Source organism: Bradyrhizobium sp. (assembly GCF_035652035.1).
Classification (GTDB): Bacteria; Pseudomonadota; Alphaproteobacteria; order Rhizobiales; family Xanthobacteraceae; genus Bradyrhizobium.
The window spans coordinates 1-56,880 of the sequence record NZ_DASREO010000053.1 but is presented as its reverse complement, the minus strand read 5'-3'; the positions used below and the strand labels follow the sequence as shown (position 1 = coordinate 56,880).

Here is a 56,880-nt window from a genome sequence, read left to right as displayed (position 1 = left end):
TTCTGCCATCTTGGCGGCAATAGAAGAAAATCTCCGGGAGACTTTTGCCATGGCCACGACAGTCGAAGTGCTCGCAGCCGCATTCAGGGATGCCGGCACACCTTTCATCGTCGGACATCCGGGTGGCGAGTCCGTGGAATTGATGGAAGCGGCGCGGCAACGCCAGATGCGTTTTCTCCTCATGAAACAGGAAGTCGCCGGCGCGATGCTCGCCTCCACCTGGGGGGATCTCACCGGCAGTCCCGGAATCTGTCTTTCGACCCGCGGTCCGGGTGCGGCAAACATGGTCAATGGCGTGGCGCACGCCTTCCTCGATCGCTCGCCGCTGATCGCGATCACCGACACCTATTCGCGTGCTGTGTTCGAGACGGGATTGCGCCAGCGCATCAACCAGCAGGCCATTTACGAGCCGATCGTCAAATGGAGCACGGTCGTCGACGCCAAGACCGTGCGCCAGCAGGTGCGCCGCGCCATGCGCACGGCCACCGCGACGCCGCCGGGCCCGGTGCATTTCGAGTTTCCGCAAAGCGAGACCACGCGTGAGGCCGGCGAGCTCGTCGCCGAGCCGCCGCTGACGCCAAACTGGATCACGCCGGGCCCCGACCGCGCCGATCTCAAGCCGGCGCTCGATATGCTAAGCCGTGCCAGGCGGCCGATCCTGATTGCCGGCATGGGCGTCTACTGGTGCAACGCATCGGTGCAATTCGTGAAATTCGCCGAGCATCTCGGCGCGCCGGTCCTCACCACCACCAAATGCAAGGGGATGATTCCGGAAGACCATCCGTTGCGGGCCGGCTGCATCATCGGCGGGCTGATCGAACGCAAACTGGTGCTCGAATCCGATCTCATCATCACGGTCGGCCTCGACGCGGTGGAGCTGCAGCCCAAGCCTTGGCCCTACACGCTGCCGGTGTTGTCGCTGTCGTCCGTGCCGAGCACCGACGCGCTGGTGCCGGCGGACCCCGAAATCATCGGAGACCTCAAGGCGTTGTTGGCAGGTCTTTCGCAATGGGCGCCGGAAGGGACGAACTGGGGCGAGAAGTCCGCGAAGACCTTCCGCAGCGAAGTGCGCGATGCACTCAATACGCCCGCGACCGGCCTCTCGCCGCAACGGACCATGGAGGTCGCCCGCGCGATCCTGCCGCGCGACACCATTGCGACCTGCGACGCCGGCGCGAGCCGGCTTCTGGTGGTGCAGAAATGGGAATCCTACGGCCCGCGCGAGTTTCTCACTTCGAACGGCCTTGCCTCGATGGGTTATGCGGTGCCCGGCGCGCTCGCCGCCCGCATGGCCTATCCGGACCGGCCGGTGGTCGCCTTCACCGGCGACGGCGGCTTCCTGATGACGGTTGCTGAATTGCAGACCGCGCAGATCGAGAAACTCCCGATCATCGTGATCGTGTTCGACGACCAGGAAATTGGCCTTATCCGCGTCAAGCAGGAGATCAAGGGCATCCCGCGCAACGGCGTCGCGCTCGGCGGCATCGACTGGGAGAAGCTCGCGCAATCCTTCGGCGCCGATGGTGTGACGGTCGAGACCGAGCAGGCTTTCAGCAACGCGCTCACCACCGCGCTGAAGACGAAGAAAACCACGGTGATCGGCGTGCGGATCGACGCGTCGGGTTATGTCGCGCAGTTCAATGCATTGAGAGAGCTGTAAGATGCATCAAAGCCCGGCGCGGATCTGCGCGGTCCAGGCGGATGCGGCGGCCGACAGGAAGCCGATATCCGATTGCGTGGTGATGAACCGGCAGCCCTTCCTGATCAGCTCGAGCTGACGCGCCGGATCGCGATTTCCGCCGCAGCCAGAGAAGATGCCGTTGGCGCGGCAGGCGGCGATGACACGTTCTTGCGCCGCGACCAGTTCAGGATCGTCGAATTTTCCGGTCTTTCCCATGTTGGCCAAGAGGTCGTTACTGCCGACATGCAGCACATCCACGCCTTTCACGGCAGCGATGGCCTCGACATTGTTTGAAGTGCGGATAGCCGCCGCTCACCGAGCGCTTTCCGATGGGCGCAAACTTGCAAGCATCGACCGCACGCTTGGCTTCCTCCGCCGTGTTGATGTCGGGATAGACGATGCCCATCGCGCCGTTGTCGAGCAAGAGCGATACGTCGGGATCGTTGATGCCGCGGACGCGCACCAATGGCGCGACGCCGCACGACATTGCAGTACTGACAATGTGGCCGATGGTCTCGAGGTTGAACAGCGAGTGCTGGCAATCGATGAAGAGAAAGTCGTGGCCCGTCGATTTGGCGATGCGGGCGACATCGCCGGAACGCCCAAGCCGTACCGGCATGCCAAGTGCGACGTCGCCAGCCTGCATACGCGTCTTGACCGGGTTGGTGAGCTGATGAGCTGCGGCGACCGCGCCGCTCATGCGACCAGGCCCAATGGCTGACCGCCCGACAGGGCCTCGATCAGCTGCGAGGCTGCCAGCATGGAGCTGCGCGCCTGGGTTTCGATCGTGCCGGCCGCCGCATGGGGCGTGCCTACAAAGGTCGGCAACGACATCAAGGGATGATCCGACGTCGGCGGCTCGATCTCGAAGACGTCAAAGCCGGCGCCGAACAGTTTCCCGGATGAGATTGCCTGATACAACGCCGCCTCATTGACGATGCCGCCGCGCGACGTATTCACCACGATCGCGGTCGGCTTCATCAAAGCCAGCCTGGCGGCGTCGATCATGTTGCGGCTTTCCGGAGTGAGCGGCAGGTGCAGCGAGAGGATGTCAACCTGCGGCAGCATTTCCTCGAGTGACGCGGCGCGTTGGTGCGGCATCTCGGACCAGCGGCTCGCCGGCACATAAGGATCATAGCCGATGAGATTGGCATCGAACGCGCCGCGCCATTTCCGCGCCACCAGCGTGCCGATGTTGCCCATGCCGACAATGCCGACGGTCTTTTGCCAGGATTCGTAGCCGAGGAAGTCCGCGCGCTGAACCCTGGTGCCAGCCCTCGTCATCCGGTCGAATTCTGAGACGCGGCGAACGACGCTTAAGCCCAATGACAACGCCATTTCGGCAACCGCCTCACTGTTGACGCCCGGCGTTCTGCATACGGCAATTCCTCGGGCCTTTGCGGCTTCCAGGTCGATGTTGTCGATGCCGACGCCCTGCTTGGAAATAACACGCAGCTTCTTGGCGCGGGTCATGTCGTCAGCGGTAATCTTCTTGCCGCGAACCATCAGTCCGTCGGCATCTTCGTGCCAATTCTTGGCTCTCGAATCGTCCCAGCGAATGACCTCGGCATGCTGGGCAGCGTGGTCGACGCCGGCAGGGTGAAATGCATCGAGAATATAGATCTTCATTTGCCGCCTTTCTGAGCGTTTCTTTCTATGAAAATGGGTTGGCTGAAATCAGCTGCCAGAGAGGTCATGGCATTCGGGCATGTAGAGATCTTTCCACGACGCGGGCATGCGTTTCATGGTGCCAACCCTGTGCATGAAGCCGGCAAACGTCATGCTCTGTTGCGGTGTCGTGGTCCAGATGTTGTCACTGTCGGAAATGTACCGGGTCAAATCCGCCGGGCTGCTGCGCTTCTCGTTGGTGGTCTTGATATAGATCTGCGCCGCGTCGCCCGGATTCTTGTTGATGAACTCTTCGGCCTCGCTAAGCGCGGCAAAAACCGCCTGCGTGACCTTCGGATTGGCATCGTGAAATCGCTTGCTCATCAACATCACGCCGTTGGTGCCGGGACCGCCGAGCGTGTCATAGGATTTCAGCACGTTATGCACGCCCTCTGTTGCAAGCTCGAGGTAGTAATAGGGCGCGACCGAGTAGTGGCTATCGACTTCCGCGCTCTTCGACATCACCGCGACGGCGGCATCCGGATGCGAGCGTGTGATCGTGTAGGCGTCGAGCCTGGCATATTGCTCGTCGCCCCATTCCTTGGCGGCCGCCATCTGCAGGCAGATTGCCTGACTCGACACCTTGATCGCTGGGACCGCGATCTTGTCTCCTCCGGAAAAATCCTTGATCGTCTTGATCGAGGGCTTGTTGGTCACCAGCATGAACGGCATCGACTGCACCGCGGACAGCGCGCGCACTTCATTGGCCGTGCCAGCGGTTTTGTCCCACAGCGTGCAAAGGCTCGGCACGCCGGTCACGCCAAAATCCATCTGCCGGCTGAGCAACGCGTCGATCAGCGACTGCGTGCCGCCGAGGCTCTTGTATTCGGGCTTTAGCGAGGCGACGCCGAACTTTTCAGCATGCTTCTGCACGAGCTGAAGCGCGTCCATCACCATCAGTGGCAGATAAGGCAGGCCGTGCTGGCTGACGATGACGATGCTGGAGACTTCGTCAGCGAAAGACGAGCGCAGCAGCATCGGCGAAGCGAGCGCCACAGGTGCGGCTGCAACCGCCTTGCAGAAACCCCGCCGGCTGAGCGCGATCGACGCCATTTACGTCTGCATGCCCCAGCGCTGGACGGTACGGGCCTCGATCAGGCGAAACACGCCGTTCTCGACCGCGAGCCCGATCAGGATGATGGTGAGAAGGCCTGCAAACACTTCGGGAATCTCGAGCTGGTTCTTGCTCTCGAAGATGTACCACCCGAGGCCGCCCTGACCTGAGGAGACGCCGAACACCAGTTCAGCCGCAATCAGCGTGCGCCAGGCGAAGGCCCAGCCAATCTTGAGGCCGGCGAGAATGCTCGGAAACGCCGCAGGAATCAGGATCTGACCGACAAAACGCAATCCCTTGAGGTTGTAGTTGCGGCCGACCATGCGCGCGGTCGCAGACACGCCGCGGAAACCGGCGAGCATGTTGAGAGAGACCGCCCACATCACCGAATGCACGAGCACGAAAATGAGACTGCCGTCGCCCAGGCCGAACCAGATCAGCGCCAGCGGCAACAGTGCAATCGCCGGCAGCGGATTGAACATCGCGGTCATGGTGTCGAGGAAATCGGTGCCGATCTTGCTGGAGATGGCAAAGACCGTCAGCAGCCCGGCAAGCACGGTGCCGACGGCAAAGCCGACCAGCAGCACCTCGATCGAGCTCAACGCCCGCTTCGGGATGGTGCCGTTGGCGACGTCTGATATCAACGCTTGCACGGCGGCGCTGAACGGCGGCACCAGCAGCGGATTGTCCAGCCAGCGGCCGTAGATTTCCCAGGCGAGCGCCAGCACGACGAGGATCGCGAGCTTGCGAAGCCAGACCTTGTTGTAGATCTGCTCGGCCAGCGTCAGCGGCTTCTCGATGATACCGAACTGATCGGGTCCGAGCGTCTCGCAGTAGATGTTCGGTCGTTCACTCGCCTGCAGCATCGGGTGCCTTCGTGATCTGGTCGGCGAACAGCATGTCGTGAATTTCGCGCCCCAGGGCTGCGGCTTCGTTGGAATTCTCCTGACCCCGCGGCACGCTGTTGATCTCCGCCTTGACCTGGCCCGGATGCGGCGACAGCAGGAGGATGCGATTTCCCAGTTTGATCGCCTCCGGGATCGAGTGGGTGACGAACAAGACGGTAAAGCGTGTCTCGTCCCACAGCGCGAGCAGTTCGTCCTGCATGCGCGAGCGCGTCAGCGCGTCGAGCGCCGCGAACGGTTCATCCATCAGCAGAATGTCCGGCTCCATCGCCATGCCGCGCGCGATCGCCACGCGCTGTTTCATGCCGCCCGAGAGCATGTGCGGATAGCTATGGGCAAAATCGGATAGCTTGACCTTTTCCAGATACTGCATCGCGCGATCGGTGGCGGCCTTGCCGTTCAATGCGCCGGTGGTCCTGAGCGGGAAGGTGACGTTTTCCAGGACCGTCTTCCACGGCAGCAGCTGATCGAATTCCTGGAACACCATCATCCGGTCGGGGCCGGGCCTCGTGATCCGCTCGCCTTTCAGGATGATCTCGCCTTCGGTCGGAGAGAGATAGCCACCGACCGCCTTGAGCAAGGTCGACTTGCCGCAACCGGACGGGCCGACGACGACAAATCGGTCGCCCTGCAGCACGCTGAAAGAGACACGATAGGTCGCAGTGATCAGGTGCGCCTGCGTCTTGTAGCGCATGGTGACGCCGCGCACGTCCAGCAGCGGCCGCCCGGCCTCTTGATTGGGCGCGGTGCGGCCACGCGGCGCCTGTTGCGCCGATTGTAATCTTGTGTCCGGGGTCGTTTTTGACGCGAGTGCTGGACCTCCCGTCATCCGCTCTTCCTCCCGAGGGTCTTTTTTTGGCTACGACTTCGCTACACTAGCCCATAACTGTCCAATAACAATTTGGCCACTGTCCATAAGTCTGCCTATTGGCTCGGCTCCGCAGCGATCACCTTGCCGAGATGGCCGATGAATTCGTTCATGATCTTCGATTGCGGTGCAGTCTTGTGCCGGATCATCAGGGTTTTGATGTCGATGCGCGGCTTCAGCGGCCGCACCACCGTGTCGGACAAATCCATCGAGGTGACCAGCAGCGGTTCCACCAGCGCGACGCCAGCGCCGTGGCGCGCCAGCATGATTCCGGTCAATGAGAGGCTCACCTGGGCGACAATATTCGGGACGATACCGGCGGCACTCAATGCGCGATCGACATAGATGCGCGACAACGCCTGCGGCAGATAGGTGATGATCGAATAGCGTTCGAGGTCGCGTACGGCGATTTCCTTGCGACGGGCGAGTGGATGGCCCGCCGCCATGATGCAGGCAATCCCGGTGCGCATCAAAACCCTGGTCTCGACCTCCGAACTGACGACCGGCTCATAGGCGATGCCCAATTCGACTTCGCGGTGAACCACGCGGTCGAGCACCTGCGGTGAAGTCAGCGATTGCAGCGCAACACGGACATTCGGCCGTGCGGCGACGAAAGTCGCGACAGCCTTGGCGAGATAGCCGTTGGCGATCGGAAAGGCGGCGGCGATCGATAGCGTGCCGAGACGGCCGCCAACGAGATCCTGGGTGAGGGCATTGACCGCGTCGACCCGGCCGAAAATCGCCTCGACTTCGGGAAAGATCGCTTTCGCTTCCGCCGTCGGCTGCAACCGGCCGGAGACGCGCGCGAACAACTTCATCCTGAGCTGGCTTTCGCAGTGCTTCAGGATCGCGCTGACCGCCGGCTGGGTGACATTGAGCGCGCGCGCCGCGCCCGTCACCGAGCCGGTGCGCATGATCGCGTGGAAAACCTCCATGTGCCGCAGGTTCATCGCTAGCCGACCGCTCTTTGCATCGCCCGAAGGGACATAAGCAGAGCTTATGGACCATGCCAAGGTCCTGATTGGACTGACATGCGGTCGATGCGCACACTCCGCAGCAAAAAAGCGATCAAAAAACTATGAGGAGACGCTCGCATGAGGTCGAAGGACACTGTGCGTGTCGGCTCCGGCGCGGGAACATCCGACGACCGGATGCTCCCGGCGCTGGAACTCGCCGAAAGGGGCGACATCGACTATCTCGTGTTCGAATGTCTCGCGGAGCGAACGGTCTCGCGGGAGAACTTGTCGCGCAGCAAGGATCCCAGCCAGGGTTATGCGCCGTCGCTGCATGCGCGCCTGCGCATGGTGCTGCCGACCTGCATCGAGAAGAAAATCCGCATCGTCAGCAATATGGGCGCGGCCAACCCGGTCGGTGGCGCGCGCGCGGCGCGCAGAGAAGCGGCCGAACTCGGCCTCGGCGACGTTCCCGTCGCCGTCGTGCTCGGTGACGACGTCTCGAGCCTGGTCAAGCACAAGGGCGAGTTGCGGCTGATCGAGAACGGCGAGCCGCTGGAATCGATCCTGCCGAAGATGATCTCGGCCAATGCCTACCTCGGCGCCGATGTCGTGTGCGAAGCGCTCGCTACCGGCGCGCCGATCGTGCTGTCGGGCCGCGTCGCCGATCCCTCGCTGTTTCTTGCGCCGATGATGCACGAATTCGGCTGGGCCTACGATGATCTGCCGAAGATCGCGCAGGGCACCGCGGCCGGCCATCTGCTTGAATGCACGGCGTCGGTGACCGGGGGCTGTTTCGGATGGCCAGGCAAGAAGGACGTGCCGGATCTCGCGCGCAACGGCTTTCCGTTCGCCGACGTGAAGGCCGATGGTTCGATCGTGATCGGCAAGACACCCGGCTCCGGCGGACGCCTCGATGTCATGACCTGCACCGAGCAACTGATCTACGAGATCCACGATCCGACTGCCTACATCACGCCGGACTGCGTGCTCGATATCTCCACCATCGCCTTGAGGCAGGAATCCTCCGACCGAGTCCGGCTCGCCGATGCCACGGGCCGCCCGGCGACGCCGACCTACAAGGTCAATGTCGGCTACGCCGATGGATATATCGGCGAGGGCGAAGTGTCCTATGGCGGCATCGATGCAGTGGCGCGCGCCAAATGGGCCGCCGAGATCGTCAAGGAGCGGCTGAAGCTGCAAGGTTTTACCTACGACGATTTCCGTGTCGACTTGATCGGCATGTCGAGCCTGCACGATAATCTGGACAGCCGCCCCGAACCCTACGAGGTTCGCCTGCGGATGGCGGGCCGCACCCATGACCGCAAGGCGGCGCACGCTGTCGGCTTCGAGGTTCGGGCGATGCATATGCACGGGCCCGGCGGGGCAGGGGGCGCATGCGAGCCGCGGGTGCGCGACGTTCTCGCTGTGAAGTCGGTGCTGTTGCCGAAGAACGCGGTCAATCCACAGGTGGTCGTGGAGGGCTCGCTATGAGCGTCCGCGTCTACGATCTCGCCCATTCCCGTGCGGGCGACAAGGGCAACACGTCGAACATCTCGGTGATCTGCTACGACGCCGCGCATTGGGAGTTCCTCGAGCGTGAGTTGACGGTCGAACGCGTCGCGCAGGCATTTCGTCACATCGCCCAGGGGCCAATCCGCCGCTACCCCTTGCGTAATCTCAAGGCATTCAATTTCGTGATCGAGAATGCGCTTGCCGGCGGCGTCACCATCTCGCTGGCGCAGGACATTCACGGCAAGAGCTACAGCAACGTGATGCTGGCGATCGAATTGCCGGATCCGACATAGCAGGGGGTGTTCTCGTGAAGGCGAGTGAGGTCGTCCGCAACAACGTCAAGGAAAAACTCGCGCGCGAGGAGGTCGTATCGTCGATGACGGTCCGCCTGGTGCGCGGCGTCGAGATCGCGCGGATGGCCGCCACCGCCGGCTTCGACATGATCTATGTCGATCTCGAGCATTCGACCCTGACCTTGGAGACGACGGGCCAGATCTGCCAGGCGGCGCTGAGCGCCGGCGTGACACCGATGGTGCGCGTTCCCGCCAATACGCCGGAATATATCCAGCGCGTGCTCGATGCCGGCGCGCTCGGAATCATTGCGCCAGGCGTCCGATCGGCGGAGGAAGCTCGCACGGTGGTCGCCGCCGCAAAATACGCGCCACGCGGCGAACGCGGCGCGGGCGGCGTGCTGCCGCATCTGGAGTTCCGCCCGTTTCCGACGGAAGACGCCAACGCGGCCATGAATGACGCAACCATGGTGATCGTGCAGTTTGAATCGGCCGAAGCAGTCGAGAAAGCCGATGAGATCGCGGCGGTTGAAGGCGTCGACATGGTTCTGATCGGCGTCAACGATCTGCTCGCCGATCTTGGGCTTGCAGGCCAGTTCGAGCATCCCAAAGTACGCGACGCCTATGCGCGGACCATTGCCGCCTGCCGCAAGCACGGCAAGCATACGGGCGTCGGGGGGCTCTCGACCCGGCCAAAACTTGCCGCCGAGTTCATCAATATGGGCGCGCGCCTGCTCTCGACCGGAACCGACATCCAGTTTCTGCTTGCCGCCATGATCGAAAAGGCCAAGCAGGCTCGCGAGATTTCCGTCGCATGATGCGCCTGCGCAAATTGCTGGCGGTCATCGTGGCGCTGGCCGCGTTGGCCGTCGCGAGCGGCGCGCAAGCCGAAGTCGCCAAGGTGCGCGTGTCGCGTCAGTTCGGTCTGCCTTATCTCCCCATGATCGTCATCGAGGACCAGCATCTCCTGGAGAAGCACGCCAAGTTCTTGGGCGTCGACGTCGAGAGCCAATGGACGCAGCGCGTCGGTCCGGCCGCCGATCTCGACGCGTTGCTCTCGGGCAACGCCGATTTCGTCGGGCCCGGCATTCCGACGCTTGCGACCGTCTGGGACAAGACATCAGGCACGCCGCAGGAAATCCGCGCGCTGATTGCGATGCAGTCGATGCCTTATGTGCTGGTGACGCGCAATCCAGCCGTGAAAACCATCGCGGACTTCACCGACAAGGACAAGATCGCGTTGCCTGCGGTCAAGCTGACAGGGCACGCCATCGCGCTCGAAATGGAGGCGGCGAAGATCTGGGGGCAGGATCACTACGACAAGCTCGATTCCATCACCATCACCCGCTCTCATGCCGATGCTGCCGCAGCGCTGATCTCGGGCAAGTCGGAAATCGACGCTCATTTCGCCAGCGCGCCGTTTTACTATTACGAGCTGGCCACGCCCGGTATTCATCAGGTGCTGAAATCGTACGACACGCTCGGTACCAAACACACCAATGGCGTGCTGATCACAGCCAAGAAATTCCACGACGCCAATCCCAAGATTTGCGCTGCGATGGTGGCCGCGTTCGAGGAGGCCGATGCCTTCATCAAGGCGCACCCGCGCGAGGCCGCGCAAACCTACCTGAAAGCGACCGGGGACAAGACGTCGCTTGACGATCTCGCGAAGATGGTCGCGGACCCCGATGTCGAATACACGACGACGCCGGTGAGCATCATGAAGATCGTCGGCTTCATGCATGAGGTTGGACGGATCAAGAAGATGCCGGCCTCGTGGAAGGACATGTTTTTCCCCGAAGCCTATGGGTTAAACGGAAGTTGAGCAGGCGGTAATGACATCGACACAGACGGCAGGTGCGGATTCGGCGACAGGTCCATTTTACGTTGACGCCGAGGCGGCTGAGGCCTTCGGCCGTGGGCTGTTGATCGCGCACGACCTGCCAGAAGAGGCCGCGGCGACGGTGGCGCGCTGTCTCGTGAAAGCGGATCTGCGCGGCGTCGACACCCATGGGCTTCAAACATTGCCGCACTATCTCGAACGCGTGCGACGCGGCCTGATCAATCCGCGGCCGAATTTGAAGGTCGAGCGCGTCACGCCAGTGGCGGGTGCTCTCGACGGCCAGGATGCGTTTGGCTTTGTCGTCGCAACCAAAGCCATGGCGGAAGCCATCGACATGGCGCGCGAGTTTGGCGTCGGCATCGTCTCGGCACGCCGCAGCACGCATTTCGGCGCGGCCTGCAACTACGCGCTGCAGGCGATGGACGCAGGTTTCATCGGCATCGTCTTCACCAATGCGTCCCGGGCGATGCCGCCCTGGGGCGGCCGCGAAGGCCTGCTCGGCACCAGCCCGATTGCAGTCGCCGCGCCCGCGGGTAAGGAAACGCCATTTGACCTGGACATGTCGCCGGCGGTCGCCGCGCGCGGAAAAATTCGCCGCGCCGCCCGGCGCGGCCAGCAAATGCCCCTTGGTTACGCGCTCGACGCCAAGGGCCGCCAGACCACCGACCCGCATGCCGCGCTCGATGGCGGCACGGTGCAGCCAATTGGCGGACCGAAGGGCTCGGCGCTTGCGATGCTGATGGATGTGATGGGCGGGGTCATTTCCGGTGCGGCGTTCGGCGGCGACGTGCGCAACCATTTCGAGGACTATGAAGCGCCGCAGAATGTGGGGCATTTCATCATGGCGATGAGGCCGGACCTGTTCGTGAGCAGGGATGAATATCTAAAACGCATGGACGTGCTGGCGCAGCGCGTCCATGCCAATCAGACCGCGGAAGGCTTTGACGAGGTGATCATGCCGGGCGAGCGGGAGCGGCGGCTTGAGGCGAAGCATCGCCGCACCGGCTTGCCGTTTCATGCCAAGGAGATGGCGGCCTTGCAGGAGGCGGCGGCCAAAGCCGGCTTGCCGCAGCTCGCCGTCTCGACCGCACCGCTGGACTAGGCGGGGAGGCGGGACCATGACACGACGCATCCGGGTCATGATCGTGGTCCCCGAGAACAACACCACGATCGAGCCGGAAATATCGGCGCTTTGCCCGGCGCTCGCGCCGCTTGCCGTCGCCCGCGTCAAACGTCCGCCGCGGACGTTGTTATCAGAAGATTTGCCGGCCTATACCGAGGCTACCCTTGAGGCCATTGCGCCGTTCGTGAATGAACCGTGGGATCTCGTGATCTACGGCTGCACGGCAGCCGGCTTTCTCGGCGGTCCCGAGAGCAACGAGCGCATGGTGACGTCTCTGCGCGAGCGTACCGGCGCCATCGTCGTCAGCACGGCCAGCGCGATGATCGACGTGCTCCGCGGGGAGGGTGTCGCGGAAACGGCGGTCGTGACGCCCTATCTCGAACCCGTCAACGACGGCTTGCGCCGTTATCTCGAGGCTTCCGGCATTGCCGTCGAGAGGTTGAACAGCTTTCTCTGCAAGACCACCGCCGAGCTTGGCGCCGTCACCGAGCACGACGTGATCGCGCTGGCGCGGCGGACCGTAACGCCGTCGAGCAGGAGCCTGTTCGTGGCCTGCTCGCAATTGCCAACCCTTCGCGCAATCCCGCAGTTGCGCCGTAGCCTGCGCATTCCCGTCTGGTCATCGATCCGGGCAACCGCCTGGATGGGCGCAAAGGCCATGACGGCGAGCGGCCTACCGGCGCCGTTCCAGCGCGCGATGAGCGAGATATGAACGCAACGACCGAACATGATCCCGATGCCGGCTTCGAGCCCGCCTTTGCCGCGCCGGCCAATGCCTGCGATGCGCATTTTCACGTGTTCGGGCCGGCCGACAAATACGCCTACGGCACCGACATCCGCTACAAGCCGCCCTATGAGCCGGTCGAGCGCTACCTGAAACTGGCGCGTCGTCTCGGCTTTGTGCGCTACGTCTTCGTTCAGCCGAGCGCCTATGGCTTCGACAATTCATGCATGCTCGATGCGATGCGTGAGCTCGAGCCTGACATCAGGCGCGGCATCATCGACCTCGATGAGAGCAATACCAGCGACAGAGAATTGGACGAGCTTGACTCCCTCGGCGTGCGCGGCATCCGCGTCAACATCTCGCCGATCCGCAAACCCGAGGCGGGCCTTGCGGCTGCAATGCTGCCGCGGATCCTGCGGCTGGCCAAGATCTGCGCCGAGTTGACATGGCACCTCGATTTCCTCATTCCCGGCTGGCTGGTCGGCGAATTGCTGCCGACACTGTATGATTTGCCGGTCGAATTTTCGGTCGCCCATATGGGGCTTTTCCCGGCCAAGGATGGTCCAGAGCAACCCGGTTTTCAGTCGTTTCTGGATCTGGTCGACGACGGATCGAAGCGCTGCTGGGTCAAGATGACCGGCATCTACCGCTTTTCCACCGCGCCTGATTTTGCCGACGTGAAACCGATAGCGCAGGCACTGATCGCGCGCGTGCCCGATCAGTTGATCTGGGGCAGCGATTTTCCGCATTTGTCTTTTCATGATCGGGTCGGAACTATCCAACTTTATAATCTCTTGAGCGAATGGGCGCCCGATCCGAAAATGCGCCAGCGCATTCTCGCCGACAATCCCGCGCGCTTGTTCGGATTCGTCTAGGCCATCACGTGGCAACATCGGAGCACCGAGTGAACCGACGCGAATTCGTCGCAGGTCTTGCCACTCTCCCGGCGCTAGTGCGCTCCGCGCGCGCCGAAGTCTCGTCAATCAGGCTCGGCAAGCAATATGGCCTGCCGTTTCTGCCGCAGATGGTGATGGAAGATCACAAGATGATCGAGGCGCATGCGGCGCGCCTCGGCATCAACGGTCTGTCGGTGATCTGGCAGACCATGGGCGGCCCTGGCGCGCTGAACGACGGTCTCTTGAGCGGGAGTATCCAGTTCGTCAACGTTGCATCGCCCTCGCTTGCGACCCTGTGGGACAAGACTTACTGCTCGCCTTCGGAAGTCCGCGCGATATGTGCCGTACAGTCGATGCCCTATGTTCTGACCACCCGAAATCCCGCGGTGAAGACGATTGCCGATTTCACCTCCGCCGACCGGATCGCGGTGCCGACCGTCAAGATTTCAGGTCAGGCCATGGCGCTGCAAATGGCCGCCGCAAAACTCTGGGGTTTTGAAAAATACGACCGCCTCGACGAGTTCACGGTTTCCATGGGGCATCCCGACGCCATGCAGGCGGTCGTTTCCGGCCAGACCGTGAACAGTCATTTCAGCGTGGCGCCGTTCAATTACTACGAGCTGCGCGTGGCGGGCATCCACAAGGTGCTGAGCAGCTACGAGACCGACGGCAAGCACACCAACGGCCTTCAGGTGACGACAAGAGCCTTCCACGACGCCAATCCGAAAATCTGTCAGGCGGTTCGTGCCGCACATGAAGAGGCCAACGCCTTCATCAAGCGCGAGCCGAAGGCATCGGCTGAAATCTACCTGAAGCTCGTGAAAGACAGAAAGAACTCCGCCGACGATCTCGTCACGATGATCACCGATCCCGACATCGACTACACCACGACGCCAGCCAACCTGATGAAGCATGCCGAATTCATGCACAGGGTTGGACGCATGAAGCGCCTGCCGGCCTCATGGAAAGACCTGTTCTTCGCTGAGGCGCATGACCTGCAGGGGACCTGAGGCTCCGCAACGGCTGGATCGACTGCGCTTCGCAGTCCCCGAAAAGCGGCTGCGGTGGGCAGGGTGCTTCCGCCGGCGACGAAGCCGGATTTCAGCCTCACGACATCAATTTCATCCCCTGACGAAATGGACGTGAAACACAAGGCTGCAATCCTTGTCGGGTAATCAACAACGGAGTTGGTTCCATGACGCTGATCCTCCGTCTCATCTATCGGGAATACTGCCGGTCCTTCCGGCTGCACCACCGGTTTTTCTAGCGCTCTTATCCGATGCCCCGACAAAAACCGATTGCGGTCCCCACGTTTCTCGCGGCCATTTTGACCGGGATTGCCATTTGGCTCATCGCGGGGACGCCACCGCATACACCGAGGCCCGTCAACGCCCACCAGTTCATTGTCTCGATCAAATAGTAGCTGCGTTCTAACCCATCCTATTTTGGAGACCGTTATGCAGCGCGAATTGCCTCTCATTCATTTTACGACCCAGGCTGAGGTCCGCTCTCAAGCCGAATACCGGCGCACTGAAGAACTTGCCGAGCTGCTGAAGGTGTTCTTCGTCCGGTGGACGGCCAAACTTCGCGGCCGCAAGCCGATCGTTCTCGGTACGGCTCAATACGCACAAGCCGGACACCGCCGGCTTGCGCCGGGGCAGAGCTGATTGGCAATAATCGGCGCGTCGCGCGCAGGCGAATGTTGGAGCCCAACTGTTAGTGACGAGCCCATTCGTCGACCAGGCGGTGCACCTCCAGGAGATGCTCGCGAAGCTGCTCGAGCGCAAATCCGAGCGCAAAGAACCGCTCTACGGATTCGCTCTTCATGTCGCGGGTCAGTCCCTCGTGGCGAACCGCGCCGAACTCCTCAATGTAGTCGCGGAACGCCACCTCCACCGCTTCGAGCGGCGGCGGCGGTTTCTGGTCGCGCAGCGCTGCGGCGCTGGTGCGGAGGAAATCGCGTCCCGCCGCCTCGACATGCGCAAGCGGCTGCTTCAACCGCGCGGAGACCTCTGGAGGGAGCTCACATCCCGCGACCCGGCCGAGCATCACGATGTCGTGGCGCAGCCGCAACAGCGTACGCAGCAGCGGCCCGATTTCAGGGGCGGAGGTGAGGCGCGCATTGCGCTCGTGCCTGGCCTCCGCGCCGATCGTGTTCAGCCGCGTCAGTGCGGTCGCGATTCCGTCCTGAATCCGCCGCCGCTCTACGGGATCGAGCTCTCGCGTGTGGTCTTCCAGAAACTTGGAGAGCGCGTCGGCCATCAGCTCCAGCATATCCGCCGCAGCCTGGATGGTGATCTCGTGCGCGCGGGCCGGGAACAGCAGAAACGACACGATGAAGCCGACGGCGCCCCCAACCGTGACCTCCAGTACGCGATCAAGTGCCGAGGCCGCTGGGCTGACATGTTGCATGCTGGGTACCAGAAGCACGATGATCGCGGTGACCGGCAACACGTTGAAGTTGGCGCGAAATGACGCGATGAAGGCGAGCGGTGCGATCGCAAGCGCCAGGACCGCGAGCAGCGCCCATTCGCTTTCATGCGGAATCAGGATCGCGAGCGCCCCGCCGTAGGCAACGCCTCCGAAAGTGCCGATCAAATAGTCGCTTGCAACCTTCAGCGAGCGGCCGAGGCTCATCTGGGTGACGATCAGCGAGGTCAGAACCGCCCAGAGCGGCAGGTGCAGGTGCAGGACTTGCGCCAGCGCGAACGCCGACAGCGCACCGACCGTGACCCGCAGGGCCAGAATCAACTGCAGCCGGTAACGGCGAATCCGCCCGCGGATCAGTACAAGCAGTCCGGCGAGACGATTTCTGTCGGATAACATGCGGCTGGCAAAACCTGAGACGTCCGGTTTAAGCCAGCCCAAAGGCGAAAACAATGCGAGTCCGGCCCCTCGACGTCCGTCTGGACGGAGCCCAGACAAAAAAACGGCCCCGGCGCAGTTGGGGGCAATCTCAACTGAGCCGAGGGCCGTTCAAATGCCCTTCGCGGTGTACGGATCTCACCGACGAAGCTTGGGGGCAACGGCCACCATATTCGCGCAGGCTTACACGGACCTTACGAAGTGGCCGATGCCGCCACGACGCACCTTAAAAGTTGGTAACGGTATTCGCGCGCGGCAAAGCATCACGACTTTGAGATTTCGGAACCTCCTTTCGGAGGCGGAATTGATCGGTTGCATTCAAGGAGGAAGCCAATGAACACGATGAAAGCGATCAGCGCCGCGGCTCTTCTTTCGGCCATCCTCGCCGCCCCGGTTTTCGCGCAGGGGTATCGGCCTTATATCGGCGGTCCATATGGACGTGGACCGGATGGGTTCTACGGTGCCTACGGTCAAGCGCCCGGGGACTATCTGCCGCCCCGGAACGCTGACGAATACTGGAATCTCGTCAACCACGGCTTCACTGGGAGAGATCCGTCGCGCGTGGGCGGCAGTTCGCCCTCACTGAGGCCGTCCGGCAACTAGGTTTGTCCGCAACGCGGCCCTGCAATGCAGGCAACCAAGCGGTCCTGGAATGCAAAATTCCAGGACCGTTTTGCGTCGGCCGGCAAAAGTTTTCAGTGCGGAAAAGCTTATCGGCAAAAGCTGCCTTTCGCGAAAGGATTTGCTCTTAACGATGCGTGCGAGAGCTGTTGCGTTGCTATTTCGGAAGCGCGCTTGTCGCCCCTTGTCGCTCCTTGGGCCGCGGACCAGATTTCATGCACATGCTTAAATCCGGGAGATGCGCATGAGCCTGGTCGAAAGAAAAATAGAATCGCTGCCCTTCGTGCTTGCGGAACTGAACTACCTCGCACCGGTCAACGGTAAACCACGCACTTACGCGTTTGACCCGCCGGCGGGAGAGGCCAGGTCGACCGCGTTGCCGGAGTCGCACCAGGTGCCAATCTTCGATGGCCGGGTGGTGGCAAATAGCTTCTCGCTCGATCGCGAAGGCTTTGCGCTAGTGAGGCATCCGACGGCAGTACGGGATTTCTACGACGATCAAGAGGTGCGCAAGGTCTACTATCCGGCGGCGGAGGCGTTTCTCAGGGCGACGTTACGAGCGGACCGCGTCGTCATCTTCGATCACACCGTGCGCCGGCGCGTCGATGGCGCCGCCGATATCCGCGGCGCCGGTCCGCGGCAGCCGGCAACGCGCGTCCATGTCGACCAGACCGATACGTCCGGCGCCAACCGCGTGCGCGAGCATCTGCCTGCCGAGGCGGATGAACTCCTGAAGGGAAGGGTACAGGTCGTCAACCTGTGGCGTCCGATCCGCGGCCCGGTGCGTGATACGCCGCTGGCGCTTTGCGATGCGGCAAGCGTTGCCGCGGGCGATCTTGTCGCCTCCGACCTGATCTATCCGAACCGTAACGGCGAAACCTATTCGGTGAAATTCAACCCGGACCATCGCTGGTTCTATTTCCCGGAGATGACGCCGGACGAAGCGTTGCTTTTGAAATGCTACGATTCGGCAACCGATGGCCGTGCCCGCTTCGCCCCGCATACCGCCTTCGTCGATCCGGCGACGCCGAAAGATACGCCGGCGCGCGAAAGCATCGAGCTGCGGACATTGGTGTTTCACCGGGAGTAGATTGCGCCACTTTGGCCGCTCAGGCGGCTCAAGAGGAAGTTCCGCGAACGCATTGGTTCCCTTGCGATTGCGCGCCTGGTCAGCCTGTGGATTTCGCGGCGAACACGTTGCCTCGCCCCGATCGAATCGCTTAGCGTTTCCTCGGGGTAGGCAAATGAGAGCATCGCAATGGCTTCATCTGCCTTGGAGAACGCCCTTACCGCTGCCTGCGTCATTATCGCAGTTGTAGTTGTGTGTTGGGGTATAAAGATCCTCGCCATCTAGGCGAGCAAATCGTCCGTGGCCTTCGAGGCATCACGGCGCTGCTTGCGTCTCGTGGATCCACCACAGCACGCCGGCCGGATCAATCAGATTGACTATGGTGACGCCCCATTCCGCCTGGTGCGGCGGGCGTGTCCTGACGCCGTACCGGCTCGCAAGATCGGCCGCGACGATGCGGTCCCACCACGGCTGCACGTTTGAAACATAGAGGTGGATGACGCAGTTGTCGGCCCAGTCGCGGACATAGTGGTTCTGAAGCAGGAACGAGCAGGCGCCGAGGCTCATTTCTGCAAGATTTCCGGTCAGCAATCGCGGTTGAAAGCCGAGATCGCAATAGAACTGTTTGCTGGCCACGAAATCCTTCGCCGGCAGCATCGGCCGCGTCGCGCGGACCGTTTGCGCCAGCTCGCTCGCCTCATTGGACATGCACCTTGCTCCGTTTGAGTGCGTTTCTCATATCAACAGCGCTGGGCAAGCCGCGGCAATGCCGTGGAGGATCGGGCAATTGATCCAAGCGGCGAGGAGGGCACGTGCTATTGACCCGCACCCGGCTGGCCCCTACACAGCGGCCTTGAGCGAGCGCGTAGCTCAGACGGTAGAGCACGTGACTTTTAATCACGGGGTCCTGGGTTCGATCCCCAGCGCGCTCACCAACAAAATCAATAGCTTAGTTGGATATTTCTCGAAGCCGATTTTTGTTATGTGGGCAGCGTGTTGGCAAATCAGTTGCCGCGCGAGATCGATTTCGGCCGAAGGAGCAGTCATGATGGATGAGTTTTATTTCAACGACGAAGACGACGCCAAGGCTGAGATCAGAGCGGCCGTGCGCTACCTACTTAAGGAAGCCTCAGGCTCCGATCGCGGAGAAATTGTGCGGCAGATCACTGCGATCGTCACAGAGGAGGCGCGGGATCTCGGGGCTGATCCGCTGGACGAAGGCCTGCCTGGCGGCTAGCCCTTGCGCTGCGGGGAATGCATGCGGCGTCAAGGGACGATCGACAGCAACGCAAACAGAGCAATGTTGCCGTCGCTTTTGGCCGATTCCCGTGAGGCGGCATAGCCGCGCGACACTTCGATGCCCCTCTCGGAAATCACCCATTTCCAAAGCGTCGGATCTAGTTCCGTCACATCAAGGTTGAGCAGACGCACGCAGAATTCGTCGGCCATATAGAGCAACTGTGCATCGCGGCGATCTTTTACTAGGGGGATAGCGGGTTCAGTTTGAGAACGGGCGTGACCGAAACCCCGCGCTCCGCCCCGTCGTCGGTGCATTGCTGTGTCGGTCGAGCGGAGGCAGGGTGCTCGCGCGCTTGGATCAAAGAGCCCCGAAAGGACACGCTCCCAAGCTGGAATGCGAGGCTCCCCGCAAGGGACACAGCCGACAGATGCCCCCGGCCTGCGCCGGATACGGCCCGACGTGACGCCCGACGGATGATCCGTTTTGCGGGCGATTTTTTGTGTCTGCAACTAGACGGAATCACCCAAGCCGTGATTTCGTCTGTCCATGACAGAAGAACGGGCACCGATTTCAGCTGAACTTCGAGAGGCATTCCGCGAGGCTCTCGCCAAATATAAGGACTGGCGCTCTGGGGTGGTGGACGAGCCACGGTCAGTCTGAATATGCGGCCTGAGACAATCAGTTGGATATGTGAGCTGGTGAGCGTGCACCAGGATCCGCTGGACGACCAGACGCGCCAACTTCTCGTGGACTCAGTCCGGAACGTTGATGGCTTGCCCGCCGAACAAACTTTCGCCTCTGCCGCTCCGTTTCTCAAAGGACTGATCAAGGAGCGAAACGATCGCAATCGCCTTCGGCGCGCATCCGAGTAAAGCGCCGGACCGTTAAGCCCCGCGGTCCCCGTGGCGGTATCAATAATCGCCTTACCTAGCTGGTTCGGCCCCTAGGGCGTTTGGGGGGTCATTTGAAGCCATCGGATAGCAGCATCGCGAACAGGGCGGTATCGCCGTCAATCTGAGCCGTCTCCCGACTGGTGGCGTATCCGTGAGCTACTTCAAGATTTGCTTCGGAAATTTGCCATTTCCAAAGCGTAGGCTCTTGAGCCTTCACCGTGACCTCTAGCATTCGATGGGCTGATTTCATCCTCGCAATATGCGCTCTGCCCCCTCCGATTGCTAGGCGTCAGGGCTGCCACAATCAAACCGACCCACTACCGCCATTCGATTGCCGCGCCGCAGGCTGATCTTGGTCTGGATCACCGTAACTACCGCGTGGACGAAGCCATTTGGTTTGACTGCGAAGCCGTCCGGAAACAATCCGGGCGCAGGCTTATGAGCCAGTTGCGTACACAGATCGGAAGTGGTCGCCAAGAAGGTCAGGCCGATTGTCCTAATTTCTTCTAATCTAAAAATTGACTCGCATTCCTGTTCTGCAGCGAGCACGTTAAGTCAATCACCGTCCCGCCCTCGGCTTTCATCGGTGACTGAGAGTGTTGTGCTCCCGCCTGAATCCAGGGGTGAGCGTCATGCCTAAAAACCCTCCACCTCCCGCCTGCCTGAAGTGCGGCAAGCCTATGCACTTCTTGATCGTCAAAACCGGCGGCCGCAAATTCCGATGTGTCAGATGCGACGACGTTGATCCGCTGCGATTATCAGAGATTCGGGCCTTGATCGCACGCGAACAGCCGCGGCCCAACTAAGGCCGCTTCAGCGGGCGGCATCGACCTTGATTACCTGATCACCGCAACGAAAAAGCCGCCGCTGGGGTTGAGACAGCGACGGCTCTACGCAATATCAGCTAGTGACCACCAGAAGGCCACAACGGGATGATGGGCCTGGGCGGTTAAGCTCGAGTTACTTATCGCCTCAGCCGGCGGGCATGTGCGGCCAGCCTTTGCCCGTCGCCGCTCTCCGCATTAAAGCCGCGATGTGCCTGCCAGAATTACGGATTGATTCGACGGGGGCCTGTCAATGAAAGCCTTTGCATCCGCATTAATTGCCGTGGCCATACTCTATGTTGCTGATCACCAATACAACGACGGCCGCTATGCCCAAGTCATTCATCAAGCAATGACGAGCGTGCTTTCCCGTTAGAGAGAGGGCGCGGGACCGAAGCCCAGGCGCGCCCTAGCGTGGCCGTTCTATGCGCTTGGCGTGCCGCTATTGATGATGGCGGCAGGCCTCAGCAAACTCGCTCAGTGGATCGCTGGCGATGACTGGCCGCCATCGGGAAGCCGGTGGCCATAGCGGATTCTCGGGCGTCGGGGGTAGGATTGGCGCGGCAAAAAACCGTTGTAAGGCAGCCTCACCAATTTGGATGAGGCGGCCCTTCTTTTTTGGGACGATAATGGTGACGTTTCAGCACCGATTGATACTTGCGAGCTATCCCGACTGGCCAAAAACCAGCCGGGTATTCGCTGTGTCATAAGAAAAGCGCGCGACCAAAGACCCGCGCCTGTCGCCTGTGCTGCTATTTCGCAGCGCTTGTCCACAGCGACTTCCGGTATGACCGGCAGAAATCAAACGTTTAGGTCAGTGCAATTGCTGTTTCCGACTCAGGCAAACAGGGAAACTCATCGCGGTTCACAAATGAAGGAGCAGCGCAGATGGCGGAAGCAGAGATCGGATGGATCGCCGCGATCATTGTTGGCGGCCTGGCGGGCTGGTTGGCAGAGATGTTCATGAAAAGTGGGACCGGCATTCTTATGAACATCGTTCTCGGAATCGTCGGTGCCGCGCTGGCAAATTGGCTCCTTGGACTTTTTGGTGTGGCCCTTGGCGGCTGGCTGGGTTACCTGATCACGGGCTTTGTCGGCGCTTGCATCATCATCGCACTCTGGCGAGCGATCAAAGGTCGTCAGGCGGTCTGAGTCCCTCTCGGATATCCAATCCATAGGAGCGCACCCAAACTAAAACCCGCCGGGGACGAAGCCGGCGGGCTCTAGTGACCAGAAAGTTATCGCGGCACGCATACAAAATCCGCGACAGACACAATCTGACGCCAATCGATTGACGCTTCGTTATCGCCTCAGCCGCTTAGCATGAGCTGCTAAGCGCTGCCGGTTACGGTTAGATCGGCGCCAGCGCACGGGCACCCGCCGCTAATTCCCTGCAGGAACTTTTCGGACGCGGTGGGCGTTGAGTTCGTCACACTAAGGCAGGACCGTGAGCCCGGAGTTCCGGTTATGAGCAGTATTCCTCTGGACCTTGAAAGAAGGTGCGAACAGCGGTGGGCTGCCAGATTTTCGGCCATGCGTACGCTCCGAGAGCAACATCGCCTTGAAAGGCAGCAGCAACAACTCACCGCGCCCGACAACAGCAAAAGAAAAACCCGTCGCGTTGAGGCGGCGGGCTTGAGGTCTGTACCGGCGGTGTGAACGCGGGACCGAAGCCCCGCGTCCTACGAGACTTTACGGCGCTCGGGGCGGGTCATCTGTCAACTTTGTTTTTTTCTTGAGCCAGTCGCCAGAGTTGGAGTTGATCCAATCTTTGGCCTCACTCTCGCTTGCGAACCCAGATATCTGTTCTTCTATTCCGCCTTGGGGCGAATAGATCACAAGATAAGCGCTACCATCTTTGAGGGGACGCGCGGTGAATTGTGTTGCTGTTTTTGCCATCGTGAGATTATGCGCTCAAACACGATCGATGCCTAGCAAATCTGTGTGTAAAGAACCCGGCGGCGGACCAATATGGATCAGCTGCGGATTTCGGCTATCTCCTTGGCCGTCCGGCGTGTCGCCAGCGTACCCGAGTACGCTTGCGGTGTGATCGGAGTTGGCCTGTCCGTATTTGACCCCGGGTGCGAGGCCGCCAAGATGACGGAAAACCACGAAAAGTAAAAGCCGCCGCTGGGTTGAGACAGCGACGGCTCTACGCAATATCAGCTAGTGACCACCAGAAGGCCACAGACGGGATGATGGGCCTGGGCGATCGGCGCCGGCGCTTCATGCTTCGAGGATCTCTTCGACCCGCTCGTGAAGCACGTCGTCTTCGTCGAACTCGGGAAGGTCAGGCATGACGTAGCCGGAATCCGCAACCATCTCTGCAAGCCCGACGAATTCGGCCACCGCACAGAACAACCGCTGGAATGCAACCTCGTCGTTAAATTCGAGCTCTTCTAGGCCAGCGAAGGTCGGGCGGATGTCGAACAGTGCTACCAGGGCTTTCGCCCGAAGTCCTTCGATCGACGACGCGGGAAGCGAATGGATCGCGTACTTGATCGGCTCCATCTCGAGCGAGAGAGCGTCCATCCGATCGTTTGCTTCATTCGCACTCGTTCTGAGCCAATCGAAATATTCTCGGACCCATGATGTAAGCGCGACGAGGCCGGCCGGGGTGGTCGGGCGCGTGCCTACGACCTTATCGAAGGCAGCGTCTCGACGGCTCCAGAGCGGATCGGTGGTAGTCTCGTCAACATCACCCGGAAGCTGGAAAACCGCGGTGAGAGCAGTGTTAGCCTGGTGATATTCATCTATGGCCGCGAAGATCGGATCAGGCTCGGCCGGCGCAGCCGCCAGCGATGTGGGTGCGAGAGACAGGGCAGCAAGGCCGGCAAGAGCCCCGCGGCGGGATAGAGACGTGTTTAGGGGTGGCGTGCTAAGCACGCTGCCAGCTTCAATCATGGGATTCGCGTCCTTTGTGGTTGGAGTTAGAGCCGAGTCGGGAAGTGTCACCTTCCACTCGGCTCGATTTTACGGTACAACCTAAATTATGAAAAAGTCAATAAAGGTTGCACCTAAAAAGCCGCGCGGTAGACCAGCCACAGGCAAGGACCCCCATATTGCTGCGCGCATGTCGCCCGCCTTGATCGCAGAGGTCGAGGCTTGGGCAAAAGCGAACGGCACAACCCGCTCTGAAGCTATCCGCCGGCTGGTCGAGCTCGGGCTGACCGTCGGCGCAAAGCAGAAGCGGACGACGGCAACCACGGCCGATCGCGCGAAAGAGCTTGCGTCGAAGACAATCGACAGCTTGACCGGCGGCACGCCGAACAACGATGAGAAGGCCAGCCGGAAGGGCCGCTTGATCAAAGGTCCCGAGGAGTTCAGGGAAGTGCGGATTGACCGGCCAAGGGGGAAGACTAGGTGAAGGGCTGGAGATGGATTGGCAAGAGTTCAGATCTGCATTAATCGCCGCTCTACTCTTCGTCATTTGAATTGTCTTGCAGCAGCGATATTCATTGAGGGCGGCTGAAGACAAAAGGAAATGAAAGCCATTCTCCGAGAGGTTCTACATGTGCTCTGCATTGTAATTGCAGTCTTGTGCGGAATAGCAGCAGTTACGATTGCAGTGGCAATCGCCACAAACAAGCTTTCAGATCCGCAGGCTTGGATGGCAGTGGTGTTCTTTGTGGCGGTCGGCGCCGCTTGCAGGATAGCAGGTCGCGCGGCAAAAACCTGAATCGCCAGATGCAATGACTCCCAGGCTGCCTGATTTCCTGATTTGACAATTTCCCGGCTGGGGAAATCTCTTGCGTGCGCGCGCTGGTTGCGCTTGGCTCCGCTGCATGAAGCTTAGCAACAGAGAACTTGAAGAGAGCGACCTTGAGGGATTGACGAAGGAGGTCCTGCATACCTCGGATAGAACTGCAGCTATCGTATTGACAGCATGGGTCGAACGAGAACTTGAGCAGTGGATTGTCACTGTGCTGCCGCGAAATGATCCAAAGACAATAAAAAAACTGCAAGGCCGCGACGGCGCGCTAAGTAGCTTCTACGGAAAAATCCATCTCGGATTTGCGTTAGGTGTTTACGACGAAGTTACCCGGGACAACTTGGATATCATTCGTGGCGTGCGAAATGAGTTCGCTCACGCGGCACAACCGATCAGCTTTGAGACCGATGAAATAAGCAGCGAGGTTGCAAAACTGAAATCTGTGCCGAGGGGCGATTCATCCTGTCCAGAGGTCGCAGCACTCTCTGAGCCAAGGCGCAGGTTTACAAGCGCTTGTGCCGCTCTGGTGGTGAGGTCGCGCTTAGAGCCTGTCCGCGAAGCGCTGGAATTGTTCCGGGACATCCACGATGTCATCTACCCGGCCACCGAGGAATTTAAGACGCTCCCCACGCCAGAAATTGAAGATAGGTTCAAAAGGGCCATCACGGCACTGCAAAGGTTGGTTGGGGGCAAATCGCAGGTCACCCCCAATCCCTAGCGGCTTCCCTCGGCTGCGACTCAGCGGCATGAATCGAGGATGGACAAGCCAATCATTCGCATCATCCGCACGACGAAAGTATTGAAGTCAGGGTCTCCCGGTTTTTCTATTTCGATGAAAACCCGGCCCGGCGCTCGATCACCAAGCGAACGAGCAAGAAAGAAGCGGAAGATGCCGCCAAGAAAGTCGCTCGCGATGTGCGCGACAAGGCGCGGGCCTGATCATGAAATTCGTCAATGCTCGCGCTTACGCTGATCCCGAGGTCGCCGCACGGAAACTGATGGAAATCGCGTTCGGCGTCGAGCCGGTGCAGGACGGCCGCGTTCACATCGAAAAGATCAACTGGCCGTTCCTATCGGAATTCGGTGGGTCGCCGTCGGAGTACAAGGCCGGCCTAACGCTTGCGATCGAACGCGGCTGGCTCTGGAAACACGAAAGCGGAACCTTTGTGAGGCTCACCCAGGCCGGCAAGGACATGTTCGCGTGAAAGCGCCGAAACCGCTTGATCTTCCGCCAGGATGGGGCACGGCCGAACGAACCGCATCGACCGACGCTAACTTAGGCGTTCGTCTGATCCTAACCGGCCAAGAGGGCGAAAGCCGCCATCTCGATAATTAGGACGGTGCTGACAACGGCGAGTGCAAAATACACCTCGCCTGTTGAGGATGGCGCGACTCGCATTGGCCTGTCTCGTTCTCGTTTCCTAGCCGAGAGAATCACTATTGCGAGTATAACCTACGGTTTTGCTACCGTTTGGGACGTGTCATTTTGCTGCCTCTTACGGCTGCTGCCGCGTAGACCCCCGCGAAGACACAAATGACACCGACGAACGATAGTGCGACAAGTTTTTCCATCCCACTTTTTGCGCTCAGGCATTGCTTCTTACCAGCCGAACAGCGAAGTAACCTTGATAGGTTAGGTTAATTGCGCGAGATGGCGCCGGCAGCATCTACGGCGTGTGCGCTGGCCTTCCTCTGGAATATTTTTGGATAGAAATACTACGTCAGATGGGATTTTTTTCAGATGGCATTTTCAGTGATTTATCAGGACCAGCACAATGGACCAAAAAAGGTTATTGGTTTTACCGGCAAAATGCTGGTGGTGCAGGATCAGGAATTTGGGGGGGGAGCGTCGTGATCCCAGTTTCACGCTGGAAGCTGTTGGAAATCGGGATTAGTTGCATCCGGGCCGCGATATTCGATCGATAGACACGAGCGCATGGTGATCCGCAAGCCGACTGAGCTACCGCCTGCCGTTGCCTACGGATTTGTTAGTGCGATGAATGACTATTTCGCTGAAGAGGATGACACGAAGCGCGACGCGATAGCCGCCCATCAACTTAAAATTTTGAGCGACTACCAGAACCCACAGGACAAGCCGTTGCGCCTCTCCGACGTCGCTTTCTTTCCCTGAAGGGTCGATCCGCTGAAGAAATGGACCTTATTGCCGGCCTTTGGGACCGGCAGCGCGGATACGATTTTCTCGTTGATCGGTTGCATTGCCTGCTCTCGTGTGGGCACATCGAAACAGGTTTGAGATTCATTGATTTGCGATTCGCCGTCAACGAAAACGCGCAGAATTCATTGATTCAGTGATATTTTCTGGGGATGGGCCTGAAAATAGAATCCGCTTCAAGGACTTAGCAAAACGGCTCAGGTTTGACTTTTAATCACGGGGTCCTGGGTTCAATCCCCAGCGCGCTCACCAATATCGCCATATAATTCAACGCGGTATAAAGAAGGCCTCAGCTCGCCTCGGAGCGGATTTCGCTCGGGACCGGCTGCGACGGCGCTGTGACTGAGGGCAGGGCCACCGGCCGCAGGCCGATCAGCTCGGCGGTGCGGACGCCGGCGTCGTGCCAGAACTTGAACGAGTTGATCCGGGAACTCTCGAGGATCGCAATCGCGACAGCCGCGAGGAAAGGCAGGCTCTCCAGCACCAGCACGCCGGCAAAGATGTAGATTTCGCGGATCTGGTTGGAATTGTTGGTCACGATGAGCACGGCCGCGCCGATCAAGAGCAGCACGCCGATCACGGCTTCCCAAAACGCCTGAAATTCGATCGACACCCGCGACAGACCGCCTTTGGAGGTGCGCGCGAACGGCAGATGTTCGGTAATCAGTCCCTGTGCAACCGCGCGCGAGACAGTCCACTGCACGCTCATGGCGGCGATCATCGCCCCCAGCATCTGTCCCCATTTCACCGGCACGCGCAGGCGATAGAGGATGAGGAAGTGCGCCAGAGTGACGACAAAGGCCGCGATGATCGGCAGCGTCAGAATCCTGTCGGGGATAGCAATTCCGGCAAAGGCGACGATCGGCACCCAGATCAGGTTGAGGATCGCGACCAGGACGCCCAAGGTCTCAGCGCCGAGCCAGTTCAGCCAGCCCAATGAAAACTCGCGCTTCTGATCGGGCGTCAGCCGGCTCGCGCCGGGCAGGAAACGCCGCCAGTGCTTCTTGACGATCTGGAAGCCGCCATAGGCCCAGCGATGGCGCTGCTTCTTGAACGCCTCATAGGTATCCGGCAAGAGGCCCTGGCCGTGACGATAGTTCGTGTAGTGCGTCAGCCAACCGTGCTCGATGATGGCGAGCCCCAGATCGGTGTCCTCGCAAATGGTGTCGCTGGACCAGCCGCCCGCCATATCCATTGCCGTACGGCGGATCAGGCACATCGTGCCATGCGCGATGATGGCGTTCTCCTCGTTGCGCTGAACCATGCCGATATCGAAGAAGCCGGCATATTCGCCGTTCATGATGTAGTGCATCAGCGAACGGTCGCCGTCGCGATGCTCCTGCGGCGCCTGCACGAGGCCGACGCGCGGATCGGCGAAAACCGGAACAAGGTCCTTCAGCCAGTCCGGCCCCACGACATAGTCGGCATCGAGGATACCGATGATCTCGGCATCAACAGCGGTCCGTTCCATCGCAATGCGCAAGGCGCCGGCTTTGAAGCCCTTCACCTTCTCGGCGTTGATGAACTTGAAGCGCTCACCGAGCGCGCGGCAATGATCCTGGATCGGTTGCCAGAATGCCGGATCGGGCGTGTTGTTGATGATGACGACACATTCGAAGTTCGGATAATCAAGCCGCGAAATCGCATCGAGCGTCGCTTTCAGCATCTCCGGCGGCTCGAAATAAGCGGGGATATGGATCGAGACCTTCGGGAAGCTCACGCTGTCGCCCATGGTCGCAGGCACGGTCGGCTCGCCCTTGACGATCAGGCGGCGCGGCTTTCGCCCAAAGGCAACGGCCGCAATCTCCTCGACCCGCGCCATCGCGATCAACACCAGTGGCACCAGCAAGGTCATACCCAGCGTCAAGGCAAAGGCTGAGCCGAGGACGAAGTAGTGCCCGTTCCAGAAAGCGAAGACGGTGGCGGCCCAGGCGCCGACGCCATGAGCTGCTGCGGACAGCGTCATCGCCTGCAATATGGTCGGCTGCGCGAGCCCGAGGATCGGCAGCGACATCAGGATGCCGACGAGCAATGCGATGGTCGCAAGCTTCCAGTAGTCCGGATTGACGATCGGGCCAACCCAGTTGAATTTCGGCTCGCCTGAATTGGTAAGAATGCCCCAGTAAGGACCGACGCCGCCTTCAAAGTATTTCCAGGGCCGATCCATGCCCTCGACGATGTTGTAGTCCACGCCAATCGCTTCGGCGCGGCTGACGAAATTGCGAAGCACCGTTGCCTGTTCGAAAAGACCGGGCACAGCCCTGCCCAGATTGTAGCCCGCGCTCGGCCAGCCGAACTCCGCGATCATGATGCGTTTGCCGGAGAACTGGTTGCGAAGCGACTGGTAGCGGTCAATGGCCTGATCGACGGCTTCGCTCGCCGGGAACCGTTCCCAATAAGGCAGCACGTGCGCGGCAATGAAATCGGCGGCGTAGCCGAGATCGGGATGCTGGCTCCAGACGCTGTAGATATCGCCTGTCGTCACCGGCACGTTGACTGATTTCTTGACCCGCTGAATCAGGCGGATCAGCCGCTGTGCATTGTTCTCGTCGTTCGCCCACTTCGAAGCTTCAGACCGTTCTTTCTCGGGCCTGGCTTCCGCATCCTTGATCCGCTGCGCCTCCTCGGCGAGGATTCGCTTCAATTCCTCGGCGGATGCCTCTCGCTCCGAGGGAGGCACCAGATTTTCGAGCGGAATTTGCAAGTCCGTGAAAATCGTCTCGTTGCCGACGACGATTCCGATGACGTTACTGTTATGCCGCGCAAGATCGATGGCGAAGTTGATTTCCCGATCGTTGCGGTCGACGTCCTTGGCAATCCAGATGCCGAGCATGACCTTCATGCCGAACTCTGCGGCGATCGGCGGAACGAGCTGACTGCCCTCGGTCGACGTATAGAGGCGGACCGCGCGCGTGATGGTCGACAGTTTCTTCAGGTCGGCGCGAATGACCTCGGAGTCGGCGCGAACCGTTTCGGACTCTGTCGCGCTATCGACGGCCGTCCGATGACCCGGCGCGAACGGCGCATAGGAGACGCTCGGCAGCGTCCCGTGAAAATCAGGAGCTTGCTGCCTTTCCTGAAAAAAACCCCAGAGCGCGGCGTGGGCAGCGGCTACGAACACAAGAACAGCGACGACGGCGCGCATCGCAACTAACCATACGGGGCTAGCGGTGGGACAAAGCGAACCCGACCCCAAGGTTCGGCAGATACGGGAGCGATTCTAAGGATAATCCTGCCACGCAATTTAACAACTAGTATGGTGGATTTGACATTCGCTCCAGTATTTCCTCGACCACCTGACGAGCGAATGTCAAATCCAAAACCATACTAGAAACCTATATTCGCCAGTGTCCTTTCGGTTCTGACATTCGTAAACGCACCCGCCACCACAGGATACGAATGTCAGAACCGGGACACTGGTATGAAGCGATGGCGTTTTCAGGGCGCAAATCGCGCGGCAGGTTTTAACCCCTTAGGACCAGCCTTGTTCCTAAAGGGCCGGCGGCGGATGGGTCACTTGGTCGCCGGCGCGGGGGTCGGCGCAGGTCCCGCAGCGGCGTTACCGGCTGTCGTGGGGGCGGGGGCAGGGGCTGCGGCCGTCTGCGGCTGGGCACTGGGATTGATCCAGCAGACGTGGGTGCGGTTGTTCAGGCTGTTAGCCACCACCTTGTCGTCGATCTGGGCGAAGAAGCGGGTGAGGCAGCGGAACGCGGCCTGCACATGGCCTCCCGGACAGCCGAAACGGTCATAGAGATCGAGGTGACGAAAGGCAGTATCGAGGTCGTCCTTATACATCAACTGGACGACCCGGCGGCCAAGCCAGACGCATTCCGGGTTGCCGGCCGGGCCACTGATGGCCTGGGCAGCCTCGGCGAACTCATCGGTCTTGCGCTGGTTTTCCTTGGTGGCGTCGGGCGCGCCGGCGGCTGGCTTGCCGGCTTGGTCCGGGTTCGCCGGCGCCCCGCTCTGGGCCAGCGCGCCGCCAATGCCGAGCATCAGGGCCAGAACCGGGACAACGAAATAGCTCAACACCGCAAACCGACCCGCAAACAACCGCTGACGCATAAATTCCCCGATTTGGTTCCGGCCAATTCCCGCTGGACAAGACCGCGTCCACAAACGATTTGCCGCCGAAATGGGTCTCCAATACGGCGAGCGGGCGAGCCGGAATCCCATGGCGGAGATTTTGGATTTAATCAAGCAAACCTGCAACTTTATCGTGCCTTGGTAAAGCCGGGCGAAGATTAGGACGCCTCCCGATCCTTCCCGCTCTTGGCAGATCGCCTCTGACCGGTTAATCGACGATCCTGCCCGAAAGGATGGAACCGATTACTCTTCGCACGCCGTTGGCGCTTCTCATACTATCCTTAGGTTCGATTGCCGCGGTGTGGTGGTGGTTGGCCACGCCGATTTCGCTTGCGCGCGCGCCGATCGATCCCAACGCCAAGCTGCAATGCGTGTCCTATGCGCCGTTCCGCGGCGACCAGTCGCCGCTGTCGGCTACCACGCACATTACCGCGGAGCAGATTTCCGAAGATCTTGCCCAGCTTGCCAAGATATCCGATTGCGTTCGCACCTATTCGATCGATCACGGGCTCGACCAGATTCCCGCACTCGCCGCCAAAGTGGGACTGAAGGTCATTCAGGGAATCTGGCTCTCAAGCAACCGCCAGAAGAACGCGGTTCAGATCGCAACGGCCATACGACTAGCCAAGGAAAATCCCTCGACCATCATTGCCCTCGTGGTCGGCAATGAGGTGCTGCTGCGCGGGGAAATGAGCCAGTCCGACCTCGCCGCCACGATCCGGTCGGTCAAGGCGCAGGTCGCGGTGCCGGTGACCTATGCCGACGTCTGGGAATTCTGGCTGCGCTACCGCGAGATTTACGAGGCGGTCGATTTCGTCACCATTCACATCCTGCCCTACTGGGAGGATTTCCCGATCCGCGCGAAATATGCCGCCGCTCATGTCGAGGCGATCCGCCGTCGCATGGAGGTGGCCTTTCCGGGCAAGGAGATCCTGATCGGCGAAACCGGCTGGCCCAGCGCCGGGCGCATGCGCGATGCGGCCTTGCCGTCACGCACTAATCAGGCGCGGGTGGTCTCGGAAATCCTCGATCTCGCCAAGCGCGAGCATTTTCGCGTCAACTTGATCGAAGCCTATGACCAGCCATGGAAGCGCGAGCTCGAAGGCACCATGGGCGGCTATTGGGGGCTGTTCGATTCCGTGCGCCGGCAGCTGAAATATCCGCCCGGCATAGCCATCAGCAACTATCCGTACTGGAAGCTGGATATGGCGGGCGGCATGGTGCTGGCGCTTGCGGGCTTTGTCGTGGCCTGGCTGGCACAGCGGCGCAAACCCTGGAAACCCGGCTTTGCCGCCTGGCTCGCGGTCGGCTTTTCCGTCACGACGGCCGGCGCATTACTGGGGATCGCCGTCGACAAGATGCTCTATGAGAGTTACGGCATCGGCGGCTGGCTGTTCTGGGGGGCGTTGCTGGCGGCAGGCATCGCATCGCCCTTGTTTGGCGCGTACGCCTTGATGTCGGGCCGCAGCGTACCAACGTTCCTGGGTCTGCTTGGCCCGGCCGACTACCGCGACCGCTCCTCGTGGACGACCGTGGTATTGGGGCTGGCTCTTGCGGTCACCACGGTGATCGGCGCAGCCACCGCGATCGGCCTTGCCTTCGACCCGCGCTACAAGGATTTTCCGTTTGCGGCGCTGACCATGGCGGTCGTGCCGTTTGCCGTTTTGTCCCTGCTCAATCGCCCGAAAGAGGGCGTTCGTCCGATCGCCGAGGCAACCTTTGCCGGCGTGCTCGTCATGACCGCGATCTTTATCGGCTTCAACGAAGGCCCGGACAATTGGCAGTCGCTGTGGACCAGCGGAATCTATGCCCTGTTCGGCGCTACGCTGTGGCGGGCGCGGGCCTTGCAAATCCCAAAATAAGCAGGCCGATCGCCAGCCCTGACAGCACGACGTTATAAAGCACGATGCCGAAACCGGCGGCGATCAGGCCGAGCGTGAGCAACACGATCGACGGTCGCATGACATGCAGCACCGCGATGACGAGCGCGGTGATTCCAAAAACCGAATTGCGGAACAGCGGGGTGGCAAGCGCGCGCGACCTGCAGAGCAGCGTCTGCAGGCCGGCATCGCAGGCGAGCGACGTCGAGGACAGCTCGATCGCCATGTAGCGCACGTAGATCGCGTAACCGACGGTGAGGAAGCCCACGATCAGCAGCCACTGCACCTGATAGGGGGTGAGACGGAACGGGGATTTCTTCACGGATCAGGTCCTTCCGAAGGCGCCAGCCGGTTTGCCGCGTTTGGCAAGCCTGCGCAAGGTCAATCTGGCGCGGATCGGAAACGCCTTACCGGGACCATCAAGAACGATTTCCAACCGATTGGGAAAATGAGGTTTTTGGCCCGGACGGCGGGTCAGCTTCTGCCGAAAATCCGCGATAGCGTCGATGGTTCTGGTTTCGGCGGGTCTTCTTCCTTGGGCGCGTGCCTTGAGATGTAACGGCGGTGGCCGGAATACTTGGAGGTTGACGCAGGTTTGGCGTCGGCTTCGCCTTTGGCTTCAGTTACGGGCTTGGTCTCGGCGGAAGTTCTGGTGTCGGCCTTGGGCAGGTCGTCGGCTCCCATGGATAACCGCTGGCCTTCGAACACCGTCGTGGCGCAGCCGCGATCGCTGATCGTCAGCGACGCGCAGATTTTTGCCGCTGCCGCCGCGTCGTTGATCGGTCCCGCCACCAGCCGCAACTGCATGCCCAGTCCGTTATTGCTCTCCTTGATGACGATAACGGGGCGCAGCGTCGTCAGCGCAGCATTGGCGTGCGACTTGAGGAGCCCGCGCCACAACGCGCGCAAACCGGGGACCGAGTTGGCGCCACCGACATCGACGCCAAATTCCGTGCGCCTCGCCACGAGCGCCGGAGCTGGCTCCGGTTCGGTCTCTTCAGGCATTTGCTTGGGCGCAACCGCTTCCTTGGGCGCAACCGCAGCGATCTCTGGCAACGGCGCCGACGTGACCGTCTTTGGCGGCGTGTTGGGCCTTTGCGGTGCGACCGGTTCGATCAGCTTTGCGGCGGCTGGATCCGGCGGCCCCATCATCGACTTCGGGGCCATCAGGGAGCCCGACGGTTCAGCCGAGGCGGATTGCTGGCTACTGGCCGATTTTGCAGCGGGGCTCGGCTCCGATGGCGGAGCGGAAGACGCTTGCTTGTCCGCCTTGTCGCGCTTGTCCTGCTTGTCGGCGACGACTTTGTCGGGAACGGCAGGCGCGGTTGCGGCGACCGGCGCCACGGCGGGGGCAGGCGGCGTGGATTTGGCGGCCGCGGGCGGCGGATCAGCCGATGCGGCTGGCGCGGGAGCGGTGGATGCAGTGGCAGCCGCGACCGCTGGTGCAGCCGACGCGGCCGGAGGTTGTGATGGGGCCGGAGGGGGCGTCGAAACGGATGATGAGACGGAAGGACCGGCAGGCGGAGCCGCACTCGCATTCGGCTGGTTTGACGTCGTTGGGCCCGCGCTCGTTTGCGGCGGCGAAGGTGCGGGAGCCTGCCTTGCAATCGCTCCGGTGACGGAATCGAGCCCCTGCTCGAGACCGGCCACGCGCGAATAAAGCCGGTCGCGATCGCTGTTGAGCGTATCGATGGCGGAGGCCAGGCGTCGGCTCTCGCTCTGGCTTTCCCGGGTGGCGAGTTGCAGCGCTTGCGCCTGTCTCATGAGATCGGCTGAAGCGGTTTGTTCGCGCCGCAGACCAATCGAGGATTGGTTGACGACAAGGGCAAGAACGACGGCGCCGATCGAGACTGCCGCCCAGGTTCCAAGCCGCCAGAGGGTACGACGGTCAAAATCGTCTTCCTCGGCGAGCAAGCCGGATAACCCGCCGCCGGTCTCTTCGTCGAAGCGGCCGCGCAGCTTGTCGGAATCCTTCGCCATGAGATGTCTACGGCCCTCCTTAAGGCCCCGCCGAATCAACGCCAAACATTAACAGGAAATTGGCCGCTATCTTCGGATCGTCAGCGTGAGTCGCGGCGAATCCGGTTTCCATCTGACGTGAAAAGGCTCTATGAGGGCGGCTGCGGCTCCGGCCGCTTAGAACTATCCAAGGGTTTTTTGATGAGCGGCAGGACCAGCCTGACCATTGTGCTTGCGGCCGGCGAGGGAACGCGGATGCGCTCATCGACGCCGAAGGTCCTGCACCCCATGGCCGGACAATCGCTGCTTGCCCACGTATTGTCGGCCACGCCCAAGGGTGCCGGCACTTCACTTGCCGTCGTCATCGGACCGGAGCACGAGGCGGTCGGCGAGGAAGCCAGGCGTTATCGGCCCGACGCCGAGACATTCGTCCAGCGCGATCGTCAGGGGACGGCGCATGCCGTACTCGCGGCACGCGCGGCGCTCGCGCGCGGATCGGACGACCTGATCATTGCCTTTGGCGATACGCCGCTGATTTCAGCCGCAACATTCGAGCGGCTACGCGCGGCACTGAAGGGTGGCGCAACGCTCGCCGTGCTCGGCTTTCGGGCTGCCGACCCAGCCGGCTACGGGCGGCTTCTCGTGGAGAACGGACGCTTGATCGCGATCCGCGAAGAGGCCGATGCGAGCCCGGCGGAACGCGACGTTACGCTCTGCAACGCCGGCGTCATGGCCTTTGACGGCCGAAGAGCGCTTGCGCTTCTTCAGAAGATCGGGAATGCCAACAGCAAGGGCGAATACTATCTGACCGACGCAGTGACCATCGTGCGGGATGAGGGATTGGAGGCTGTCGTGATCGAAACCAGCGAGGACGAAGTGCGCGGCATCAACACCAAGGCGCAGCTTGCCGAAGCGGAAAGCGTCATGCAGGCACGCTTGCGCAAGGCCGCCATGGACGCGGGCGTGACCCTGATCGCGCCGGAGACGATTTTCCTCGCCGCCGATACGACGTTTGGCAAGGACGTCACGATCGAGCCGTTCGTTGTCATCGGCCCAGGCGTCTCGGTCGCCGACGGCGCCGTGATCCATTCATTCTCCCATATCGTCCAGGCGTCGATCGGAAAGAAAGCGTCCGTCGGACCCTACGCGCGCCTGCGTCCGGGGACCTCGCTCGGCGAGGGCGCCAGGATCGGCAACTTCGTCGAGACCAAGGCCGCGACGCTAGATGCCGGCGTCAAGGTGAACCACCTGAGCTATGTCGGTGATGCGCATGTCGGCGCCAATTCCAATCTCGGCGCGGGGACGATCACCTGCAACTATGATGGGTTCAGCAAGCACAGGACCGAGATCGGCAGCGGTGCTTTCGTCGGCACCAACTCGTCCCTGGTAGCGCCTGTTAAAATCGGCAATGGCGCCTATATCGGTTCGGGCTCCGTGATCACCCGCGATGTGCCTGACGACGCCATGGCAGTGGAGCGCAGCCAGCAGACCAACCGCGAGGGTGGGGCTACGCGCTACCGTGAGCTCAAGACCCGCGGCAAGACCCCGAGGGGTGGTTAAGGCTGCTCGTTAAGCCTTCCACTTAACGCTGTCTCAATCTAACGCTGTCTCAATCGGCAATAATTATTGAGTATCTCGGCGCAGCCGAATTTCGTTAAGAAGACCCGGGCATTCAGGGGATAACAACCGTATGTGCGGCATCATCGGCATTCTCGGGCGAGGACCGGTCGCCGAGCAACTCGTGGATTCACTCAAGCGCCTCGAATATCGCGGCTACGATTCCGCAGGCGTTGCGACGCTGGAAGGCGATCATCTCGATCGTCGCCGCGCCGAAGGCAAGCTGAAGAATCTTGAAACGCGGTTGAAAGAAGCCCCGCTCGGCGGCCACACAGGCATCGGGCACACGCGCTGGGCCACTCACGGCAAGCCGACAGAAAGCAACGCCCATCCCCACGCGACCGAGAACGTCGCCGTGGTTCACAACGGCATCATCGAAAACTTCCGCGAGCTGCGACAAAACCTCGAGAAACAGGGCGCGAAATTTGCCAGCGAAACCGACACGGAAGTCGTCGCTCATCTCGTCAACTCCTATCTGCTGAAGGGCGCATCGCCGCAGGAGGCCGTCAAGGCGACGCTGCCGCAATTGCGCGGCGCGTTCGCGCTGGCCTTTGTTTTCCGCGGTCACAAGGATCTTCTGATTGGCGCGCGCCGTGGTTCGCCGCTCGCCATCGGCTACGGCAAGGGCGAGATGTATCTCGGCTCGGACGCGATTGCGCTTGCGCCTTTTACCGACACCATCAGCTACCTCGAAGACGGCGACTGGGCTGTGCTCACGCGAGATGCCGCGGTGGCCTACGATGCCCAGAATGAACGTGTCCATCGCGAGGTGCTGAAGTCCGGCGCGTCTTCGTTCCTGGTCGACAAGGCGAACTTCCGCCACTTCATGGCCAAGGAAATTCACGAGCAGCCGGAAGTCGTCGGCCATACGCTCGCGCGCTACGTCGATATGGCGAGCGAACGGGTGTCGTTGCCGCTGAGCCTGCCGTTCGACTTCAAGAATATCCAGCGCATCTCGATCACCGCCTGCGGTACCGCGAGCTACGCTGGCTACATCGCCAAATACTGGTTCGAGCGGCTGGCGCGGATTCCGGTTGAACTCGATGTCGCGTCCGAATTCCGCTATCGCGAACCGCCGCTGTTCAAGAACGATCTTGCGATCTTCATTTCGCAGTCGGGCGAAACCGCCGATACGCTCGCCGCCCTGCGCTACGCCAAATCGCAGGGTTTGCACACGCTATCCGTCGTCAACGTGCCGACCTCCACGATTGCGCGCGAGAGCGAAACCGTGCTGCCGACGCTCGCTGGTCCCGAGATCGGCGTAGCCTCGACCAAGGCCTTCACCTGTCAGCTGATGGTGCTGGCGACGCTTGCGGTTGCCGCAGGCAAGGCGCGGGGTGCACTGTCTGAGGCCGACGAGACCAAGCTCGTGCGCGGCCTTGTCGAAGTTCCGCGCCTGATGGCAGCAGCCTTGGCAACAGAACCTCAGATCGAAAAACTGGCGCGCGATATCTCGAAATCCACCGATGTGCTCTACCTCGGCCGCGGCGCCAGCTATCCCTTGGCGCTGGAAGGCGCCCTGAAGCTGAAGGAAATCTCCTACATCCACGCCGAAGGCTATGCCGCCGGCGAGCTCAAGCATGGACCGATCGCGCTGATCGACGAGAAGATGCCGGTCGTTGTGATCGCGCCATACGATCAGGTGTTCGAGAAAACCGTCTCCAACATGCAGGAAGTGGCGGCGCGTGGCGGCCAGATTATTCTCATGACCGATGCCAAGGGTGCGACGGAAGCGACCATCGAATCGCTGGTCACCATCGTCCTGCCGGATATGGGGGCGATTTTCGCCTCGATAGTCTATGCCATTCCGGTGCAACTATTGGCCTATCACACCGCGGTCGTCATGGGGACCGACGTCGACCAGCCACGAAATCTGGCCAAATCGGTAACCGTGGAATAACGCCGCGGCCGAGTTGGCGGCAGGGGTCTTCAAAAGTCTGCTAGAATGGCTTAGCTGACATGGCAGACCGGCCGTTTCGGTCGACCCTGGAACCCCTAATGAACCGCGACGATTTTCCCCCGCCTGAGCCATCGGCCGAGCCTGCGCCTGAGGTCCATAGCGGCTTCGTAGCCCGATTCCGCAATTATTTCCTCACCGGTCTGATCGTTGCCGGACCGATCGCGATCACCTTCTATCTGACCTGGTGGTTCGTCACCTGGGTCGATGGCTTGGTGCGGCCATTCGTTCCCATCGCCTACCGGCCGGAAACCTATTTGCCGTTCGGTCTGCCGGGTTCAGGCTTGGTCGTCGCGGTCTTTGCGCTGACGCTGCTCGGTTTTCTCACCGCGAACCTGATCGGACGGTCGCTCGTCGATCTGAGCGAACGGCTGCTCGGCCGCATTCCCGCGGTGCGTGCGATCTACCGCGCGATGAAGCAGGTGTTCGAGACGTTGTTCTCCGGCAAGGGATCGAGCTTTCGCCGCGTCGGCCTGGTCGAATTTCCATCACCGGGCATGTGGTCGATCGTGCTGATCTCACAGGCGCCGAACGAGGATATCGCCGAACGCATTCCTGGCAAGGAGGAGCATATCTCGGTGTTCCTGCCCTGCGCACCGAACCCGACCACGGGATTCTTCTTCTACGTGCCCAAGAGCAGGGTCGTCGAGGTCGAGATGAGCGCGGAGGACGCCGCAACGCTCATCATGTCCTGCGGTGTGGTGCAGCCGGGCTCCTCAGACCCCCAAAAGAGATTGGCGGCGCTTGCCGGAATGGCGCACGCCGCGCAAGCGGCCAATGCTTCGGCGCGGTTGCCGGAGCCGGCGAAGGTCGATTGAGGTCCTCATCCTGAGGAGCGGCGTATTCGCCGCGTCTCGAAGGATAAGTCAGGGGCCTTCATGGTCCGAGATGCCGCTTCGCGGCTCCTCACCATGAGGATTACCGCTATCCCGCGCCCATCAGCGGCAAGGCTTCGCCGCGCTCGAACAGATAGAGCAGGCAGCGCAGCGCCTCGCCGCGCGGTCCCGTCAGTTTTGGATTCTCTTTCATGACGCGTAGCGCCTCGTCGCGCGCTTGCGCGATAAGCTGTCCGTGCACTTCGGATCGCGCGATCCGATAACCGGGCAGGCCGCTCTGCCTGATACCAAGCACGTCGCCTTCGCCGCGCAGCCGCAAATCCTCCTCTGCGATGCGGAAGCCGTCGGTGGTCTCCCGGATCACCTTCAGCCGTGCTTTCGACATCTCGCTGAGCGGTTCGCGGTAGAGCAGCAGGCAGGTCGAGGCTTCCGAGCCGCGTCCGATCCTGCCGCGCAACTGGTGCAATTGGGCAAGGCCAAAGCGCTCCGCATTCTCGATCACCATGATCGAAGCTTCCGGCACGTCGACGCCGACCTCGACCACGGTGGTCGCAACCAGCAGGTTGATTTCGCCGGCCGCGAACTGGGCCATGGTGCGATCCTTGTCCGTACCCTTCATCTTGCCGTGGACGAGACCAACTTTGTCACCGAAGCGTTCTTTCAGGCTGGCAAAGCGCTGCTCTGCATCGGTCAGGGCCACTTCCATGAGTTCGGATTCTTCGACCAGCGGGACGATCCAGTAGACGCGCTTGCCCTTGTCGATGGCGCGGCCGACCGCGTCCATCACCTCGGCAAGACGGTTCATTGGAACGGCGCGCGTGTCGATCGGCTGCCGCCCGGCGGGCTTTTCGCGCAATTCCGAGATGTCCATGTCGCCGAAATAGGTCATGACGAGCGTGCGCGGGATCGGCGTTGCGCTCAACACCAGCACGTCGACAGCCTCGCCTTTGGACGTGAGAGCGAGGCGCTCGCGCACTCCGAAGCGATGTTGTTCGTCCACGACCGCCAGGGCCAGCGATTTGAAGATCACGTCATCCTGGATCAGCGCATGCGTGCCGACCAGAAAATCGATTTCGCCGGCCTCGAGCCGCGCCAGAATGTCCCGCCTTTCCTTGCCCTTTTCCCGTCCGGTAAGGATTGCAACCCGCAATCCGGCGCGCTCGGCGAGCGGCGTGATGGTCTTGATGTGCTGCCGCGCCAGGATTTCGGTTGGCGCCATCAGCGCCGCCTGCTTGCCGACCTCGGTGACCGCAGCCGCCGCAAGCAGCGCGACCACCGTTTTGCCCGATCCGACGTCGCCCTGCAGCAGGCGCAGCATGCGGACCGGTTGCTTCAGATCCTCGGCGATCGCAGCCGCTGTCTCACGCTGCGAGGACGTGAGCGCGTAAGGCAGCGCGTCGATGATCTTGCGCCGCAAATGTCCATCGCCGGCGTGACGATCGCCGGCAGGCCGCCGCAACTGCGCGCGCACCAGAGCGAGCGCAAGCTGGCCGGCCAGCAGTTCGTCAAAGGCGAGCCGCGACCAGAACGGCCCGTCAGGCAGGATATCGCTCAGCTCGACGGGTATATGGACGCGGTTCAGCGCCTCCTTGACGGGAGGAAATTTGCAGCGGCGGATCACCTCCGGACTGATCCACTCCGGCAAATCCGGCAGCTTTTGCAGCGCCTGCGCAATCGCCCGCCGCAACGAGCCAAGCGCGAGGCCTTCGGTGAGGGGGTAGACGGGATCGATCCCCGATAGTTTGGCAAAGCCCGCTTCATCGACGACGCGATCGGGATGCACGATCTGCGGCACGCCATCGTACATCTGCAGGGTGCCCGAGACGTAGCGTTTCGCGCCGACCGGAAGCAGTTTCTCGACGTAGTCGGCTTTCGCGCGGAAAAAGGTCAGAACCACATCGCCCGTGTCGTCGCTGGCATAGACGAGGTAGGGCGCGCGGGCATTGCGGGGAGGCGACGGCCGATGGCGGTCCACCGTGACCTCCAGCGTGACGACAGTTCCCGGCACGGCATCGCGAATTTTCGGCCGGGCGCGGCGATCGATCACGCTCGAGGGGAGATGCAGCAGCAAATCGACCAGCCGGGGCGCCTCGTCGCGGCCAAGCAGGTAGCGAAACAGCTTGTCCTGCTTCGGACCGACGCCCGAAAGGCTCGTGACCGGCGCAAACAGCGGATTGAGCAGAGCAGGGCGCATCGAAGTCTTTCGTCGCACACAATCAGTCACGCGCGGGCTACAACCCACGCATCCATCTCTCTTCAAAGATGATGGATTGCCGGGTCAAGCCCGGCAATGACAACCTTGCTGCAATTCACGTAACTGTTGGGGCTGACAACGGCCATTCTGATCGCTATATCAGCCGCGCCCGGCACGTCCGGGCTTTTGGCGTTGGATGGAATCGAAAATGACGGGAACGACACGGTCGAGCGGGGGGCTCGATGAGCGCCGCAAGCGGCTTTTATTTCGCTGCTGGCATCGGGGCACCCGTGAGATGGATCTCATCCTCGGCCGGTTTGCCGATATCACCATCGCCAGCCTCACCGAGGACGAACTGACACAGCTCGAGCGGCTGATCGAGGTCCCCGATCCCGATCTCTACGCTGCACTAACCGACACCGCGCTGCCGGCGCCGGCCTATGCCGGTCCGCTGTTCGAGCGCATCAAGGCCTTCCGCCCGGGAGCGCAGGGCGAATGAAGCAGCCGAGCCAATCCCCCGCGCAATCGCTCGTTTCCGGTCGCGCCATCACCTTTGCCAACGTCGCCGAGGGGGCCGAAGGCCTTGTTCTCTCGGACCTCGCGCGCGCCGCCGCAGCACGGCCGAAGCCGCCGGCGGTGAGCCTTGCTGTGGTCTGCCGCGACGGGCCCCGCATGCAGCAACTTGCGCGCGCGCTTTCATTCTTCGCACCGGATTTGCCCGTGCTGCATTTTCCGGCCTGGGACTGCCAGCCTTACGACCGCGTGTCGCCACATGGCGGCATCCTTTCCCAGCGGATGACGACGCTCGCGCAACTGTCGCGCCTTGCCGGCAGCGAAAAGCCGCTGATCGTGCTGACGACCGTCAATGCGATCGTGCAGCGGGTGCCGGCGCGCGAACTGGTCGCGGCACAGGCGCTCTCGGTGGCGCCCGGCCACGTCGTGCCGATGGATTCCATCGTCGCCTGGCTCGAGCATAACGGCTACAGCCGCGCCTCGACCGTCCGCGAGCCGGGGGAATATGCCGTGCGCGGCGGCATCCTCGATCTGTTCCCGGCCGGCCTCGATCAGCCGGTGCGGTTCGACTTCTTCGGCGACAGCCTGGAGTCGATCCGCAGCTTCGATGCCGAGACCCAGCGCACGCTGCTCGACATGCGATCGCTTGATCTTGTGCCGATTTCCGAATTCCAGCTGACCACCGAGACCATCCGGCGCTTCCGCATGGGTTACGTCGCGGCATTCGGCGCGCCTGAGCGTGACGATCAGCTGTACGAAGCCGTCAGTGAAGGCCGCCGTCATCCCGGCATGGAGCATTGGCTGCCGCTGTTCCAGGATCGCCTGGATACGCTGTTCGACTATCTCGGCGATGCGCCGATCGCGATCGAGCCGCAAAGCGAGGACGCCGCCGTCGAGCGGTTCAAGCAGATCGCCGACTATTACGAGGCCCGGCGCGAAGCGCTCGAACATCCCGCTGGCGGCGCGATCTACAAGCCGTTGTCGCCGGATCGGCTTTATCTGACCGAAGACGAATGGAAGCAACGGCGGCAAGAGGCCGCCTTGGCGCGTCTTACGCCCTTTGCCGTGCCCGACGGCAGCACTGACGTGGTCGATGCCGGCGCGCGGCAGGGCCGCAGTTTTGCACCCGAGCGCAACGACAGCACGGTCAATGTGTTCGAAGCGGTCGTTGGCCACGTCCAGGCGTTGCAGGCTGAACGCAAAAAGGTCGTCATTGCGCTCTGGAGCGAAGGCTCGCGCGACCGCATGGAAAGCATGCTGCGCGACCACAAGCTGCTCAATCTGACCAGTGTCAACGCCTGGCGCACGGTGCAGGCGACGCCGCGCAACGAAACCATGCTGGCGGTTGTCGGCATGGAAACCGGCTTCGAGACCGACCAGGTCGCCGTCATCACTGAGCAAGATATCCTCGGCGACCGCCTGGTGCGGCCACGCAAGGCAAGCCGCAAGCTCGACAACTTCATCTCGGAAGTGACGAGCCTTGCGACCGGCGATATCGTCGTTCATGTCGAGCACGGCATCGGCCGCTTTGTCGGCCTTCAGACGCTCGATGTCTCTGGCGCGCCGCATGACTGCCTCGAATTGCACTATGCGGCCGAAACAAAGCTGTTTCTGCCGGTCGAGAATATCGAGCTGCTGTCGCGTTACGGCTCCGATAGCGCCAATGTCGAGCTTGACCGGTTAGGGGGCAGCGGCTGGCAGGCGCGCAAAGCAAAACTCAAGAGCCGCATTCGTGAAATCGCCGGCGAACTGATCAAGATTGCGGCCGAACGTCATCTGCATGAAGCGCCGAAACTTCCGGTTCAGCAGCATGTCTATGACGAGTTCTGCGCGCGTTTCCCTTATGAGGAGACTGAAGACCAGCTGACCGCCATCAATGCGACGCTGAAGGATCTCGAGATCGGGCGTCCGATGGACCGCCTGATCTGCGGTGACGTTGGTTTCGGCAAGACGGAGGTCGCGCTTCGCGCAGCGTTTGCGACCGCGCTCGACGGCAAACAGGTCGCCGTCGTGGTGCCGACCACGCTGCTCGCGCGCCAGCATGCCAAGACATTCACCGAGCGCTTCCGCGGCTTTCCGGTCAAGGTGGCGCAAGCTTCACGCCTGATCGCAGCCAAGGAGCTGACGCAGGTCAAGAAGGGGCTGACGGACGGCTCGATCGACATCGTCGTCGGCACCCACGCGCTGCTCGGCAAATCGATCAAGTTTCGCGACCTCGGCCTCTTGATCGTCGACGAGGAGCAGCATTTCGGCGTCAGCCACAAGGAACGGCTGAAGCAGCTGCGCGCCGAGGTGCACGTGCTGACGCTGAGCGCGACGCCGATCCCCCGCACGCTGCAACTGGCGCTCACCGGCGTGCGCGAATTGTCGATCATCGCCTCGCCGCCGGTTGACCGCCTCGCGGTACGGACTTTCGTAGCGCCGCACGATCCCCTGATGATCCGCGAGGCGCTCTTGCGCGAGCGTTACCGCGGCGGGCAGGCATTCTATGTCGTGCCGCGGATCGAGGATCTCGCCAGCGTGAAAGACTTTCTCGACAAGAGTGTGCCGGAAATGAAGGTCGCGGTTGCGCACGGCCAGATGCCGCCGACCGTGATCGAGGACATCATGTCCGCGTTCTACGACGGCAAATACGATATCCTGCTCTCGACCACGATCGTCGAGTCCGGCCTCGATATTCCGAATGCCAACACGCTGATCGTCCATCGCGCCGACATGTTCGGCCTGGCGCAGCTCTATCAGCTGCGGGGCCGGGTTGGCCGCTCGAAGCTGCGCGCTTATGCGCTATTCACGTTACCGGCACAGCAGAGGATCACGGCACAGGCCGAGCGTCGGCTGAAAGTGCTGCAATCGCTGGAAACGCTGGGCGCAGGCTTCCAGCTCGCCTCGCACGATCTTGATATTCGCGGCGCCGGCAATCTGCTCGGCGAGGAACAATCCGGCCACATCAAGGAAGTCGGCTTCGAGCTTTACCAATCGATGCTGGAAGAGGCGATCGTCAACCTCAAGGCCGGCGTGGTCGAACCGGCGGCCGACCGCTGGTCGCCACAGATCACCATCGGCATGCCGGTGCTCATTCCGGAAGACTATGTCGCCGACCTTTCGGTTCGGTTGTCGCTGTATCGCCGGCTCGCCGATCTGGAAACCGACGAGGAAATCGACAATTTCGCCGCCGAATTGCGCGACCGCTTCGGCGTCCTGCCGGACGAGGTCCGCTACCTCTTCAAGGTCGCGGCGATCAAGAACTACTGCCGCAGGGCCAATGTCGAGAAGGTCGATGCCGGGCCGAAGGGCGCGGTGATTGCCTTCCGCGACAATAAATTCGCAGAGCCCGACCGGCTGGTCTTCTTCATCCGCCAGCATGGGCAGGCCGCGCGCGTGCGGCCCGACATGAAGGTGGTGTTCTTCCAGGACTGGGAGACGGCCGAGGAGCGCCTTGCAGGCACGACCGAAATCCTGCGCCAGCTCGCCAATCTTGCCGAGAACCGCAAGGCGGCCTAGTTTCAGGAGGCAGCGCGGCGGCTATCGTGATCGAGACGAGCGAGCAGCGACTGCGGCGTATCGGCGGGTTCCAGCGTGGCCACGGATACCGCCGGCTCGCTGCGCCGCCCATCCCGTCTGTCATGAGACGTATGCCGCATGACGCTGAGGAGACGACGCGCGATGACGTGCGCCGTTCGCAGATCGGTTTCCGTGAAAACGACGAGCGCCGATCCATCCTCGTGGAGCACACCAAAATCCATTTGCCGCATCAGCCGGCTGAGAAGCCGCGCACCATCGAATCGTGCGCGCGTATTTGCGGGATCGAAGGCAAAGCGCGCCACCGACAATCCGCCGCCATTCGCAAGTGTCTGCTCGACGGCCGTCGCAAAATCGCGATCGAAGGCCTCGACCGTCAACAGTCCGGTCAGGGCGTCGAGCAGACCGCCAGCATCGAGCGAGCGCAGCGCGCGGCTCAAATAAGCTTCAAGAGCGTGTTGGCGGATCAGGGGCAGGGCATTTGCCGCGACATGGACGGGATCGCCGACGATGACTTCAAGGTTCGGCAAGTCATAGTTGGGAACGAGGCCCGCCAGCGTCGCAACGATCGGCAAATTGCGGAAGCGAGGATCTTCGCTGAGCACGGTGAGGAAGGCGTCGACCACGCGATCCGTAAAACCTTCACCGAGCACAATCCCGTCGATGTCGCGGGTGTTGAGGTGTTTGGCAGCCGCTTCGATGCTGAGCGCGCCTACGACGCCCATGCGTTCCCCGAGTGCAACTGACAAAGCTGGATAGGCGCCGCCGCGTCCGACCAGCAGCACCGTTGCATCGCGAACCGGCTTGATCTTGCCGATATCGAGTTCGACCACGGCTTGATCGTCCAGCCGGCGCAGGACGGTCGCGTGCAGGGTTCGGACCCGGAGCGCCGCGCGTAGGCGCGGGATCAGGCGATCCGACTTGCCGCTCGTTTGCGAAAAGGGAAGCGCGTTTTCCGGCAATACATCTTTCGGGTCGATCGCGAGCAATGGAAGATACGGCTGAACGCTGCTGATTTGCCTCGCGAGCGCGTCGAGTTTTGCGTCCATGCCCTGACTTGCTGCCGCAATCACGACCGCTGGATGCAGCTGGGTCACTGCACGCGAGGCTTCGGCCCAATTCGTTTCGATGACCGGAAACATGGCTTCGCCAAGCACCGCCGCGAAGGCCGGTGACTTGTCGTCAGCCACGACGATAATCAAGCCTTGCTGTTGGGACATGTCGAAATTCGGATCAACGCGCTTCGTTTCGAGCCGCAATCCTAGTTTGACCGTCTTAATGCCTTGTCAACGGAGTGACCGCGACCGCGGCCCGCCCTGGTGTGGCGGTTCAGAAGTCCGCATCATTTGTGTCGCGGGTACGTCATGCGGACTTCGGAACCAAAGCCACACCAGATCAACAAATTAGCTAGCGTCCTTTCGATTCCGAAGTTCGAAACGTGGCTCCGCAAGACGCGACGAACTTCGGAATCAGGACACTAGCCAATGATCGTGCGGTCCCGAAAAGCTTCCGCCATCAGTGGGTTAAGTCCGAGTTGGTTCAACGCGTCACGGCCGCGTGCGTTGTCCTGGGCACGTCCGGCGAGCCGATATCCGCACAGGCGATCCGGCAAGGCCGTGAGCAGTGCCCCCTGTCCCAATCGCTTTGCCCATTCCTGAAGATCCTGCGACAGGAAGCGGTAGCCGCCTACGGAGACGATGCCGGACGGCGGCGCCGTGATGCAGATCGCGCCTGACGAGCGGTCGAGCCTCGCCGCGTAGCCGGTATCGGCATAGTCAGGTGGTGGCGGCGGCGCCATCAACGCATCCGACGGCGGTGTCGGAGGCGCATAAGCGGCGACCGTCACCATCGGCCCGCGCAACGCCAGCGTGCCCTTCGACGTCAACAAGGTTTCGCCGGCGATCGAGGTGCCGGGGACGTCACGCGGCGCGCCGTGTGGTCCCGGCATGATCGGGACGGGCACGCCATCGGCGGTACGCCGCGCACCGAACAGGCCGACCTCGCCGAACAGATAGACATCGGTGAATCTTGCCTGCTCGGCCGTCCATTGCGCGCTGGAGGCGACCTGTTCCGGCATCCGCCACAAGCCGATCACATGACGCAAGGTCGGCACACGCGAGCCCATATCGGCATCGGTCAGGCGGAGCGCCATCGGTCCAGGCGTCACCAGCGTATCGCAGGCACAATCGTTGATTTGCCGTTCCAGCGCCTCGCTGTCGAACGGGTGATGCAAAGCGAGCGTTCCGCCCGACAGCAGCCAGAGCAGAAGCGATGAGGTCAAACCTGCGAAGGAGGAGGGAGCGAATGCCGACATCAGCCGCGCGCCCTGCGGAATGCGGCTTTCGAGGAAAACAGCAAGCCCGCCGGCGATGAGGTTGAGATGGGTTCGCGGCACCGCACGAAGTCCGTCGGCAGTGACGTCGAACGAGACCAACGCCGCCTTGCGTCCGTCCTGCACCACCACGCGCTCAGACGACCTTCCGCTCTTCAAGGCAAGATCGAGCGAGGCCATGCCCTCCGGCAGATCCTCGCCAAAGCCGCAGACATGGCGGATGGAAAACGCTTCCGCCGCCGCGTTCATGGCGAGATCGGCGTGACTGACGCCGTCGATCTTCGACATGGTCACGATCGCCCTGGCGCCGGTGCGATTGAGGGCGGCGGTGAGTTCCGCCTGCCGCCAGAGCTGCGGCAAAAGAGCGACGATCAGCCCGGCGCGGTGGGCGGCGAGCACCGTGAGCATAAACTCGATGGTGTTGGGCAGTTGCAACCCGATCACCGAATTGATCGGAAGTCCGGATTCGACAAAATGCGCGGCGAGCGCCGAAATCGCCCGGTCGGCCTGGGCGAACGTCATTCGCAGCGGCGGCCGGCCACTGATGCGGGCCTTGTTGATCGGATCAAGCAAGGCCGGCGCATTGGGCTGGCGCGCCAGGTTCCTCTGAAACAACCCGTCGAGCGTCGGCGATACGTTGGTCGTCTGGATCACGGAAATTGGCTCGGTTGCGAATCGTGTGCGAAACGAGACTACTTCGGTTGCTGTGGCCGGTACCACCAGGTTTCCGGAAGATAACCGGTCAAAGCTGTGGCTTCGGGTCGTTCTATCCGATTCCAGCGCGCGATCCATTGCTCCTGGATGTTAAAAACCGGGATGGCGTAAAATCCCGACATCAGCACGCGGTCAAGCGCGCGCACCGCCGAGACGAAGACGGCGCGATCCCGCGCCGCGAGCATATTGGCGATCATGGCATCGATCGCCGGATCCTTGGCGCCCATATAGTTGCGCGTGCCCTGGGCGTCGGCCGCTTCAGATCCAAAGTAGAAGTACTGCTCGTTGCCGGGCGATAACGACTGGTCCAGGCGGTTCTGGATCATGTCGAAATCGAAGGCACGACGGCGCTGTTCGAACTGCGTTGCGTCCACAACGCGAACCCTGGCCTCGATCCCTGCGCGCTTGAGGTCCCGCGAGAACGCGAGAGCTATGCGCTCCTGATCGCGTGTGTTCGCGAGGATTTCAAAGGCGAACGGCGTTCTGCTGCTCCGTTGCCGCAGCACCGCGCCGTCGAGATCATAACCTGCTTGCGACAACAACTTCAGCGCCTCGCGCAAGTTGGCGCGGTCCCGGCCGGATCCATCCGTAACCGGCAGGTGATAGCTGCCGTCGAGGATGTCGTGCGGAATATGCGAGAGAAATGGTTTTAAGAATTCCAGTTCGCGCTCATCGGCGGCGCGTCCATAGGCCGAAAGCTCGGAACCGGCGAAGTAACCGGCTGAACGGCCATAGAGGGCGAAGAAGTAATTGCGGTTGATCCATTCGAAGTCGAACAGAAGCGTGAGCGCCCGACGCACCCGAATGTCGGAAAAAAGTGGCCGGCGCGTATTGAAGACCAGAAATTGCGACGGCTGCGGCGTTCCCGGCTTGACGGTGTCCCGGATCACTTCCCCATTGCGAGCGGCCGGAAAATCATAACCATCGTGCCAGCGTAGCGGCTCGGTCTCGACCCGAAAATCGTAAAGGCCACGCTTGAACGCTTCGAAATGGCCGTTGGCCTCGCGAAAGTAATCGAGCCTGACCTCGTCGAAATTCCATAAGCCACGGTTCGCCGGCAGATCGCGGCCCCAATAGTCGGGGTTGCGCGTCAGCGTGACGCTTACACCCGGATCGACCTTGCTCACACGGTACGGCCCCGAACCGATCAGCGCCTTCAGCGAGGTGTTCTCGAAGGTTTCGACATCGACGGCATGGCGGGGCAGGATCGGCATCAGGCCGAGGATCAGCGGCAGTTCGCGATCGGTCACTCCGCCGAAGTCAAATCGCACAGTGAGCGGATCCGGCGCTTCGGCTTTTGCGACCTTCGAATAGTATTGCCGATAGTTCGGGCGTCCCTTGTCGCGCAGCAAGGCCCAGGAGAACAGCACGTCATCCGATGTGACTGGCCGACCGTCCGAAAAGCGCGCACGTGGATCGAGGCGGAAGGTCACATAGTGTCTGGCGTCATCGGTTTCGACGCTCCGCGCGAGCAAGCCGTAGAGCGTGAACGCCTCGTCGTTGCCCCGCGCCATCAGGCTCTCGATCACGTAGCCTCTGATTTGCGGGACCGCCAATCCCTTCACAATCAGGGGATTGAGACTGTCGAACGTCCCGAGAATACCCTCGACCAGCCGCCCGCCCTTCGGCGCATCCGCCTTGGCATAGGGCATGTGGGGAAAAGTTTCAGGCAACGCCGGCGCGCCGTGCATGGCGATCGCGTAGCTTTCGGCCGCGAAAGCCCCATCAGAGGCGGATAAAACGAGTGAAATAAAAACGAAGAGGCCGCACAGGGCCGCCGCGATCCGCTTGCGCGCCGGAACCCGCCATTTGACGCGCCGATTTGATTCGATCTCGTTCACAATTGCCCTGTAGCACAGGCGTCGGGCCGACACGGTAACGCGCCGTAATGTGGCCCGTCGGCATTGATCTTTTCGTCCGCCTCTGTATGAAGACGTCCAATTGACCAGTCGGGTAGGGGCGGTCACGCATCCGCCTCAATTGGCAGGGAGACAGCCGCTAAAATGGCCGGGTTTGGGTGCCCGGAGCGGTTTTCGGCGTACCGTGCAGAAAGGGTTTTCCGCAATGAATTTCCGTATGTTGGCCGCGCCAGCCGGGCCGCGTAAGCGCGTTTTCGCCTTTCTGGCGGCAACCGCGCTGGGGGCCACGTTCCTTGCGTCCGACGTCTCGGCCCAGACGCCGGCCCCGGCTCCATCGGCTGCACCGAAAGCCAAGGCGGCTCCGAAGGCCGCTCCGCATGCTGCGCCCGCCGCGCCCGCACCGGCTGCCCAGGCAGCCCCGCCGGCAGGGGCGCCCGCTGCACCTGCGGCCCAGCCGCCGGCCGATCAGCAGGTTCAGCTGATTTACGCGCCGTGGACCAAGTTCTGTCTCAAGGGGCAGGATGCCGGCGCCAAGCAGGTCTGCTTTACCGGCAAGGATGGCCGGATCGAGTCCGGTCAGCCGGTGATTGCGGCCGTTGTGATCGAACCCGAAGGTGAGCCGAAGAAGATTCTTCGCGTGACACTCCCGCTCGGCATGCTGCTCGTTCACGGCACCCGCATCATCATCGACAACAATCCGCCGGCACAAAGCCCGTTCGTGATCTGCTTCCAGAACGGCTGCATGTCGGACTACGAAGTCACGGCCGACATGTTGAACCAGATGAAGAAGGGCCAGAACCTCGTCGTTCAGGCGATCTCGTCCAACAACCAGCCGATCACGCTGCCGCTGCCGCTTGGCGATTTCGCCAAGGCCTATGACGGCCCGCCGACCGATCCGAAGGAGTTCGAGAAGAACCAGCAGAAGCTGCAAGAGGAGTTGCAGAAGCGCGCAGAGGAAGCGCGCAAGAAGCTGGAACAAAACGGCCAGCCTCCGGGTGCGCCTCAGGCTGCATTGCCGAAGTAAGCCATCTCGCACCAACGACAAAAAGGCGCTTCGAAAGAAGCGCCTTTTTCTTTGCCGTCTGTTTGCGAGTTCGCCGCTAGTTCAGCGACGGGTTACGCGGCCGGTAGCCGCCGGACTTGTCCTTGATGAAAATCTCGGCGACCTGCGAATGCCGGATCGGCTGGCCTGAATCGTCGGGAAGGAGATTCTGTTCCGAAACATAGGCCACATATTCCGATTCCGAATTTTCAGCCAGCAGATGATAGAACGGCTGATCCTTGTGGGGACGAACCTCTTCCGGAATCGACAGCCACCACTCTTCGGTATTGTTGAATTCCGGATCGATATCGAAGATCACGCCACGGAATGAAAATATCCGGTGGCGGACGATCTGCCCGATCTGGAACTTGGCGGTCCGCGTTTTGATCATAGCTCGTCGAATAGACCATGACGGGGCGTGATGCTAGAGGCTAACTCGCGAATTAACGTTAGCCGCTGATCCAACGCATACAGCTAAATCGGGGCCAACATTCACGAAATGCCCGCTTAGCCCGACCAGCATGGCCGACGTTCTCAATCTGGCGCTGCCTTATTTCAGCCTGATCTTCATCGGCGTCGCCTGCGCCAGGCTCCGGCCCCTCCCCGAGCAGGGCCTCGCCTGGATGAACTTTTTCCTGCTCTATGTCTCGCTGCCGGGCTTGCTGTTCGGAATCACGTCAAGAACGCCCTTTGAAGAACTCAACAATCCGCCATTTCTGATCGCCACCACCTCCGGGACCGCGCTCGCATTCTTTCTTGCGATGGCCGCCGGGCGGCTAGCCGGAAGGCTCCCGTTCCGCGACGCGACTCTCGCCGGACTTGCCGGCGGTTACGGCAATATCGGTTATATGGGACCGGGGCTAGCGCTGGCCGTGCTTGGCGCAAAGGCTGCCGCACCGACCGCGCTGATCTTTTGCTGCGACAGCATTTTCCTGTTTTCGGTCGTGCCGTTTCTGATTGCGCTGACCGACCACAGCGACCATCACTGGCTCCATGCGCTCGGCCTCCTGGTCAAGCAGATCGTTCTCAATCCGCCGATCATGTCGGCTTGCGCCGGGGCGCTCGCCGCGGCGTTTCATTTTCATCCGCCAACCGCGATCGACAACACGCTGTCATTCCTGCAAAACGCCGCAGCGCCGATGGCGCTGTTCGTGCTCGGGGTAACGGTCGCGCTGCGGCCGTTCGGCCGCCTGCCCTGGGAAGTGCCCGCGGTCGTCTCGGTCAAGCTTCTTGTTCATCCGCTGATGGTGTTTGCGTTGATGCTGCTGCTCGGTCCGTTTCCGAACGCGTGGGCGGCGACCGCCGTGTTGATGGCGTCGCTGCCGCCAGCCTTGAACGTTTTCATGATCGCGCGTCAGAACGATGCCTGGGTCGAGCCGGCCTCGGTCGCCGTCATGGTCGGAACCTTTGCTTCCGTCGTGACGCTGACGGCTGCGATGTGGCTTATTCAGACTGGGCGGTTGGCGTTTCCGTAACGCTTCGGGTCGCGTGTGAGGCGCGCCACGACGGCGCGAGGCCCTCGCGCATGGCAAACCTTCGCAGCGGTCCGAACGAGCCGATCAGATGCAAGCCGGCTGCACGGAGCGACTGCATCGGCAAAAAAGCGCTCAAGAGCGAGCGATTGGCGAGATCGATGGCAAAGGTGCGGCTCATGACGTCAGGACGCCGCGCGGACGCGTAACGGCCAAGCGCCGCGGTCGAGCCGGGGTCCTCGCCCGCCGCCAATGCATCCCGCACGATGTCGGCGAGATCGGCGGCATCGCGCAGTCCCATGTTGAGGCCTTGCGCGCCGATCGGCGGCAGAACGTGCGCGGCCTCGCCGACAAGCGCGATACGCGCTTTCGCAAATTCGGCAGGTTGTTCGATCGCGAGCGGAAACCGGCTGCGGCCGGGCTCGACGCGCATCTTGCCCAGGATCGAATGCGCACGCGCTTCGACCGCGTCCGACAATTCCTCGTCGCCGAGCGCCGTCAGCCGGTCGGCCTCCTTCGGCTCGGACACCCAGACCACGCTCGAGCGATCGCCGGGCAGGGGAACGAAGACGCAAGGCCCGTGCGGCGTATGAAACTCGGTCGACATATTTTGATGCGGGCGGGAATGGCTGACATTGAATGTCAGCGCGGCCTGATGGAGATCGCGGCGTCGAACCATGATCCCTGCGGCTTCCCGACACAGCGAGTGCCGGCCATCGGCGCCCACCACAAGCCGCGCCGATATGGATTTTCCGCTCGCCAACACAATCGGAACCGCATCGTCGCCGGGACTGACCGCGGCAGCCTCGTCGTCAAACCGCGTCAGGTTTGTCAGCGTCCCAGCGCGCCCTTCGAGCGCAGCTACCAAAGCGCGGTTCTCGATGTTGTAACCGAACACGTCGAGACCGATTTCATCGCAGGAAAACTTGACCTCGGGCGCCCGGATCAGGCGGCCGGTATCGTCCACCAGACGCATCACGCGCAGTTCGGCAGCCTGATCCTTGCAGTTCGGCCAGACCTCGAGCGCTTGCAGGAAATCGATCGATCCGCCGAGAAGTGCCGTCGTCCGGTTGTCGGCATAAGGCGACTTGCGGGCGACCAAGACGGTGTTTGCGCCCGACTGCGCTATCGCGATCGCCGCTGACAACCCTGCCGGCCCGCCGCCGACCACCGCAAGATCATAGATCGAGGAATGCTCGTTCATACCGACGACATTTGACATTCCCTGCGACATTTTCAAGCCCATCGCCTGGTGCGGCGGTTCAGGACTCCGCATCATTGCTGCCGCGGGCTCGTCATGCGGACTTCTGAACCAAAGCCACACTAGAACAATAGTTTTGCTGGTGTCCTTTCGATTCCGAAGTTCGAAACGTGGCTCCGTAAAATGCTACGAACTTCGGAATCGGGACACTATATGTGCAAAAGAGCCGATTCCTGTTAGCAGTGACTGCGAACAGGCGCATTGCACGCAGATGGATCAAGGGACCGAACCTCAACAAGCCGAAGCCTCGCTGGGTCTTCGTACCGCTGCGTTTTCCGTGCACGTTTTCACCGCGCTTGGGGCAGGCGTCGCGTTGCTGGCGCTGCTGGGAGCCGTTCGCGAGCATTGGGCGGCCATGTTCTGGTGGCTGGGGGTGGCGCTCGTCATTGACGGCGTTGATGGCCCGATGGCACGGCGCCTGGACGTTGTGCGTCTCCAGCCGAACTGGTCAGGCGAGGTCCTCGATCTCGTCGTCGATTTCGTCACCTATGTGTTCGTTCCGGCCTATGCCATCACGGCCAGCGGCCTGCTGTGGCCAGTCGCCGCACCTGTTCTGGGGGTGGGTGTTGCGGTCTCCGGCGCGCTGTATTTTGCCGACCGGCGCATGAAATCGGATGACAACCATTTCCGCGGCTTTCCCGGATTGTGGAACATCGCCGCGTTCTACCTGTTCCTGCTGCACTGGCCGCCGGCCGCATCCAGCGTTGCAGTTGCCGTGTTGATTGCGCTCACCTTCATGCCATTCTATGTCGTTCATCCCGTCCGCGTGGCTCGCCTGCGCTGGTTGACCTTGACGTTGATTGGCATTGCGACGGTGCTGGCCATGCTCACCCTGATTTACGATTTCGAACCCGGGACCGCCGTCACGTCGGCACTCTGTGCGATCGGCCTTTATGTGGTCGGCAGCGATAGTGCCATTCGCCTGGTCAGGTCGCTCAAGACATGATCACGCTGCTGACGAGCCCCGAAGCCTGGGCTGCGCTCCTGACCCTGACCGCGCTCGAGATCGTTCTCGGGATCGACAATGTCATCTTCATTTCCGTCATCGTCTCCGCCGTTCCGGCAGAGCAAGCGAAGCGTGCGCGCCAGATTGGCCTTACGATGGCGCTCGCGTTTCGAATTCTGCTCCTCAGCCTGCTGGTTTGGCTGATCGGACTGACGCGCGCCGTCGTCACCGTTCAGGACCTCTCATTCTCGTGGCGCGACATCATTCTGATCGCCGGCGGCCTGTTCCTGATCGCGAAAGCCACGCACGAGATCCATCGCGAGGTCGAAGCACCCGACGACAAGCGCTCAGGCGCGTCGGCCAGGAGGGCGTTTCTGAAGGTGATTCTCGAGATCACCGTCATCGATATCGTATTTTCGCTGGATTCGATCATCACCGCGATCGGCATGGCGCAGGAGCTTGCGATCATGATCGCGGCGGTCGTCATCGCCTGTCTGGTCATGTACGCCGCCTCAGGCCCGGTGGCGCGATTCGTCGCAGAGCACCCCACGACCAAAATGCTGGCGCTGGCGTTCCTGGTTCTGATCGGCGTTGCGCTGGTCGCCGACGGCTTCAAATTTCATATTCCGCGCGGCTACATCTACTTCGCGATCGCGTTCTCGGCAGCCGTCGAATTCTTCAATGTGCTGGCCCGCCGCAATCGCAGCAAAGATTAAGATACGCCAATTGAGGCCTGCCGAGTTGACAATACGGCCTTGATGTCATTCGCTCGCGGCAACGAAAACACTTGAGGAGATAGGGCGATGACCAAGGCCGTGCGGGTGCACAAGGTTGGCGGTCCCGAGGCCCTGATCTACGAGGACGCCGAAGTGCCCGCGCCGGGCCCCGGCGAGGTCCGCATCCGCCAGCACGCGGTCGGCCTGAATTTCATCGACACCTATTATCGCACCGGCCTCTACAAGGCGCCGGGCCTGCCGTTCATCGTCGGCAACGAAGCGTCGGGCGAGGTGATCGCGGTCGGGCCGGGCGTGACCCATTTTCATCCCGGCGATCGCGTCGCCTATTACGTTAATCTCGGCGCCTACGCGAGCGAACGCAACATCCCCTGGGAAAGGCTGGTCAAGCTCCCCGACCACATCACCTACGAGCAGGGTGCCGTTTTGATGCTGAAGGGGCTGACGGTCTGGTACCTCCTGCACAAGACCTTCAAGGTCGAACCCCATCATCGCGTGTTGATACATGCGGCTGCCGGCGGCATCGGACTGCTTGCCTGCCAGTGGGCGCGGGCGCTTGGGGCCCATGTGATCGGCACCGTCGGTTCGAAGGCCAAGGCGGATCTCGCGCTCGCCAACGGCTGCGACCATGTCATCCTTTACAACGAGGAGGATTTCGTCGCGCGCGTCAAACAGATCAGCCGCAACGAATTGTGCGACGTGGTCTATGACGGCGTCGGCAAGTCGACCTTTCCGGGCTCGCTGTCGTGCCTCAAGCCGCGCGGCCTGTTCGTCAGTTTCGGCAATGCCTCGGGACCGGTGCCACCGTTTGCGATTGCCGAACTCAACAATCACGGCTCGCTGTTTGCAACCCGCCCCAAGCTCAACGACTATATCGGCAAGCGCTCCGAATTGCTCGAAGGTGCCGACACGCTGTTTGCCGCTGTCATCAACGGCAAACTGCACGTGCCGATCAATCACGCTTACGCTTTAAAGGACGCCGCCAAGGCGCATACCGACCTCGAGAGCCGGGCCACCACCGGCGCCTCCATCCTCAAGCCGT

The 56,880-nt window shown here is 61.5% G+C and carries 50 protein-coding genes and 1 tRNA gene; 30 read left to right on the top strand and 21 right to left on the bottom strand.

Annotation, left to right across the window (positions count from 1 at the left end; genetic code table 11):
* Window positions 1-49: 49 nt before the first annotated feature.
* Window positions 50-1,660 (top strand): thiamine pyrophosphate-binding protein, encoded by a 1,611-nt coding sequence (locus VFB05_RS15030; RefSeq protein ID WP_325013520.1) that lies wholly within the window; start codon window positions 50-52, stop codon window positions 1,658-1,660.
* 6 nt (window positions 1,661-1,666) lie between these two features.
* Here the strand turns inward: VFB05_RS15030 and VFB05_RS15025 are convergent, their stop codons facing one another.
* The 7 genes from VFB05_RS15025 to VFB05_RS14995 form a co-directional block, all read right to left on the bottom strand.
* Complete coding sequence (locus VFB05_RS15025; protein ID WP_325013519.1) at window positions 1,667-1,948, bottom strand: aldolase/citrate lyase family protein; 282 nt, start codon at window positions 1,946-1,948, stop codon at window positions 1,667-1,669.
* A complete protein-coding gene (locus VFB05_RS15020; protein WP_325013518.1) occupies window positions 1,914-2,381 on the bottom strand; it encodes an aldolase/citrate lyase family protein in 468 nt (155 codons plus the stop codon). The genes VFB05_RS15025 and VFB05_RS15020 overlap by 35 nt, the downstream gene beginning before the upstream one ends.
* Window positions 2,378-3,310 (bottom strand): hydroxyacid dehydrogenase, encoded by a 933-nt coding sequence (locus VFB05_RS15015; protein ID WP_325013517.1) that lies wholly within the window; start codon window positions 3,308-3,310, stop codon window positions 2,378-2,380. Before VFB05_RS15015 ends, VFB05_RS15020 begins: the two co-directional genes overlap by 4 nt.
* A 48-nt stretch (window positions 3,311-3,358) precedes the next feature.
* Complete coding sequence (locus tag VFB05_RS15010) at window positions 3,359-4,402, bottom strand: ABC transporter substrate-binding protein (RefSeq protein WP_325013516.1); 1,044 nt, start codon at window positions 4,400-4,402, stop codon at window positions 3,359-3,361.
* Window positions 4,403-5,269, bottom strand: a complete 867-nt coding sequence (locus VFB05_RS15005; protein WP_325013515.1) for an ABC transporter permease — start codon at window positions 5,267-5,269, stop codon at window positions 4,403-4,405.
* A complete protein-coding gene (locus tag VFB05_RS15000) occupies window positions 5,253-6,002 on the bottom strand; it encodes an ABC transporter ATP-binding protein (RefSeq protein ID WP_325013545.1) in 750 nt (249 codons plus the stop codon). The genes VFB05_RS15005 and VFB05_RS15000 overlap by 17 nt, the downstream gene beginning before the upstream one ends.
* 230 nt (window positions 6,003-6,232) lie before the next feature.
* Complete coding sequence (locus VFB05_RS14995; RefSeq protein WP_325013514.1) at window positions 6,233-7,111, bottom strand: LysR family transcriptional regulator; 879 nt, start codon at window positions 7,109-7,111, stop codon at window positions 6,233-6,235.
* A gap of 159 nt (window positions 7,112-7,270) precedes the next feature.
* On the opposite strand from VFB05_RS14995, the gene VFB05_RS14990 reads away from it, so the two are divergent.
* The 9 genes from VFB05_RS14990 to VFB05_RS14950 all read left to right on the top strand — a co-directional run bounded on the left by VFB05_RS14990 (window position 7,271) and on the right by VFB05_RS14950 (window position 15,187).
* Window positions 7,271-8,623, top strand: coding sequence for an acyclic terpene utilization AtuA family protein (locus VFB05_RS14990; RefSeq protein WP_325013513.1), 1,353 nt, complete (start codon window positions 7,271-7,273; stop codon window positions 8,621-8,623).
* Entirely contained in the window at window positions 8,620-8,937 is a 318-nt protein-coding gene (locus VFB05_RS14985) for an AtuA-related protein (protein WP_325013512.1), read from the top strand. The genes VFB05_RS14990 and VFB05_RS14985 overlap by 4 nt, the downstream gene beginning before the upstream one ends.
* A gap of 14 nt (window positions 8,938-8,951) precedes the next feature.
* The gene (locus VFB05_RS14980; RefSeq protein ID WP_325013511.1) at window positions 8,952-9,752 is read left to right on the top strand and encodes an HpcH/HpaI aldolase family protein; all 801 of its coding nucleotides are present in this window, start codon (window positions 8,952-8,954) and stop codon (window positions 9,750-9,752) included.
* The gene (locus VFB05_RS14975; protein WP_325013510.1) at window positions 9,749-10,759 is read left to right on the top strand and encodes an ABC transporter substrate-binding protein; all 1,011 of its coding nucleotides are present in this window, start codon (window positions 9,749-9,751) and stop codon (window positions 10,757-10,759) included. Before VFB05_RS14980 ends, VFB05_RS14975 begins: the two co-directional genes overlap by 4 nt.
* Window positions 10,760-10,769: 10 nt before the next feature.
* The gene (locus tag VFB05_RS14970; protein ID WP_325013509.1) at window positions 10,770-11,879 is read left to right on the top strand and encodes an Ldh family oxidoreductase; all 1,110 of its coding nucleotides are present in this window, start codon (window positions 10,770-10,772) and stop codon (window positions 11,877-11,879) included.
* Window positions 11,880-11,895: 16 nt separating this feature from the next.
* Complete coding sequence (locus tag VFB05_RS14965; RefSeq protein ID WP_325013508.1) at window positions 11,896-12,612, top strand: hypothetical protein; 717 nt, start codon at window positions 11,896-11,898, stop codon at window positions 12,610-12,612.
* The gene (locus VFB05_RS14960) at window positions 12,609-13,499 is read left to right on the top strand and encodes an amidohydrolase family protein (protein ID WP_325013507.1); all 891 of its coding nucleotides are present in this window, start codon (window positions 12,609-12,611) and stop codon (window positions 13,497-13,499) included. Before VFB05_RS14965 ends, VFB05_RS14960 begins: the two co-directional genes overlap by 4 nt.
* Window positions 13,500-13,528: 29 nt before the next feature.
* A complete protein-coding gene (locus VFB05_RS14955) occupies window positions 13,529-14,530 on the top strand; it encodes an ABC transporter substrate-binding protein (protein ID WP_325013506.1) in 1,002 nt (333 codons plus the stop codon).
* A 447-nt stretch (window positions 14,531-14,977) separates the two neighbouring features.
* The gene (locus VFB05_RS14950) at window positions 14,978-15,187 is read left to right on the top strand and encodes a hypothetical protein (protein ID WP_325013505.1); all 210 of its coding nucleotides are present in this window, start codon (window positions 14,978-14,980) and stop codon (window positions 15,185-15,187) included.
* A 49-nt stretch (window positions 15,188-15,236) separates the two neighbouring features.
* Here the strand turns inward: VFB05_RS14950 and VFB05_RS14945 are convergent, their stop codons facing one another.
* Window positions 15,237-16,346, bottom strand: a complete 1,110-nt coding sequence (locus VFB05_RS14945) for an FUSC family protein (protein WP_325013504.1) — start codon at window positions 16,344-16,346, stop codon at window positions 15,237-15,239.
* A gap of 372 nt (window positions 16,347-16,718) precedes the next feature.
* On the opposite strand from VFB05_RS14945, the gene VFB05_RS14940 reads away from it, so the two are divergent.
* Together VFB05_RS14940 and VFB05_RS14935 are read left to right on the top strand one after the other, a co-directional pair.
* A complete protein-coding gene (locus VFB05_RS14940) occupies window positions 16,719-16,988 on the top strand; it encodes a hypothetical protein (protein WP_325013503.1) in 270 nt (89 codons plus the stop codon).
* A 262-nt stretch (window positions 16,989-17,250) separates the two neighbouring features.
* The gene (locus VFB05_RS14935; RefSeq protein WP_325013502.1) at window positions 17,251-18,096 is read left to right on the top strand and encodes a CmcJ/NvfI family oxidoreductase; all 846 of its coding nucleotides are present in this window, start codon (window positions 17,251-17,253) and stop codon (window positions 18,094-18,096) included.
* A gap of 294 nt (window positions 18,097-18,390) precedes the next feature.
* On the opposite strand, the gene VFB05_RS14930 is transcribed toward VFB05_RS14935, so the two are convergent.
* On the bottom strand, window positions 18,391-18,783 hold the full coding sequence (locus VFB05_RS14930) for a glyoxalase (protein WP_325013501.1): 393 nt from the start codon (window positions 18,781-18,783) through the stop codon (window positions 18,391-18,393).
* Window positions 18,784-18,934: 151 nt separating this feature from the next.
* On the opposite strand from VFB05_RS14930, the gene VFB05_RS14925 reads away from it, so the two are divergent.
* Together VFB05_RS14925 and VFB05_RS14920 are read left to right on the top strand one after the other, a co-directional pair.
* Window positions 18,935-19,010 (top strand) — tRNA-Lys (locus tag VFB05_RS14925).
* A 110-nt stretch (window positions 19,011-19,120) separates the two neighbouring features.
* Window positions 19,121-19,312, top strand: a complete 192-nt coding sequence (locus tag VFB05_RS14920; protein WP_325013500.1) for a hypothetical protein — start codon at window positions 19,121-19,123, stop codon at window positions 19,310-19,312.
* Between the two features lie 29 nt (window positions 19,313-19,341).
* On the opposite strand, the gene VFB05_RS14915 is transcribed toward VFB05_RS14920, so the two are convergent.
* Window positions 19,342-19,524: a hypothetical protein gene (locus tag VFB05_RS14915; protein WP_325013499.1), complete on the bottom strand. Its 183-nt coding sequence runs from the start codon at window positions 19,522-19,524 to the stop codon at window positions 19,342-19,344.
* A 2,396-nt stretch (window positions 19,525-21,920) separates the two neighbouring features.
* On the opposite strand from VFB05_RS14915, the gene VFB05_RS14910 reads away from it, so the two are divergent.
* Window positions 21,921-22,184 (top strand): GlsB/YeaQ/YmgE family stress response membrane protein, encoded by a 264-nt coding sequence (locus tag VFB05_RS14910; protein WP_325013498.1) that lies wholly within the window; start codon window positions 21,921-21,923, stop codon window positions 22,182-22,184.
* Between the two features lie 1,074 nt (window positions 22,185-23,258).
* Here VFB05_RS14910 and VFB05_RS14905 read toward each other — a convergent pair.
* Window positions 23,259-23,936 (bottom strand): hypothetical protein, encoded by a 678-nt coding sequence (locus tag VFB05_RS14905; RefSeq protein WP_325013497.1) that lies wholly within the window; start codon window positions 23,934-23,936, stop codon window positions 23,259-23,261.
* 169 nt (window positions 23,937-24,105) lie between these two features.
* Here VFB05_RS14905 and VFB05_RS14900 point away from each other — a divergent pair, with 169 nt between their 5' ends.
* The 4 genes from VFB05_RS14900 (at window position 24,106) to VFB05_RS14885 (ending at window position 26,875) form a co-directional block, all read left to right on the top strand.
* Window positions 24,106-24,399: a hypothetical protein gene (locus VFB05_RS14900; protein WP_325013496.1), complete on the top strand. Its 294-nt coding sequence runs from the start codon at window positions 24,106-24,108 to the stop codon at window positions 24,397-24,399.
* Window positions 24,400-24,817: 418 nt separating this feature from the next.
* Entirely contained in the window at window positions 24,818-25,462 is a 645-nt protein-coding gene (locus VFB05_RS14895) for a hypothetical protein (protein ID WP_325013495.1), read from the top strand.
* A 223-nt stretch (window positions 25,463-25,685) separates the two neighbouring features.
* Window positions 25,686-25,949 carry a hypothetical protein gene (locus VFB05_RS14890; RefSeq protein WP_325013494.1) on the top strand — a complete coding sequence of 88 codons (264 nt, stop codon included), beginning with the start codon at window positions 25,686-25,688 and terminating at the stop codon, window positions 25,947-25,949.
* Window positions 25,950-26,680: 731 nt separating this feature from the next.
* Window positions 26,681-26,875 carry a hypothetical protein gene (locus VFB05_RS14885; protein WP_325013493.1) on the top strand — a complete coding sequence of 65 codons (195 nt, stop codon included), beginning with the start codon at window positions 26,681-26,683 and terminating at the stop codon, window positions 26,873-26,875.
* 331 nt (window positions 26,876-27,206) lie between these two features.
* On the opposite strand, the gene VFB05_RS14880 is transcribed toward VFB05_RS14885, so the two are convergent.
* Window positions 27,207-30,062 carry a glycosyltransferase gene (locus VFB05_RS14880; protein WP_325013492.1) on the bottom strand — a complete coding sequence of 952 codons (2,856 nt, stop codon included), beginning with the start codon at window positions 30,060-30,062 and terminating at the stop codon, window positions 27,207-27,209.
* Between the two features lie 368 nt (window positions 30,063-30,430).
* On the bottom strand, window positions 30,431-30,982 hold the full coding sequence (locus tag VFB05_RS14875) for a beta-1-3, beta-1-6-glucan biosynthesis protein (protein WP_325013491.1): 552 nt from the start codon (window positions 30,980-30,982) through the stop codon (window positions 30,431-30,433).
* 254 nt (window positions 30,983-31,236) lie between these two features.
* Here VFB05_RS14875 and VFB05_RS14870 point away from each other — a divergent pair, with 254 nt between their 5' ends.
* On the top strand, window positions 31,237-32,865 hold the full coding sequence (locus tag VFB05_RS14870) for a beta-(1-6) glucans synthase (protein WP_414643203.1): 1,629 nt from the start codon (window positions 31,237-31,239) through the stop codon (window positions 32,863-32,865).
* Here VFB05_RS14870 and VFB05_RS14865 read toward each other — a convergent pair.
* Window positions 32,825-33,205, bottom strand: coding sequence for a hypothetical protein (locus VFB05_RS14865; protein WP_325013489.1), 381 nt, complete (start codon window positions 33,203-33,205; stop codon window positions 32,825-32,827). The genes VFB05_RS14870 and VFB05_RS14865 overlap by 41 nt on opposite strands.
* Before the next feature lie 152 nt (window positions 33,206-33,357).
* A complete protein-coding gene (locus tag VFB05_RS14860; RefSeq protein ID WP_325013488.1) occupies window positions 33,358-34,863 on the bottom strand; it encodes a hypothetical protein in 1,506 nt (501 codons plus the stop codon).
* A 180-nt stretch (window positions 34,864-35,043) separates the two neighbouring features.
* Here VFB05_RS14860 and glmU point away from each other — a divergent pair, with 180 nt between their 5' ends.
* The 3 genes from glmU (at window position 35,044) to VFB05_RS14845 (ending at window position 39,234) form a co-directional block, all read left to right on the top strand.
* Complete coding sequence (gene glmU / locus VFB05_RS14855; RefSeq protein WP_325013487.1) at window positions 35,044-36,402, top strand: bifunctional UDP-N-acetylglucosamine diphosphorylase/glucosamine-1-phosphate N-acetyltransferase GlmU; 1,359 nt, start codon at window positions 35,044-35,046, stop codon at window positions 36,400-36,402.
* 130 nt (window positions 36,403-36,532) lie between these two features.
* Window positions 36,533-38,359: a glutamine--fructose-6-phosphate transaminase (isomerizing) gene (glmS, locus tag VFB05_RS14850; RefSeq protein ID WP_325013486.1), complete on the top strand. Its 1,827-nt coding sequence runs from the start codon at window positions 36,533-36,535 to the stop codon at window positions 38,357-38,359.
* 98 nt (window positions 38,360-38,457) lie between these two features.
* On the top strand, window positions 38,458-39,234 hold the full coding sequence (locus VFB05_RS14845) for a DUF502 domain-containing protein (RefSeq protein WP_325013485.1): 777 nt from the start codon (window positions 38,458-38,460) through the stop codon (window positions 39,232-39,234).
* A 106-nt stretch (window positions 39,235-39,340) separates the two neighbouring features.
* Here the strand turns inward: VFB05_RS14845 and recG are convergent, their stop codons facing one another.
* Window positions 39,341-41,446, bottom strand: coding sequence for an ATP-dependent DNA helicase RecG (gene recG, locus VFB05_RS14840; RefSeq protein ID WP_325013484.1), 2,106 nt, complete (start codon window positions 41,444-41,446; stop codon window positions 39,341-39,343).
* Window positions 41,447-41,654: 208 nt separating this feature from the next.
* Here recG and VFB05_RS14835 point away from each other — a divergent pair, with 208 nt between their 5' ends.
* Window positions 41,655-41,945, top strand: coding sequence for a succinate dehydrogenase assembly factor 2 (locus VFB05_RS14835; RefSeq protein ID WP_325013483.1), 291 nt, complete (start codon window positions 41,655-41,657; stop codon window positions 41,943-41,945).
* The gene (mfd, locus tag VFB05_RS14830) at window positions 41,942-45,460 is read left to right on the top strand and encodes a transcription-repair coupling factor (protein ID WP_325013482.1); all 3,519 of its coding nucleotides are present in this window, start codon (window positions 41,942-41,944) and stop codon (window positions 45,458-45,460) included. Before VFB05_RS14835 ends, mfd begins: the two co-directional genes overlap by 4 nt.
* Before the next feature lie 2 nt (window positions 45,461-45,462).
* Here the strand turns inward: mfd and VFB05_RS14825 are convergent, their stop codons facing one another.
* The 3 genes from VFB05_RS14825 to VFB05_RS14815 all read right to left on the bottom strand — a co-directional run bounded on the left by VFB05_RS14825 (window position 45,463) and on the right by VFB05_RS14815 (window position 50,215).
* Window positions 45,463-46,698, bottom strand: a complete 1,236-nt coding sequence (locus VFB05_RS14825) for a GGDEF domain-containing protein (protein WP_325013481.1) — start codon at window positions 46,696-46,698, stop codon at window positions 45,463-45,465.
* Window positions 46,699-46,955: 257 nt separating this feature from the next.
* Entirely contained in the window at window positions 46,956-48,464 is a 1,509-nt protein-coding gene (locus VFB05_RS14820) for a class I adenylate-forming enzyme family protein (RefSeq protein WP_325013480.1), read from the bottom strand.
* Window positions 48,465-48,502: 38 nt separating this feature from the next.
* Window positions 48,503-50,215: an extracellular solute-binding protein gene (locus VFB05_RS14815; protein ID WP_325013479.1), complete on the bottom strand. Its 1,713-nt coding sequence runs from the start codon at window positions 50,213-50,215 to the stop codon at window positions 48,503-48,505.
* Between the two features lie 373 nt (window positions 50,216-50,588).
* Here VFB05_RS14815 and VFB05_RS14810 point away from each other — a divergent pair, with 373 nt between their 5' ends.
* Window positions 50,589-51,407 carry an invasion associated locus B family protein gene (locus VFB05_RS14810; RefSeq protein ID WP_325013478.1) on the top strand — a complete coding sequence of 273 codons (819 nt, stop codon included), beginning with the start codon at window positions 50,589-50,591 and terminating at the stop codon, window positions 51,405-51,407.
* Between the two features lie 76 nt (window positions 51,408-51,483).
* Here VFB05_RS14810 and hspQ read toward each other — a convergent pair whose 3' ends face one another.
* Window positions 51,484-51,816 carry a heat shock protein HspQ gene (gene hspQ, locus VFB05_RS14805; RefSeq protein WP_325013477.1) on the bottom strand — a complete coding sequence of 111 codons (333 nt, stop codon included), beginning with the start codon at window positions 51,814-51,816 and terminating at the stop codon, window positions 51,484-51,486.
* Window positions 51,817-51,946: 130 nt separating this feature from the next.
* Here hspQ and VFB05_RS14800 point away from each other — a divergent pair, with 130 nt between their 5' ends.
* Window positions 51,947-52,900: an AEC family transporter gene (locus VFB05_RS14800; protein WP_325013476.1), complete on the top strand. Its 954-nt coding sequence runs from the start codon at window positions 51,947-51,949 to the stop codon at window positions 52,898-52,900.
* On the opposite strand, the gene VFB05_RS14795 is transcribed toward VFB05_RS14800, so the two are convergent.
* Window positions 52,869-54,101: a UbiH/UbiF family hydroxylase gene (locus VFB05_RS14795; protein WP_325013475.1), complete on the bottom strand. Its 1,233-nt coding sequence runs from the start codon at window positions 54,099-54,101 to the stop codon at window positions 52,869-52,871. The two genes, VFB05_RS14800 and VFB05_RS14795, sit on opposite strands and share 32 nt — an antisense overlap.
* 268 nt (window positions 54,102-54,369) lie before the next feature.
* On the opposite strand from VFB05_RS14795, the gene pcsA reads away from it, so the two are divergent.
* From pcsA to VFB05_RS14780, 3 genes are all read left to right on the top strand, one after another.
* The gene (gene pcsA / locus VFB05_RS14790) at window positions 54,370-55,104 is read left to right on the top strand and encodes a phosphatidylcholine synthase (protein ID WP_325013474.1); all 735 of its coding nucleotides are present in this window, start codon (window positions 54,370-54,372) and stop codon (window positions 55,102-55,104) included.
* On the top strand, window positions 55,101-55,820 hold the full coding sequence (locus VFB05_RS14785) for a TerC family protein (RefSeq protein WP_325013473.1): 720 nt from the start codon (window positions 55,101-55,103) through the stop codon (window positions 55,818-55,820). The genes pcsA and VFB05_RS14785 overlap by 4 nt, the downstream gene beginning before the upstream one ends.
* A gap of 87 nt (window positions 55,821-55,907) precedes the next feature.
* Window positions 55,908-56,880: quinone oxidoreductase (locus VFB05_RS14780; RefSeq protein ID WP_325013472.1), on the top strand; the 973-nt coding region annotated here is incomplete at its 3' end.

Bases quoted from the DNA above. Each gene is read 5' to 3' on its own strand.
- VFB05_RS15030 (WP_325013520.1), top strand. From the start codon at position 50: ATGGCCACGACAGTCGAAGTGCTCGCAGCCGCATTCAGGGATGCCGGC.
- VFB05_RS15020 (WP_325013518.1), bottom strand. From the start codon at position 2,381: ATGAGCGGCGCGGTCGCCGCAGCTCATCAGCTCACCAACCCGGTCAAG.
- VFB05_RS15015 (WP_325013517.1), bottom strand. From the start codon at position 3,310: ATGAAGATCTATATTCTCGATGCATTTCACCCTGCCGGCGTCGACCAC.
- VFB05_RS15010 (WP_325013516.1), bottom strand. From the start codon at position 4,402: ATGGCGTCGATCGCGCTCAGCCGGCGGGGTTTCTGCAAGGCGGTTGCA.
- VFB05_RS15005 (WP_325013515.1), bottom strand. From the start codon at position 5,269: ATGCTGCAGGCGAGTGAACGACCGAACATCTACTGCGAGACGCTCGGA.
- VFB05_RS15000 (WP_325013545.1), bottom strand. From the start codon at position 6,002: ATGCGCTACAAGACGCAGGCGCACCTGATCACTGCGACCTATCGTGTC.
- VFB05_RS14995 (WP_325013514.1), bottom strand. From the start codon at position 7,111: ATGGAGGTTTTCCACGCGATCATGCGCACCGGCTCGGTGACGGGCGCG.
- VFB05_RS14990 (WP_325013513.1), top strand. From the start codon at position 7,271: ATGAGGTCGAAGGACACTGTGCGTGTCGGCTCCGGCGCGGGAACATCC.
- VFB05_RS14985 (WP_325013512.1), top strand. From the start codon at position 8,620: ATGAGCGTCCGCGTCTACGATCTCGCCCATTCCCGTGCGGGCGACAAG.
- VFB05_RS14975 (WP_325013510.1), top strand. From the start codon at position 9,749: ATGATGCGCCTGCGCAAATTGCTGGCGGTCATCGTGGCGCTGGCCGCG.
- VFB05_RS14970 (WP_325013509.1), top strand. From the start codon at position 10,770: ATGACATCGACACAGACGGCAGGTGCGGATTCGGCGACAGGTCCATTT.
- VFB05_RS14965 (WP_325013508.1), top strand. From the start codon at position 11,896: ATGACACGACGCATCCGGGTCATGATCGTGGTCCCCGAGAACAACACC.
- VFB05_RS14960 (WP_325013507.1), top strand. From the start codon at position 12,609: ATGAACGCAACGACCGAACATGATCCCGATGCCGGCTTCGAGCCCGCC.
- VFB05_RS14950 (WP_325013505.1), top strand. From the start codon at position 14,978: ATGCAGCGCGAATTGCCTCTCATTCATTTTACGACCCAGGCTGAGGTC.
- VFB05_RS14945 (WP_325013504.1), bottom strand. From the start codon at position 16,346: ATGTTATCCGACAGAAATCGTCTCGCCGGACTGCTTGTACTGATCCGC.
- VFB05_RS14940 (WP_325013503.1), top strand. From the start codon at position 16,719: ATGAACACGATGAAAGCGATCAGCGCCGCGGCTCTTCTTTCGGCCATC.
- VFB05_RS14935 (WP_325013502.1), top strand. From the start codon at position 17,251: ATGAGCCTGGTCGAAAGAAAAATAGAATCGCTGCCCTTCGTGCTTGCG.
- VFB05_RS14930 (WP_325013501.1), bottom strand. From the start codon at position 18,783: ATGTCCAATGAGGCGAGCGAGCTGGCGCAAACGGTCCGCGCGACGCGG.
- VFB05_RS14920 (WP_325013500.1), top strand. From the start codon at position 19,121: ATGATGGATGAGTTTTATTTCAACGACGAAGACGACGCCAAGGCTGAG.
- VFB05_RS14915 (WP_325013499.1), bottom strand. From the start codon at position 19,524: ATGGCCGACGAATTCTGCGTGCGTCTGCTCAACCTTGATGTGACGGAA.
- VFB05_RS14910 (WP_325013498.1), top strand. From the start codon at position 21,921: ATGGCGGAAGCAGAGATCGGATGGATCGCCGCGATCATTGTTGGCGGC.
- VFB05_RS14905 (WP_325013497.1), bottom strand. From the start codon at position 23,936: ATGATTGAAGCTGGCAGCGTGCTTAGCACGCCACCCCTAAACACGTCT.
- VFB05_RS14900 (WP_325013496.1), top strand. From the start codon at position 24,106: ATGTCGCCCGCCTTGATCGCAGAGGTCGAGGCTTGGGCAAAAGCGAAC.
- VFB05_RS14895 (WP_325013495.1), top strand. From the start codon at position 24,818: ATGAAGCTTAGCAACAGAGAACTTGAAGAGAGCGACCTTGAGGGATTG.
- VFB05_RS14890 (WP_325013494.1), top strand. From the start codon at position 25,686: ATGAAATTCGTCAATGCTCGCGCTTACGCTGATCCCGAGGTCGCCGCA.
- VFB05_RS14885 (WP_325013493.1), top strand. From the start codon at position 26,681: ATGGTGATCCGCAAGCCGACTGAGCTACCGCCTGCCGTTGCCTACGGA.
- VFB05_RS14880 (WP_325013492.1), bottom strand. From the start codon at position 30,062: ATGCGCGCCGTCGTCGCTGTTCTTGTGTTCGTAGCCGCTGCCCACGCC.
- VFB05_RS14875 (WP_325013491.1), bottom strand. From the start codon at position 30,982: ATGCGTCAGCGGTTGTTTGCGGGTCGGTTTGCGGTGTTGAGCTATTTC.
- VFB05_RS14870 (WP_414643203.1), top strand. From the start codon at position 31,237: ATGGAACCGATTACTCTTCGCACGCCGTTGGCGCTTCTCATACTATCC.
- VFB05_RS14860 (WP_325013488.1), bottom strand. From the start codon at position 34,863: ATGGCGAAGGATTCCGACAAGCTGCGCGGCCGCTTCGACGAAGAGACC.
- glmU (WP_325013487.1), top strand. From the start codon at position 35,044: ATGAGCGGCAGGACCAGCCTGACCATTGTGCTTGCGGCCGGCGAGGGA.
- glmS (WP_325013486.1), top strand. From the start codon at position 36,533: ATGTGCGGCATCATCGGCATTCTCGGGCGAGGACCGGTCGCCGAGCAA.
- VFB05_RS14845 (WP_325013485.1), top strand. From the start codon at position 38,458: ATGAACCGCGACGATTTTCCCCCGCCTGAGCCATCGGCCGAGCCTGCG.
- recG (WP_325013484.1), bottom strand. From the start codon at position 41,446: ATGCGCCCTGCTCTGCTCAATCCGCTGTTTGCGCCGGTCACGAGCCTT.
- VFB05_RS14835 (WP_325013483.1), top strand. From the start codon at position 41,655: ATGACGGGAACGACACGGTCGAGCGGGGGGCTCGATGAGCGCCGCAAG.
- mfd (WP_325013482.1), top strand. From the start codon at position 41,942: ATGAAGCAGCCGAGCCAATCCCCCGCGCAATCGCTCGTTTCCGGTCGC.
- VFB05_RS14825 (WP_325013481.1), bottom strand. From the start codon at position 46,698: ATGTCCCAACAGCAAGGCTTGATTATCGTCGTGGCTGACGACAAGTCA.
- VFB05_RS14815 (WP_325013479.1), bottom strand. From the start codon at position 50,215: ATGCACGGCGCGCCGGCGTTGCCTGAAACTTTTCCCCACATGCCCTAT.
- VFB05_RS14810 (WP_325013478.1), top strand. From the start codon at position 50,589: ATGAATTTCCGTATGTTGGCCGCGCCAGCCGGGCCGCGTAAGCGCGTT.
- hspQ (WP_325013477.1), bottom strand. From the start codon at position 51,816: ATGATCAAAACGCGGACCGCCAAGTTCCAGATCGGGCAGATCGTCCGC.
- VFB05_RS14800 (WP_325013476.1), top strand. From the start codon at position 51,947: ATGGCCGACGTTCTCAATCTGGCGCTGCCTTATTTCAGCCTGATCTTC.
- VFB05_RS14795 (WP_325013475.1), bottom strand. From the start codon at position 54,101: ATGAACGAGCATTCCTCGATCTATGATCTTGCGGTGGTCGGCGGCGGG.
- pcsA (WP_325013474.1), top strand. From the start codon at position 54,370: ATGGATCAAGGGACCGAACCTCAACAAGCCGAAGCCTCGCTGGGTCTT.
- VFB05_RS14785 (WP_325013473.1), top strand. From the start codon at position 55,101: ATGATCACGCTGCTGACGAGCCCCGAAGCCTGGGCTGCGCTCCTGACC.